Source organism: Tatumella sp. JGM130 (assembly GCF_018257525.1).
Lineage (GTDB): Bacteria > Pseudomonadota > Gammaproteobacteria > Enterobacterales > Enterobacteriaceae > Tatumella > Tatumella punctata.
Genome location: NZ_JAERJS010000010.1, coordinates 1 through 55,906 on the forward strand (window position 1 = coordinate 1; position 55,906 = coordinate 55,906).

Below are 55,906 nucleotides of genomic sequence, written 5' to 3' on the forward strand. Positions count from 1 at the left end.
TGGATACCGGGATAATGAATACTTCTTCCTGAAGATAAAAGCAGCGTTCCCCGGTAAAACGCGATGAACCTTTTTTTTGGTTATCACTCTGCGCTCAGGCGATGCTCCGGGGCAGATAGCGTATTAATAACGGCTCACAGTTTCTGCCAGTTCAGACTATTTTGGTCAGACCAGTTTGTCGGGAAAAGTAATATCATTCACAAAACTCATATGAAGTCTGTGATCTGTGCTGAATATACTTAACAAACGTTTTACCCGGTCGTTAGGATACCGCTGACAACACTGCGTTAACATCAGCAGAACACTTATCTACAGACTGACCGGCAGCCTGATCTATTCAGGAGGAGCTAATGAATAAATCGCCAGAAAAACTCACTGATATGCTGGTGAATCGCCTGCAGCTATTGATTAAACAGCAGTCGCTGCAGGCAGGGATGCGGCTACCTTCTGAACGTCAGCTGGCCAGTGATTTGCAGGTTTCCCGCGCATCTGTACGGGAAGCGCTGCAAAAACTGAATAGTGCCGGGATTGTCTGTACTCAGCGCGGCGGTGGCACCTTTATCCGCAAGCAAATCACCCCCTGGTCTGAACGGGTGATTGTCGAGCCTCTGAAAGCATTACTGAGAGATGACCCGGAATACCGTCTGGATATTCTCGAGGCCAGACATGCGCTGGAAGGCGGAACGGCATGGCATGCCGCGCTGCGGGCGACAGCAGAAGATAAGCAGCGCCTGCAATACTGTTTTGATGCCATGAGTGAGTTACAGGCCGGCAGTGATGCCAGTCTGGTCGCTCAGGCGGATGCACGGTTTCATCTGATGATTGCAGAAGCGTCTCATAACGCGGTGTTGTTACAGACTATGCGCGGACTGTTCGATTTATTACACAGTTCGGTGTTACAGAGCCGCCAGCAAATGTTTGCCAGGCAGGATATTGTTGAGCAGTTGTGCGGACAACACTATCAGCTGCTGCAGGCTATCCTGTCAGGCGATGCTGCAGCGGCAAAGAATGCCGCTAACTGTCACCTTAGTTTCGTGCATAAAACCACCCAGCAACTCGATGAAGACTATGCCAGACAACTCAGAATCATTCGTTTGCCTGACGATCTTCCGCAAAGCCCAGAGAATTGATCATGATTATTTCTGCTTCATCTGATTACCGCGCCGCTGCTGAGCGACGTCTGCCGCCCTTTCTGTTTCATTATATTGATGGTGGTGCTTACAGCGAATACACAATGAAACGCAATACGGATGATCTTTCGCAAATCGCCTTACGCCAGCGAGTCTTAAGGAATATGTCATCCCTGAGTCTGGAAACCCGGCTGTTTAACGAAACATTATCAATGCCGGTGGCTCTGGGGCCGGTGGGTCTGACGGGAATGTATGCCCGCCGCGGAGAAGTACAGGCAGCCAAAGCCGCTTCGGACGCCGGAATACCTTTTACCTTGTCGACAGTCTCTGTTTGTCCGATCGAAGAAGTGGCGCCGGCGATGTCCCGGCCAATGTGGTTCCAGTTATATGTCCTGCGCGATCGCGGATTTATGCGTAATGCACTGGAAAGGGCAAAAGCAGCCGGCTGTACCACCCTGGTCTTTACGGTAGATATGCCCACCCCCGGCGCACGTTACCGTGATGCTCATTCAGGAATGAGCGGGCCGTTTGCAGCATCACGGCGTTACTTACAGTCGGTTCAGCACCCTCGCTGGGCATGGGATGTGGGTGTACTTGGCAGGCCCCATGATCTCGGTAATGTATCGGCTTACCTGGGGAAACCGACCGCACTGGAAGACTATATTGGCTGGCTGGCGAAAAACTTTGATCCGTCGATTTCCTGGAAAGACCTGGAGTGGATCCGTGATTTCTGGGACGGTCCGATGGTGATTAAAGGCATTCTGGATCCTGAAGATGCAAAAGATGCCGTCCGCTTTGGTGCTGATGGTATTGTGGTATCGAATCATGGTGGCCGGCAACTGGATGGTGTCTTATCGACGGCACGGGCAATGCCGGCAATTGCTGATGCAGTAAAAGGTGATCTTACCCTGCTGGCAGACAGTGGTATCCGCAACGGTCTGGATGTGGTGCGGATGCTGGCACTGGGTGCAGATACCGTATTACTGGGCCGGGCATTTATTTATGCACTGGCTGCCCATGGGCAGCAGGGTGTGGAAAATCTGCTGACGCTGATCGCGAATGAAATGCGTGTGGCGATGACACTGACCGGGGCTAAATCGGTGAGTGATATCAGCCGGGAATTACTGGCGGCTAATCACCTGCTGGTGGGATAAATCGTAAATGCAGGCCGCAGTTTGTTACTGCGGCTATACTTAAGTTTTACGAACCTGAACCGGAGGAACTGATGACTATTCATAAACAAGGCTCGGCCCATTGGGAAGGTGATATTAAGGGCAAAGGAACGGTAAGTACCCTCAGCGGTGCTCTGAGCCAGCAGCCTTACGGGTTTAATACCCGCTTTGAAGATAAGCCCGGTACTAACCCCGAAGAACTGATTGGTGCAGCCCATGCCGCCTGCTTTTCTATGGCTCTTTCCCTGATGCTCGGACAGGCAGGTTATACGCCGAAAAGTATTGATACCGTTGCCGACGTGTCACTGGATAAAAAAGGCGAAGGCTTTGCGATTACCCGTATCGCGCTGGCCAGTGAGGTCGAATTACCGGGCATTGATGAGAAAAAATTTGAAGAAATCATCCTGAAAGCGAAAGCCGGATGTCCGGTGTCGCAGTTACTGGATACGGAAATCACCCTCGACTACACGCTAATGAACTGACAGTGATATGTGCCCGCGCTCAGCGGGCCATTATTCTTCATTTTCCGTATCTTCCTTCACCTGGCGGATAAGCCGTTCCCGGCCGGCCAGCGGGCTCAGTGCTGTACCCTTTACCGGACGCCGCACCCGGGTTACGCGGGCAGGATCGGCAGCAATAAATTCAAAGGTCGGGGCATAGTAAAATGGCAGCCAGCCACCGAATCCGCTTTCCCATTCCCAGCGGACAGGGCAGGGCCAGAGAATCTCCTGATACAGCAGATAATATACCCAGCGCCCGGAGGGTTTACGCGGCCGGGATTTTTTTGTTTTCATCTGTTACCCCGGGTCAGCAAAAAGAGTCACCGCACAAATCGCGGGTGACAGACCGCAGCCGGTTTATTGTGGCTGACGATCACGGTGAACTTCTCCGCAGATCAGTACCGCATGGGGGCGTACTTTATGTATGCGGTCGGCCATCTGCTCACAGCTGACCTGGTCCGGAAATATATGTTCAGATACGGGTAATGCATCACAGGCATCGTTACCACAGGCACTGACTAATAATACAAATCCGATTAACATGACTGGCTCCTTAGCGCAGTGTCCTTGTATCGTGATGACCGGAATCTCAGTATAGCATTGTGATTGGTAACATTTTGCTAATCGACTGTTGCTGCCGTTGTCACTGTTGTTTTGTATAAAAAAACTGAAAAAGACGGCGGTTATTCTGCCAGAGATTAAATAACTGCGTTACACTTCCGCCCTGTATATCGTTAATATTATTTCTACAGGTAACATTATGAAAGAAACCAGTTCTCAGCCGATACAGCACCTTAATGAAGCGATCTCCCAGCCCGCACAGCATCCTAAACAGGCGGCATTGCAGTTAGTTATTGAACTGGTTCGCGCCGGAAAACTGAGTCCGTTACAAGGGGATGCTGCCAATATGATTTCGATTTATGAACAGTTCAAAACCCATTTTGAACAGGAACGTGATCGCTGAAACGCCCTGATTTCTCGCGGGCAGGTTGCGGCCTGTCCCCGGTGCCTGCATGCGGTTACAGGGCCGACAGATAGAAAGCCGGTACCAGTGCTATCAGATTATTTAGTGTATGTAAAAATACCGGCAGCGCCAGCCCGCGGCTTTTCAGTCTTGCCCAGCACAGCAACAGTGAAAATAACGTTAATGCGGCCACCGACTGCCAGTGAACATACTGGGTATGCATGGCAGCAAACAGTAAAGACGTCAGTAACATGGCGGCAAAACGGCTTTTCGGAGCCCACAGCAGAAACGTTTGTAATAAAAAACCGCGAAATAATACCTCTTCAAAAACCGGCGCCAGACAGACTGCGGTGATTAACAGGATAAGCTGTGAACTGCGGGGCTGATTTGCCTGCTCGGATAGCCAGATTTCGGGCAGCAGATATTGTGTTTCTGCCACAATCAGTAGCAACAGCAGCAGACTGAATAGCAGTGTTTGCCACGGCTGCAGTGTGCTGAAAGGAATATCGTTCCGGCGCTGACAATAAAAACGGTATAACGGATAAATCACCGCAAATTCAAACACGCAGAGTACCGGAACCAGCAAACCGCTGGCCCGCAGGGCGGCAAAATTAGGAAACAGCGTAATCATCAGTGTTATCAGGTAGTAGATAACAAAACTACCCAGATAAAACGCAGTCAGTGTAATTTTATCTGATTGAGTGTTCATTGTTCGCCCGGTAGTAGGAATCTTCTGAATAGTATCAATGGCACAAATCACTGTCGAGTCAGGCGATGCAATCACCGCCGGGTTTTGTTAATGCATCGGTACAGGCTGAGGTTATAATCACATCTGAGTCTGCCCGGGTCTGCGGGCCAGGTTGTAAAGGTAATATCCGTCCTTTCGGCGGGGGATTTTGTACCATAGATGTTATTAGATGAAGGGCTGTGCCCTGCAATATCAGGACCCGGTAGCGATGTAAAGGCCCGCAACTGTATTACCGGTCCTGTACCTGAGGAATAAAGATGAAAACATATGGCAGAGTATTACTTATCACTGGCTTTCTGTTACTGGCGGGCTGCCAGTCGTCCGCTAAGCCATCACAGACAGCCTATGTCCCTGATGATGATATGTGTGGTGCTTCTGATTATCAGCAGTACCTCGGTAAACCACTGTCGTCGGTGAATAATCTGCGTTTTGATAATCCGGTTCGGGCAATTGGCTATCATTCTGTGGTCGCCATGGATTTTAACCTGCGCCGCCTGAATTTCTTTGCTGACAGCCAGGGAATGATCAGCAGGGTATACTGCGGATAAAAGTGCTGCTGTCATCAGAAAGTCATTATTCACCTCTATACTCTGATGCTGTTCGTTATCAGATGTATTTCCCGCTCCGGCGGGCTTTTTCTGGCGCATCACTTCTGTCACTCTGTTATCCGCAGGGTGAACTTACGTTATTTTCAGCCCGTTTCTGCGTGACGTCCGCCGTTTACCATCACTTTTTTGTCTGCCCGCTGTAAGATAATTGTCAGGTTGTATGTCATAAAATCAATGGCCCGTTGAAACGGATAATTCTTATCATCTGCGCGGATATACTGACGGCGATTTCAGAGAACAATTATCAGCGGGGTCATTATGTTACGTTTGATTAAAATTTCTGCAGTGCTGGGCGTTGTTGTGATGCTTAACGGTTGTATTTTCCCGCCGCCGGGTGGCGGGGGCTGGGGAGGCGGAGGGCCTGGCGGCGGCGGCGGGCCTCACTATGGCGATAACGGACGCTGAATAACTGCCGGCAGATAATTGCCGGAGGGCACCCTGGATACCAGGGCCCTCCGGAGATAATATCGCATCTGATCTTTTCTCACCGTTCTGCGTGGCATGATCTGCTGGTATGTCTGCCGCTGACCTGTCGCAAGCAATGATTTCCCGCGAACCCCGTCTTTTTTTGTTTTTTTCTCCTCGTTTGCCAGCCATTTAGTAAAAAAATCTGCATTTTTATTTATTTAATGTTACCGTCAGCAGCAGATAATGCTGAGGTTAATTATGAACAACCTAATCGCTGAGCTGTTAATCAAACTGGCAGAGAAAGACGAAGAGTATAAGCTTCAGACCGAGCGAATGGCAGCTATGGAAGTGATTTTATCGCTCATGCTGGAAAGTTTACCTGCGGAGACTGTTTCTTTATTTGAGGAAAAGTTTCAGCAGCAGCTATTGAGTAATAATGATCCATTTTCAATAAAGGCTGAGTCTTTTTCATATAGCCGTTGCCTGGACGCTATATCGGCAATAAAATATCCGTTGTCTGACGGATAATAGCTGTTAAATTACGAATAATATGACTTCCCGCAACACGGGGGGGCTATGGCTATCCGGCCGATACTGTTATTACAGGAGTAAGTAATGAATAAACTGATCAGCAGGTTAATACTGTGTGGGTGCTGCGTCACGGCGTCAGTAACAGCAACTGCAGCCGAAAAAACAGCACAACAACAAAAAATGACTGACTGTAATCATCAGGCCAGTTCTCAGAGCCTGAAAGGGGATGCCCGTAAGGGTTTTATGAGTACCTGCCTGAAAAAAGAGAATAACAAAGCTGGTCTGACCACACAGCAGCAAAAAATGAAAACCTGTAACGCTGATGCCAAACAAAAAGCATTGAAAGGTGATGCGCGTAAGTCATTTATGAGTAGCTGCCTGAAAAAAAGCTGAGTATACCCTTGTTGCTATGATGTCTCTGACAGACAGTCTCAGTCAGAGACTGTCTGTCAGATTTTTATTTGTAACATTTATTCTGTGATATATATTCGCACTTGCGGCTAAGAAAATCTTCCGTATTACCCTAAAATTCCGCCGCAGTTTAATTTACCGCTATTTAATTACGGTAATGCTTTGCTTATTCTCAGCATAATTAAGGAAGAGAACGATGGCAGCGCTTATTATTATTTGCGTTTTTTTTATCAGTGTATTTTATGCCCATTCCCGCGGAAAAATAAGACAGAAGTTTTCCAGGCAATTATTTGATCATTCAACCTTTATGGCCCCGGTAAACATGTTTATGACCGGGTTCTCGGCATTGCCATCAAAGCAGGCATGGTTTCCCGCAGATACGTTTGCTGAGCTGCAGCCTTTACGTGATAACTGGCAGGTTATCAGAGATGAAGCGGTGAACCTGCAAAGCCATATTAAAGCCGCGACGGCAAACAACGATGCCGGTTTTAATACCTTCTTTAAGCGCGGCTGGAAGCGTTTTTATCTCAAATGGTACGGTGATGCACACCCGTCCGCTGAGCAGCTTTGCCCGGTGACCACCCGGCTGGTCAGTTCTATTCCCTGTATCAAAGCTGCAATGTTTGCAGAGTTGCCCGCCGGCAGCTATTTAGGCAAACACCGCGACCCTTATGCCGGATCAGTGCGTTACCATCTGGGGTTATCAACACCGAATGATGAACAGTGCTTTATTGAGGTCGATGGTGTGCGCCGTAGCTGGCATGATGGTGAGGCGATGATTTTTGACGAAACTTTTGTTCACTGGGCACAGAATGATACCGGACAGACCCGCATTATTTTGTTCTGTGATATAGAAAGACCGATGAAATGGCGCTGGGCGCAGGCAGTAAACCACTGGGCAGGACAAACATTAATGTCAGCGGCGGCATCGCCTAATGATGATAGTGACCGTACCGGCACCATTAATCGGTTATTTAAATACGTAAATGCCGCCCGTGATGCGGGACAAAGACTCAAAAAGCGGAACCGTAAACTTTATTACCTGCTGAAAAATGGTGTGATTACACTGATTTTTCTGGGACTGATTATCTCGGTCTTTAAACACTGGTGATCCGTGTTGCCGGATACTTTGCGGTATCCGGCAATACACAACCGCTATTTTTTACTTAATGCTTCTGACTTTTCGATACATTTCTGCATTGCCAGCATAATAGCCGAACGGAAGCCCTGACTTTCCAGAGTCTGAACCGCTTCGATAGTGGTGCCGCCGGGCGAACATACACTGTCTTTTAACTGTGCCGGATGCTGCCCGGTTTCCAGTACCATCTGTGCTGCCCCTTTGACGGCCTGTGCCGCGAAAGAATAAGCCTGCTGCCTCGGCATCCCGCCCAGAACGGCGGCATCCGCCATGGCTTCAATCATCATAAACACATAGGCCGGTGATGATCCGCTGACGCCGACGACCGGATGAATCAGGTATTCGCTGACCTGTTCTGCTTGACCGAAGCTGCGGAATATTTCGAGGATCGTTGCGGTTTCTTCCGGACTGACCAGGGCATTCGGGGTGACCGAACTCATTCCTTCACCGACTAATGCCGGTGTGTTCGGCATAATACGGATAATTTTACGATCATGACCAAGGATATCGGCTAAGGAATCCAGAGTGACACCGGCTGCAATCGAAACCACCAGGGTCTGTTTACTGATCTGCCCGGCAATGTCGCCCAGTACTTTACGGATAACATTGGGTTTCACTGCCACGACCAGAATATCCGTTTCGCGGGCAATCACTTCGGCACTTTCGGCAGCATGCAGACCATACTCCGCGGACATCTGCTGGTTAGTTGCCACTTTACGGTCAAACACCCAGATATTTTCCGGCGTAATCACCTGGCTTTTAACAATACCGTTAATGATTGCTTTGGTCATATTACCGCAACCGATGAAACCAATTTTTTTATTCAGCATTACCTGTCCTTTGTTGTCGTCGGAAAGCCGCAGTGTGCCTGCGTGATATCAGGTTATCTTTTCCCGGGGGCTGACAGCAACCGGTAAACGGATAAACAGTTGTCCCCGGTGGCCATAATAGTCCACAATTCCGGCTCCGTCCCTTTAGGAGGTATTATGGCTATCTGGGTTGACGCTGATGCCTGCCCGACAGTAATCAAAGAAATACTGTATCGCGCAGCAGAAAGAACACAAACACATATTACTTTTGTCGCTAACCAGTCACTGCGGCTGCCGGCATCACCCTGGCTGCACAGTCTGCGGGTCGCCGCGGGGTTTGATGTGGCCGATAATGAAATTGTCCGCAGGCTGATCCCCGGTGATTTGGTGATCACCGCTGATATTCCTCTGGCGGCGGAAGTGCTGGAAAAAGGGGCTGACGCGCTGAACCCGCGGGGAGAGCGCTACTCTCCGGCGACGATCCGCGAACGCCTGACAATGCGTGATTTTATGGAAACGCTGCGGGCCAGTGGCATTCCTTCCGGCGGTCCGCCGGCACTGAATCAGAAAGACCGGCAGTTATTTGCGAATGAACTGGACAAATGGTTCAGACAGCCCTGAGGCTGCCTGAAACCGGGACGACAGGGGGGAGTTACAGGAAACTATCGTCGTCATCATTAAAGCTGTTATCACCAAAGAAGCTGTCAAAGCCACCGCCGTTATTATTATCATCCCAGCTGGCATTGTCTGCAGGATGCTCGTTGCTGCCGTAATTAAAGGTATCCAGATTCTGATCGTAATCCGGCGTTTCCGGCGGTGCTTCATTAATAATGTTTACAATCTCTTCCGGCTGAGAATGGTGGAACATGCTGGTCAGCATATCTGCCAGTACCACCCCGCCGGCAACACCTGCAGCAGTTTGTAATGCCCCCCCCAGGAAGCCGGTAGTACGGCCCGCTGCCGGAGGTGCAGTGTAGGCTGGTTGTTGCTGAGGCTGCTGTGGTGCCTGTTGCGGATTACCCCATGCTGACTGGGCTGGAGCCTGCTGGCGTTGCTGTGAGTTGCCACCGCCAAATAAACCGGCCAGAAAACCACCACTGCTCTGAGGCTGCTGCTGTTGTTGCAGCTGTTGTAAACGGGTTTCCAGCCCGGCGACCTGATCATTCAGCTTTTTCAGTGCTGCTTCCTGAATAAGTAACGCCTGTGACATATAGTAGGCTGCTGCAGGCTGGTTTTGCAGATGGTTTTTGATTAACTGTTCTGCCCCGGGGTCTCGTGGTCCGCTTTGGGTTTCTGCCTGTTGTAAACGGCTAAACAGACTATCAATCAGTTTTTGTTCTTCGCTCTGCATGGTGAAACCTCTTTTTATCATCTTTATTACACCCCGGCTGTATATCAGTGAGGGTGGTTGTGACTGTCTGTGACTCCGGGTGCCGGTGTTGGTCACTGCTGTTACCTGCACCCTGCAATTATTGTTTGGTGACTGCACCCTGTTAAACAGTTATGCCGGAGTTATATATGGGGGTGCCGGCCGGTAAAGTAAATGCAAACGCAGTAAAAAAATATTGCGGTATCCCGCCCGGCCACAAATATCGATGTTTTCCGCCGCTGGCGGTTGTCGGCGGGTGGCTGTCAGGGGCAATTCCGGTTATCATGCACAGGTTTACATCCAGTCACTTTAACTATCCCGGCGGAGGATCGGTCTTTATGTCATTACCCATCTATCTGATAGGTGCGCGGGGTTGCGGAAAAACAACCATCGGCCATCTGTTATCACAGACACTGGGCTATGCATTTAATGATACGGATCATCATTTGCAATCGTCGCTGCAATGCACCATTGCCCAAATTGTTGCCGAACAAGGGTGGGAAAGCTTTCGGGATAAAGAGTCAGCATCACTGATTCAGGTGACGACGGCATCGGCAGTGATTGCAACCGGCGGCGGTATTATCCTGCGCCCGGAAAATTGCCAGCATATGCGTGAACATGGCCGGGTTTTCTGGCTGAAGGCTGAACCGCAGGAACTGGCTAAGCGCTTAACGGTGGATCCGGAAGCCGGACAGCGTCCGACCCTGACAGGCAGACCGATCACCGAAGAAATGAGCGATGTGCTGAAAATCCGCAGTCCGCTTTATTCATCCACAGCTCACCATATTATTGATGCTTCCCGTCCTCCTCAGGAAGTGGTGGATAATATATTGCAGGTATTATCACAACAGCGAGCCGGTTAGCCTGCCCCGGTTCGCCTTTCTGCCGGTAGCCTGTTATACCGGCCATTTTTCCGCAGTTGTTCTCTGGTCTGCTATTTTAAAGAAACTTTGCCCGTTCCTGATACCAGAAACCAGCCGAAACTGCTCTGTCAGCTCTGAGCGGTAGCGGAAATGGTTAAGCTGATGATGTGGCTGATTATTTACGTGACAAGTCGATCTGACAGCTTTTACACTGTCTGCAACATCCTGCTGACGATTAAGGAAACTGCATGCTGAAGTCTAATGAGTACTTTGAAGGTAAGGTCAAATCGATTGGTTTTGAAAACACCCTGTCAGGCAGCGCCTCTGTCGGTGTTATGTCTGCGGGCGAATATACCTTTGGTACCGGTAAGCCGGAAGAAATGACGGTTGTCAGTGGATCACTGAAGGTATTGTTACCGGGTGAAACCGAATGGCGCTGGTATGAAGCAGGACAGGTATTTAATGTGCCGGGGAACAGTGAGTTTTATTTACAGGTTGCTGAAGACAGTGCTTATCTGTGTCGCTATCTGTAAATGATGGTACGCCATGCTCTGCCTGTGCAGGGCATGGCGCAGTGATCAGCGCCGGGCTTCGCCGCCCAGGGCTTCCACCAGTGCTTCGGTAAACATCGCCAGCTCACCGGTCATCAGGGTAAAATCCGCATCAAAGCGTAAGGCCTGATCTTCCCGGTCGATATCATCATTTTGTTCACGCAGCGTTTCGCTGAATTTCAGCCTTTTGAGTGAACCGTCATCACAAACCATAAACTGTAATCGCTCCTGCCAGTCGAGGGCCAGTTTTGTCACCCGTTTTCCGGCCTCGATATGCAGGGCAATTTCGTCACTGACCAGCGCCTGTTTTTTACAGCGGATCACGCCACCTTCTTCCAGAGTCGCTTTCAGTTCGGCTTCATCCAGCAGGGTAAAACCTGCCGGCAGGCTGCCGGAACGTACCCATTCGGTCAGCGTCAGTTCGACGGGCGTTTCCAGTGTCAGCGGGACAACCGGCAACGAACCGAGGCTTTTGCGCAACAATGCCAGCAGGTCTTCTGCTTTTTTGGCACTGGCGCTGTCGACCATAATCAGCTGGTGTCGGGTATCAATCCACAGCCAGGTCTGGCTGTAGCGGCTGAAAGCGCGCGGCAACAGGCTATGGATCACTTCATCTTTCAGGGAATCTTTCTCAGTTTTTTTCAGCTTACGTTGCTGGGTAGCTTCCAGATGACTGATTTTGGCCTCAAGGGCTTGTTTGATCACCGGGGAGGGCAGGATTTTCTCTTCTTTACGGGCGCAGAGCAGCATCTGACCGTTACTGACATGGACCAGTGCGTCGGCCTTATCATTCAGTGGTGCTATCCAGCCGGTTTTTACCTGATCCTGGCTGCCACAGGGGGTGAAACTGCATGCCTCCAGTTGCTTTTCCATGTCATCGGCAGACAGCGGGATTTCACGGTTGAGACGGTAAACCATCATATTTTTAAACCACAGCATCTGAGTTCCTTAAGCCAGCATTTTCCGGAATGTCTGACAGATGATACCCAATCACTGGCCTGGTTTCAGCAACTACTGTAATAAATAACAGTATCTGAAGGGGGCAGGTGATATAACCGGCGGATAAATATCACCTGCCCGCGGGCTTATTCCTGACTCATCAGTAACGCATCGTGCGGCGCCTGTCGGCGCTGGTTGCTGGTCAGGCGGAAGTACAGATAACCGGCCGCCATGATCACCACAAACAGCAGTGCGATGACCGGGTTAAACCACACCATTGAAACCAGGCAGATCACTGCCAGCAGCAGGGCGATCGCCGGGACCAGCGGGTATCCCGGCGCACGGAAACTGCGAATCATGGCCGGTTCAGTGCGGCGCAGGCGGAACAGGCTCAGCATACTCATGATATACATAACAATGGCACCAAAAACGGCCAGAGTGATCATCGCGGCGGTCAGGGACATGCCCTGCAGGTGGATCCAGTTATCGCTGAAAATAGCGGCAATACCTATTACTCCACCGGCGAGGGTTGCCCGGTAAGGCGTCCTGAAACGGGACAGTTTCGCCAGCGGCCGGGGCAGATATCCGGCACGGGCCAGGGCAAAAAATTGCCGGGAGAACCCGAGAATAATCCCGTGAAAACTGGCCACCAGACCGAACAGACCAATCCATACCAGCATATGCATCCAACGGGAATGTTCACCGACGATCATTTTCATTGCCTGTGGCAGCGGATCATTAATATCGGACAGCTTACGCCAGTCTCCGGCTCCGCCAGCCAGCAGCATCACGCCTATTGCCAGTACCACCAGGGTCAGGATCCCTGCAATATAAGCCCGCGGGATATTTTTACGCGGATCTTTTGCTTCTTCGGCGGCCATGGCGGCACCTTCAATGGCCAGGAAAAACCAGATAGCAAAGGGAATTGCTGCAAAAACCCCGCTGATGGCCTGCAGACCGAAACCATCTGCACCGGCCCAGCCATGGGCTGTAAAATTGGTCAGGCGGAACCCCGGAGAGACGACCCCCATAAAAACCAGTAATTCGATCACTGCCAGGATGGTGACAATCAGCTCAAACATAGCGGCCAGCTTAACGCCCAGAATATTGAGGCTCATAAATACCAGATAAGCAACTACCGCTGCAATTTTCGGGTCCAGAGCCGGAAACTGGACATTCAGATAGGCACCGATAGCCAGTGCAATCGCCGGCGGGGCAAAGACAAATTCGATCAGCGTCGCCAGCCCGGCAATCAGGCCGCCGGTTTCCCCGAATGCTCTGCGGCTGTAGGCAAAGGGGCCGCCCGCGTGAGGGATAGCGGTGGTTAATTCGGTAAAACTAAAAATAAAGCAGCCGTACATCAGGGCTATCAGCAGTGTGGTCATCAGAAATCCCAGAGTACCGGCGACACCCCAGCCATAACTCCAGCCAAAATATTCGCCCGAAATCACCAGGCCGACGGCAATTCCCCATAAGGAAAAGGTGCCGAGGGTGGGTTTGAGTTTTGTTGTCATGTGTCTGTCCCCGTCGTGTGTTGGCACTCCGCCGATACTCTGTCCGGCGCAATAAGCTGTCTGCCGGATAATGCCGCGCAGCGGGGGGCAATACCTGACCGCAGTTGTCACAATTCTGTCATTTGAAGTCAACTTCCTCCCGCGACCGGCAAACATTGTCGTGCAAAGCCAGGTTTTGTTACTGGCGGGTCAGGAAACCGGCCCTTTATCGCAGGCATGCTTACGCAGGGACTACGGACTCAAACAACGACCGGGGTGTTGATAATGGAAGTAAAACAAAATGATTCGATGACAGATCAGCAACTGATGCAGATAGCCAGTAAAGCCTTATCCGCGTATCCGCAACTGGCTGACGGTGAGCTTTCGCTGATTTGTCGTTCTGAGAATGCCACCTTTCTGCTGACAGTGGCGGGCCAGCGCTATGCCCTGCGGTTACACCGTGCCGATTATCATGATAAAGCAGATATTGTCAGCGAGTTACTGTGGCTGGATGCCCTCAGAGACAGTGGTATTGAGGTGCCGGAGGCGGTCTGTGACGGGCAGGGTGAGCGGGTACAGACCATCAGCACCCCTGATGGCAGTGTGCGTCATGTGGTGATCTTTTACTGGATGGCCGGTGAAATGCCGACCACCAATGTTGATCCGGCCGCATTCCGTGCCCTCGGTGAGGTCACTGCCGGGCTGCATCAGCACAGCCGCCAGTGGCAGCGTCCGGAGGGATTCCGTCGTATCTGCTGGGATCACGATAGCATGGTGGGAGAGCACGGACACTGGGGGCGCTGGCAGGATGCTCCGCGGCTGGCCGCCAGTGATCATCCGCTTATTTTTCAGGCGCTGGACAAAATTAACCATCGCCTGACGGCCTATGGTCAGCAGCAACAGCGTTACGGACTGATCCATGCGGATTTACGTCTGACTAACCTGCTGCATCATCAGGGCCAGACCAGAATTATTGATTTTGATGACTGTGGTTTTGGCTGGTATATGCATGATCTGGCTGCAGCCATCAGTTTTTGTGAGCATCACCCGCGGGCCGCAGACTGGATTGATAACTGGCTGACGGGTTATGAAAAAAGCGGCCATATCAGTGACCAGGATATGGCGATCCTGCCTGATCTTCTGATGCAGCGCCGCCTGCAGTTAAGTGCCTGGATGGGATCTCATGCCAGAACAGAAATGGCCCGCGGACTGGAACAACACTGGTCAGCAGACACTGTCCGCCTGTGTCGCCGTTATCTGGAAACGGATCGCTGGCCGGTGGGGCAGTAATGCACCAGCTCAGTGCGCTGTGCCGTGACGGGGAACGCTGAACCGCCGGGGCTGCCGCAATACGGGGTTTTTACGCTGGTACGTAAATTGCATCACCTGCGATAGTTCAGAATATATCGGGGGGATCATGGAACAGCCAGTTGCGCTTTTACAGCAGAGTTCGCAGGCCGTTTGCGGTTTAATCAGCGGCAACCGCGGAGTACTGGCCGCCGCGGCCACCGGTCTGAGTGATTTTATTTGCGGGCAGGGCGGCGATGCAGACAGAATTTTCGGGCTGAGTGGTGTGGATCCGGAGTTACTGGGCAGCCCGACCCTCAGTCTCGGGCTGGTGAATTATTGCCGCGTACTGGAAGAAGCTGCCCGTCACTCTGCCAGTGACAATTTTGGTTTGCATTATGGCCGCCAGTTTAAACCTCAGGCACTGGGACTGATTGGCTATATTGGCCTCTGCTCGCCGACACTGGATATTGCCCTGCACAATGTGGTTCAGGCATTTCCCAGCCATCAGCACGATACTCTGGTCCGGCGGGTAGATAAGGGGGATCACTGGCGGCTGGATTATCAGGTACGCCACGGGGCTATTCTGTGCCGCCGTCAGGATGCAGAACTGACGATGGGGATGTTTATGAATCTTATCCGCCATTCCGCCGGCCAGCACTGGGCCCCGCGTGAAGTCCATTTCGAACACTCCCGCCCTGAAAACTGGCACGAGCACTGCAAAATATTTGATGCGCCGGTCTATTTTGACCAGCCTTATAATTCATTACTGATTGCTAAACGTGACCTGCAACGCAGCATGCCGGATAACGATCCTATGTTACTGATGGTTATGCAGGATGCTTTGCAACGCCTGAATCTGACCCGTGAAAGTCAGGGGCTGACCGGAAAAGTTCGTGCGGCTATCCATCTGTTACTCAGCAACGGAGAACCGGCACTGGAAACCGTCGCGGAGAATCTTGGTCTGTCTGCCTGGACTTTACAACGCAGGTTACGGGAGCACAATGTGAGTTTCTCTGTGCTGGTGGATAATGTACGCAGCGAACTGGCGACCCATTATCTGCAACAGAAATCCCTGTCCGTATCGGCGATGGCGATGTTGCTGGGGTATTCTGAAGTGAGTGCTTTTTCCCGCGCCTGCCGGCGCTGGTTTGGTATCAGTCCCCGTCAGTGGCGCCGCCAGGAAAACCTGACGGCGGAAAGTCAGTGATTTCAGGGCGCCGGTAATTCCAGTTTACTGTAGCCCAGTCCGTTCACCTTGATCACTTTAATCTGCAGCGGAATACGCTCTTTCATGGCCTCGACATGGCTGATGACTCCGATGATTTTTCCGCTGGCATTGAGGCTGTCCAGTGCATCCAGCGCTATATCCAGGCTGCCCGTGTCCAGGGTGCCGAAGCCTTCGTCAAGGAACAGCGACTCAATACGGTTTTTGTCACTGACGAGATCCGATAAGGCCAGTGCCAGTGCCAGGCTGACCAGAAAACTCTCCCCGCCGGACAGGGTACGGGTATCCCGCTGATTATCGGCCTGCCAGGTATCAATCACCGATAGCTCCAGGGCATCGGATGCCTGACGCTGTAACAGATAACGGCCATGTAAACGTGCCAGTTGCTGGTTAGCCAGCCAGACCAGATGATCCAGTGTCAGTCCCTGGGCAAAGCGGCGGAACAGTGAGCCGGTGGCTGAGCCTATCAGACGATTAAGCTGATCCCAGTCGGCCAGCAACCGTTGTTGCTCATGGATCTGAGTCAGCAACTGCTGTTGTTGCTGACGGTAACGGTCATCGGCCTGTAACTGCTGACGGATTTCCCCCTGCTGATGCAGATTATCTTTTAACTGTTGCTGCAATTGCTGTTGCCGCTGGCTGAGAAGATCGCCATCGTCATGGCTGTCCGCCGGGCGCTGTTGCCGGTGTTGTGTCAGTGCCTCCGTGGCCTGCCGGAGCAGAATGTCAGTCTGGCTGAGGGCCTGTTCCCGTTGCTGCAACTGGCTGCGTAACTCACTGGCCTGCTCACTGTCCAGTAAGGCATCGGTAAATGCCTGCTGGCTGTCGAACCCTTGCTGTTGCAAAGCCGCAGAGAACTGTTGCTGACAGTGTTCAGTCTGTTCCCTGAGTTGCCGGACCTGCAGTTCCAGCTGGTGATGCTGACCGGTTATCTGACTCAGCTGATTCTCTGTCTGCTGCCATTGTTGCTGCAGGGTGCGGGTTTGTTGCTGCTGATGCTGAACCTGTTGCTGCAGTGTCTGGCGGGCCTGTTCCGTCTCCTGATCGCCAAATAATTCTCTGCGCTGTTTCCTGAGGGTGGTCAGCTGTGATAACTGCAGGACCAGTAGCTGCTGTGCCTCTTTCAGTAACTGCTGTTGCCCGTTAATTTCCTGTTGCAGGCTGTCCAGTGCCGTTGTCAGACGGATATGTTCCGGCTCACTGTCGCGGAGTTGCTTTTCGTTTTCCTGCCAGTCACGCCACAATGCCTGTTGTTGTGTAAACCACCGGGCCGCAGCGCTGGCATCATCGGGCAGGGTTAGCTGATAGTGGCTGAGGTCGGTACGTAATTGTCCGGCCAGCGACTCCGCCTGTTGACCGGCCAGCTGACTGCGGGACTGGTGCTCCGTGGCCGTCTGCCGGCTGTTATCTAATTGCTGTCCCAGCAGTCCGGATTGTTGCTGATGCGCCTGTCGTTTTTCTTTACTCTGGTAGAGAGCATCCCGCGCCTGCTGGCTGGCGGTTGCTGCCTTTTCACGTTGTTGTAAACGCTGACGGGCCTGTGATTCACCGTGTTCAGCGGCCTGAATATACGCCTCCAGGGCTGCACTATCGCTGAGATCACAGTCCAGTTGCGCCGTTTGTGTCAGTTGCTGCCACTGTGTCTGCAGAGCTGCCAGCTGGCCGGTCAGTTTTTCTGTGTCGTGGTTTAATTGCTGTCCGCGATCCGCGGCCTGGGCTAACCGGGCTTTACACCCGGTTCCCTGTTCCCGTAGTTCGGCGACAAGGTTTTCCAGCCGGCGTTTCTGTTGCAGGTTTTCATCCGGTTGCAGCTGGCTGTACTGCTCTGCTGCCGGATGGGCAGATGATCCGCACAGGGGACAGGGCTGCCCCTCTTCCAGTTGCTGGCGCAGTGCTGACAGATTAATAATTTTTGCTTCCAGCTCACACAGCGTTGTGATGGCCTGTAATTGTTTTGTCTGTTCTGTGAATGACTGTCGGCAGCGGACCAGGGTCTGTTCATCCTGGCTGATTTGTTGCTGCAGGGCTGCCTGTTCAGCCTGCAGGCGAGTAAGTTGCTGCTGCACAGGCGCTGCGCCGGAGGCCAGCCGTAATAACTGCTGGTGGCGGGCACGTTGTGTCTGATATTGCTCCAGTGTCTGGCGCAGTTGCTGGCTGGTGATATCGTTTTCCAGGTGTGCCTGCAGGGTTTCACAGCGCTGTAGTTCGTCGGCAGCCGCAGTGGCGGCCTGCTCCAGCGGCGCGGCATTACGGTTCAGGGCTGTCAGGGCTGTCTGCTGCTCTGTTATCCGCTGTTGCAAAACAGACAATTGCTGTTCTGCCTGGCGGGCACTCTGTTGTTGTTGCTGCCACTGGGTCTGCTGGTGCTGCCAGACGGACAGAGAAGGGCCATATCCGGCAATCTTCAGATGTTGTTCACGCCAGCTCAGCCACTGGCTTCGCCGGGCTGTCAGCACCTGCAATTGGTGCTGCCCGGCAGTATGCTGCTGCTCAGACTGTGCCAGCGTCTGTTGCTGGTGCATAAGCTGCTGTTGTGTGGTATCGGATAACTGTTGCTGTGCAGTGATTTTCTGGTCGAGAGGGATCACCTGTCCGGTCAGCAGGCTCTCCAGTTGTTGCTGTTGTTGTTGCAGTTTCTCCAGCCCGGATTCGCTGTTTTCATGCTGGCGGTGTGCCTGTTGCTGAGCGGCTTCGGCCTGCTGCCGTCGGGCAGCGGATACCTGCAAAGCTTCCGTCTGTTGCTGTTGTTGTTGCAGATAACGCTGCAGTTGTTGCCAGTTATCCCGGATTTTTTCGGCCGGTTGATTGTCAGCCAGCCGTTGCCGTATCGGCTCTGCCTGTTGCCATAAACGGCTGGTTTCCTGATGCTGCTGTTCGCGTTGTTGTTGCTGGCTGACCAGTGACTGATCCTGCTGTAGCCAGTGCTGTGCCTGGCTGATACGCTGGCTGTCTTGCTGTAATTGCAGTTCACTCTGTTGCAGCAATGTCTGCTGTTCAGTGATCTGCCGGCGGGTCTCTTCATCCAGCAAGACGACGCCGGAGACCCCGGCCTGCAGGGTATCAAGTTGCTGTCGCAGCTGTTTATGTTTTTCAAATACCGTCTGAGATATCTGTCCGTAAATTTCGGTGCCGGTCAGCTCTTCAAGCAACTCGGCTCTGTCTGCTGAAGGGGCATTCAGGAAGGCGGCAAACTGCCCCTGGGATAACATCATTGAGCGGGTAAAACGCTGAAAGTTCAGTCCGGACAGTTGCTCCGTCAGCCGCAATTTGTCCTGAATTTTATCAGCAACAATGACGTTATCGCTGCAACGGGCCAGTTCGACACGCGGTGGCTGCAGCTTACCGTTATGCTGTCCGCGGGCACGGTTCTGGCTCCAGAAGGCTCGCCAGGCTTCACCTTTAATTTCGAATTCGACTTCCGCCAGACATTCACTGGTACCCCGTGTCATCAGCTCGTTTTGTGCCGGGGTAATACTGCCGAGGCGCGGGGTCTGGTGATATAACGCCAGACAAATGGCATCCAGCAGGGTGGTTTTACCCGCCCCCGTATCACCGGTAATGGCAAACAGTCCGTTACCGGCGAAGGGCGGTTGCCGGAAATCGATAGTCCACTCGCCACGCAGAGCATTGAGGTTTTTAAAACGCAGAGTCAGTATTTTCATCAGCAGTCCGGCTCCTGTCCGGTATGTTGCAGCTGTTCCAGTGTCTGACGGTAGAGGGTCATCAGCCGCAATTGATCCTGCTGCGACAATTGTTCCTCTGCCGCCAGGCGGCGCTGAAATACCTCTTCGGGGGTCAGTTCATTCAGGGTTTCATTATTTATCCGGCGGATCCCGGCAACGGAACGGTCGCGACTGCGCCGGAGTAACAGCACTTCTGCCGGCAGCCCGTCGGTGATAGCTTCAATACGCTGTTGCAGGTCACTCAGGTATTCCTGCTGTGTCACTTCAATATCCAGCCACACTGGCCGGCCATTACTGTCAGCGGTTAACGTGTACAACTGCCGTTCTATCTCTTCCAGCGAACCTTTCACTGTTTTCATCTGCTGAAAGCACGGGATCGGCAGGGGGGTGACCGTTAATGGCTGACCCTCGCCGCATTCCACCAGGCAAACACTTTTTTCATCAGCCGGTTCATCAAAGCTCAGGGCTATCGGCGAACCACTGTAGCGAATATGAGCCTGACCAGCGACCTGTTGAGGGCGATGAATATGCCCCAGGGCGATATAATCGGCCGGCGGAAAGGCCGATGCGGGGAAAGCATCCAGGGTACCGATATAGATATCCCGTACCGAATCACTGCTGCTGGTGCCCAGCGCTGTCAGGTGGCCGGTGGCAATAATAGGTAATGCTGGCAGGCCCAGAGAGGTACGTAGATCCAGGGCCGCCCGGTAGCATTGCTGATAATGATCAGTTATGGCCTGCAACAGATTTTGCTGTTTCTGGTGACTGTCCAGCCCTGCCTGACTGAGCTGGATATCCCGTGGCCGTAAATAAGGGATTGCACACAGGATAGCTGCAGGCTGTTGCCGGGCATTTTTAAGAATAACCAGTTGCTGATCAACCTCTTTTCCGGCGCTGGCGATGACCCGGGTATTCAGGCAGGCCAGCAGTTCCCTTGACTCATTGAGCATAGCGACCGAATCATGATTCCCGGCCAGAATCACCAGCTGGCAGCCGGTTTGCTGCAAAGCCACCACAAAATGGTTATATAGCTCACGTGCATAACTGGGCGGGGAGCCGGTATCGAAAATATCTCCGGCAACAATCAGTGCGTCCACCTGATGCTGAGTAATTTGCTGTAATAACCAGTCAAGAAAAGACTGATGCTCAAAAGCCCGGCTACGGGTATAAAAAAACTGGCCCAGATGCCAGTCAGAGGTATGGATAATCTTCATAATACTCCCGGTTTCACCCTGCTGACGGCAGTATACCCTGTTGTCAGTCGCGAGATAAAAAAAGCGTTACCCTGGCCAGTGGCCGGGCCGGAAACGGCAGATAACCAGGGTAATTGTATTATCTCGCTAAACTAATAAAGACAGTAATAGTTAATGTCTATTATCAGTCAGTCGGAAAATAAGCTGGCATTTATTCATAAAACTGTCATAAAACTGTCTCATAATGAGGCCGCAACTTCGGAAATGCCCGGAGATATCCGCTGGAGAAACAATGGCTAAACGCATTCTGGTCGTAGAAGATGAAGCTCCTATCCGCGAAATGTTATGTTTCGTGCTGGAGCAGAATGATTATCATCCTGTCGAAGCTGAAGATTATGACAGTGCAGTTAAAAAACTGATTGAACCCTGGCCGGATTTAATTCTGCTGGACTGGATGTTGCCGGGAGGCAGCGGAATTCAGCTTATCCGCTACCTGAAAAAAGAGGCCATGACCCGCGATATTCCGGTGGTAATGCTGACAGCGAAAGGAGAAGAGGAAGACCGGGTGCGCGGGCTGGATGCCGGCGCTGATGATTATATGACTAAGCCATTTTCCCCGAAAGAATTGATCGCCAGAATCAAAGCCGTTATCCGGCGTATTTCACCGATGGCCGATGATGAGTTAATTAATATCCGGGGGCTGACACTCGATCCGACATCTCACCGGGTTATGTCCGGCGAAACTCCGGTAGAAATGGGGCCGACGGAGTATAAATTACTGCACTTTTTTATGACCCATGCGGAACGGGTATATAGCAGGGAGCAGCTGCTTAACCATGTGTGGGGAACCAACGTGTATGTGGAAGACCGGACAGTTGATGTCCATATCCGGCGACTGCGTAAAGCCCTCGAAGTGACCGGCCATGAGCGTATGGTACAGACAGTCCGTGGGACAGGATACCGGTTCTCTGCCCGTTACTGAATGGAGTGTGACTCGTGCTGGACAAACTTTCGTGGCGCACTCTGATCCTTGAGTTTTTGCTGGCCTGTGTGGCGGGTGCAGTTGCCGGCCTGCTGACAGGGCAGCTGGCCTGGGGCCTGCTACTGGCGGTGGTAATATTACTTTTCTGGCATTTTTTCCAGCTGATGCGGCTGTCTCACTGGCTGTGGGTTGACAGAACCCTGACTCCGCCGACCGGGAAAGGCAGCTGGGAACCATTGTTCCATGGCCTTTATCTGATGCAGGCGCGTAACCGGCGGCGGCGCAGTGAACTGAGAAATCTGATCAAACGTTTTCGCAGTGGTGCTGAATCTCTGCCAGATGCACTGGTGATGACCACCGAAGAGGGTAATATTTTCTGGTGTAACGGGCTGGCGCAGCAACATCTCGGCCTGCGCTGGCCGGAAGACAATGGCCAGAACATTCTTAACCTGTTGCGTTACCCTGAATTTTCGCGTTATCTGCAGACCAAAGCCTTTGATATGCCCTTCACCCAGCAGCTGAACAACGGTCACCATATGGAGTTCAGAATTATGCCTTATAGTGAAGGACAGTGGCTGATCAGTGCCCGCGATATGACCCAGATGCGTCAGCTGGAGAATATGCGGCGTCACTTTTTTGCTAATGTCAGCCACGAGCTGCGTACCCCGCTGACGGTCATCCAGGGCTATCTGGAAATGATGGAAGATAAGCAACTGAACGAACAGATGTACCATAAAGCAGTCGTTACTATGCAGGAACAGTCTCGGCGTATGGAAGGCCTGGTCAGGCAGTTAATGACCCTGACAAAAATAGAAGCAGCGCCGGTACTGAATATGAAAGAGGTGATTGATGTCCCTGCCATGTTGCATATGCTGCAGCAGGAAGCGGAGACACTGAGTCATGGCCGGCAGCGGGTACATTTTTCTATTGATGAAAGCCTGAAAGTATTTGGCAATGATGAACAGCTGCGCAGCGCCATATCGAATCTGATCTATAACGCTATCAGCCATACTCCCGAAAATACCGCTATTGAAATTATCTGGAAGCGCAGTACCGGCGGGGCGGTTTTTTCCGTCTCCGATAATGGTCCGGGCATCCCGGCAGAGCATATCCCCCGGCTGACAGAGCGTTTTTACCGGGTGGATAAAGCACGGTCGCGTAATACCGGCGGCAGCGGACTGGGGCTGGCAATAGTCAAACATGCGCTGGGTCATCACGGCACACGGTTATCAATTACCAGTGACCCCGGCCGTTGTACCTGTTTTAGTTTCTCCCTGCCTGCCCGGTTAGTTGTTAACGCGGACAGTATGGCCACTGACAGTTGACATTGACGACATGCCACTGAGGTGGCATGTTTTGCGCGGTTTCCCGGACAAACCGACCGACTTTATCGTGGTATTTTGTATGAGCCTGCCAGCACGGGTACCAGTACACCGACGCCCGCGGATGAAAAATATTCAGGGGTGATGAGTTTTATTCAATTGATGACGGTACCTTGCCATGGGATTCTGAACTTAATATAGCCATCCAGATGGCTTTTTTAGGGTGGCTTTCCGCCAATTGCCGGAACCAGGAGAATAATTATGCAAAGAGATCACGCCCCTTTTCGTGCCGATATTGCAGGCAGTTTTTTGCGCCCTGAGTCGATAAAACAGGCACGGGCACAATTTTCAGCAGGAACCCTGGATGCCGAAGCATTACGTCAGGCAGAAGATGCCGCGATCCTTGAAGTGGTACAGAAGCAGCAGGCTGCCGGATTACAGGTCGTAACCGACGGTGAGTTTCGCCGGGCCTGGTGGCATTTTGATTTCTTTGAAGGACTGGAAGGCGTCGAAGCCTTTGAAGCCGACCAGGGTATTCAGTTTAACGGGGTGGAAACCAAAGCCCGCGGGGTACGTGTGACGGGTAAACTGGGCTTTAAACAGCATCCGATGCTGGAGGATTTCCGATACCTGCAAAGTATTGCCGGTGACTCCGTTGCTAAAATGACTATTCCCAGTCCGAGTGTGTTGCACTTTCGTGGTGGCCGTCGCTATATCGATGAACAGGTGTATCCTGATTTAACAGAATATTTTGATGATTTAGCCACCACCTGGCGGGATGCTATCCGCGCCTTTTATGATGCCGGCTGCCGTTATCTGCAGCTTGATGATACGGTCTGTGCTTTCTGTTCGGAAGAACAGAAAGCACAGGTCCGTGCCCGCGGTGAGGATCCGGAGCTGCTGGCGGCGACCTATGCCGGTGTACTGAATAAAGCGCTGATCGGTAAACCTTATGATTTGACCGTTGCGTTGCATATCTGCCGGGGTAACTTTCGTTCGACCTGGATCTCTGAAGGCGGGTATGAACCTGTGGCAGAGGTTTTATTCGGTCAGGTGAATGTTGATGCTTTTTTCCTGGAATATGATAACCAGCGTTCCGGAGGCTTTGAACCACTAAGGTTTATTAAACCCGGTCATCAGCAGGCAGTGTTAGGCCTGATTACCACTAAAAATGGCACACCGGAAGATCCCCGGCAAGTGAAAGCCCGTATAGCAGAAGCGGCCCGCTATCTCAGTCTCGATCAGATTTGTCTCAGCCCGCAATGCGGATTTGCCTCCACTGAAGAAGGCAATACTCTGACAGAAGACGAACAATGGCAAAAAGTCCGTAGTGTGGTAAAGATTGCCGGCGAAGTCTGGTGATCTTACCGCAATATAATGCACAAAAGGCGCAACTGTGGCGCCTTTTGTGTATCAGCCATAGAATAAATGCATATATTTGTCGGAAAGAGAACAAATAATAAACATATCATCGTCCTGAACCTGCGGGTAATCCCGTCATATTCACTGCTTTTCATTTTATATATGACATATCCTACTAGTTTACTGATCTGATATTGCCTTTCTTCCCTATAAAAGTTTTACTTATGGGCGTTGTCATTCACTTCCGGTGAAAAAAAACAATCCTAATTTCACCCGTTACCGGTGATTTGCGCCCTCACGGGGCTGAGAGCTGTGGTGAACTGCTGTTCACGGAATAATGATGATCAAACCCAACTTCCAGGTATTTTCAGCACATGATGTGCAGAGTAATTTATGACTAAAAGTTTAACTTCTAAAGATATCCTTGCGCTGGGCTTTATGACATTTGCCCTGTTTGTCGGCGCAGGTAATATTATTTTCCCGCCTATGGTGGGTATTCAGGCCGGAGAACATGTCTGGACCGCAGCGATTGGTTTTCTGATTACCGCAGTAGGGCTCCCGGTACTGACCGTGGTTGCTCTCGCCAGAGTCGGTGGCGGGATTGATGCTCTGAGTTCACCGATCGGTAAGGCTGCCGGACTGGTACTGGCGACCGTATGTTATCTGGCCGTGGGGCCGCTATTTGCGACACCACGTACTGCGACTGTGTCCTTCGAAATCGGTATTGCTCCGCTGGCCGGTGACGGGGCGCTTCCGCTGCTGATTTACAGCCTGATCTATTTCGCGCTGGTGATTCTGATTTCTCTCTATCCCGGAAAACTGCTCGATACCGTCGGTCATTTTCTTGCTCCTCTGAAAATTATTGCTCTGGCAGTTTTAGGTATTGCGGCGATTCTCTGGCCGGCTGGCGGAGAAATTCCGGCAGTGGAAAGCTATCAGCAGGGTGCATTTTCTAACGGATTCGTTAATGGTTACCTGACCATGGACACACTGGGCGCGCTGGTATTTGGTATCGTTATTGTTAATGCCGCCCGTTCACGTGGTGTTGAAGACAAAGGACTGCTGACCCGTTATACGGTACTGGCGGGTGTTATTGCCGGAATCGGTCTGACGCTGGTCTATCTGTGCCTGTTTAAACTGGGTTCAGGCAGCGGGCATCTGGTGGCACAGAATGCGAATGGCGCTGCTATTCTGCATGCTTATGTACAGCAGACTTTTGGTGGCGCTGGCAGTCTGTTCCTTGGCGCTCTGATTTTTGTTGCCTGTATGGTTACTGCGGTCGGTCTGACCTGTGCCTGTGCTGAATTCTTCGCCCGGTTATTGCCATTATCCTATCGTGCGCTGGTTTTTATCCTGGGACTGTTCTCTATGCTGGTTTCCAACCTCGGACTCAGTCACCTGATCCAGTTATCTATTCCGGTACTGACGGCGATTTATCCGCCATGTATCGTGCTGGTACTGCTGAGCTTTACCCTGCGCTGGTGGAATAGCAGCAGCCGGATTATTGCACCGGCAATGACGGTCAGTCTGGTGTTTGGTATGATTGATGCGCTGAAAGGCAGTCAGTTTAAAGACTTACTGCCGGGATTCTGTCAGAATCTGCCGTTAGCCGATCAGGGATTATCCTGGCTGCCACCGACAGTGGTAATTGTGTTGCTCTGTGCGATTATTGACCGAATGAAAGGAAGCCGGCAGGCAGAAGTTCGCCAGTAACCACAGAAATTAACGAGTAAACCACGGGCCTGCCCGTGGTTTTTCTTTTTACAGGTACGGGTTGTTATGCAAAATAAAAATAAGCTCAGCCGCGGGCTGACCACCAGACACATTCGTTTTATGGCGTTAGGCTCGGCCATCGGAACCGGATTATTTTATGGCTCAGCGGATGCGATCAGAATGGCGGGGCCGAGTGTCTTGCTGGCCTATGTGATTGGCGGCGCGGTAGCCTATCTTATTATGCGGGCACTGGGTGAAATGTCGGTGAATAATCCGAACGCCGGTTCTTTCTCCCGCTATGCCCGTGATTATCTTGGCCCTATGGCCGGGTATATCACTGGCTGGACCTATTGTTTTGAAATCCTGATTGTCGCGATAGCCGATGTCACCGCATTCGGGGTGTATATGGGCGTATGGTTCCCTGAGGTACCGCACTGGATTTGGGTACTGAGTGTGGTGCTGATTATCGGGGCGATTAATATTATGAGCGTGAAGGTGTTCGGCGAAGTCGAATTCTGGTTCTCGTTTTTTAAAGTCGCCACCATTATTATCATGATCCTTGCCGGTCTCGGCATGATTGTCTGGGGGATTGGTAACGGCGGACAGCCGACCGGTATCAGTAACCTGTGGAGCCATGGCGGATTTTTTGCCCACGGCGTTACCGGTATGCTGCTGTCATTGCAGATGGTGATGTTTGCCTACGGCGGGATAGAGATTATCGGTATTACCGCAGGTGAAGCAGATAAACCGGAGAAGTCGATTCCGCAAGCGATCAACTCGGTACCCTGGCGTATTCTGGTGTTCTATGTCGGCACACTGTTCGTGATTATGTCAATTTATCCGTGGGATCAGGTCGGGACTAACGGCAGCCCGTTTGTATTGACATTTCAGCATTTAGGCATTGCTGCTGCCGCATCATTACTTAATTTTGTGGTGATTACCGCCTCTTTATCGGCGATTAACAGTGATATTTTCGGTGTTGGCCGAATGCTGCACGGTATGGCCGAACACGGTGATGCGCCTAAAGTCTTCCTGTCAGTTTCCAAACGCGGAACGCCCTGGCTGACTGTGGTTGTGATGATGGTAGCACTGTTAATCGCGGTACTGCTTAATTATCTGATGCCGGAAAAAGTCTTCCTGGTGATTGCTTCACTGGCAACGTTCGCCACTGTCTGGGTATGGATCATGATCCTGTTATCACAGATTGGTTTCCGCAAAAAAATAGGTCACCAGGGTGCCGCAAAACTGCGCTTCCCGTTACCCGGTGGTCCGCTGATGTCAGTACTGGGGATCCTGTTTCTGACGTTTATCATTGCAATGATTGGCTACTTCCCGGACACACGGTTGTCATTGTATGTCGGGGCTGGCTGGGTGGTTTTATTGCTGCTGGGCTATCGTTTTGTGAAAAAAGGGACCGCAGGAGCAGAACAGGCATAATCACAGGACCGGCCCGCTTCCCCGCGGGCCGGTCTGCCGGTCTGTCAGGATGATATGTCCTGGCGATGTGCAGCGGTTTCTGCGGTCACGACAGCAGCCAGCTGGCTGCCCAATGAGCGCACATCGCTGCCGGTAGGGCTTTGATGTACCCGCAGGCCAAACACCGGCAGTGCCGCGTAGATATAGTCAAAAATATCACTCTGAATTTGTTCGTATTCAGTCCAGACGGTGGTATTGGTAAACGCGTAAATTTCGATCGGCAAGCCGTTTTCAGTCGGTGCCAGCTGACGAACCATCAGCGTCATCCCCTGATGGATTTTAGGGTGGATACGCAGCCAGTTCTCCAGCCAGATCCTGAACGTTCCCACATTGGTCAGTGCCCGGTAATTGAGCGGAGACTGGCTGTCTTTGGCATTTTCGGCATTCCATTCAGACACTTCTTCCCGCATTTTGTCCAGATAAGGCACCAGCAGCCGGGCTTTACTGAGCTGATCAGCTTCCTGCGCGGACAAAAAGTGGATACTGGTCGTATCAATATTAATGCTGCGTTTTATCCGCCGCCCGCCGGACTCAGACATTCCTCGCCAGTTTTTAAAAGAGTCAGAGATCAGGGCATAGGCCGGAATAGTGACAATCGTATTATCCCAGTTACGGACTTTAACGGTGGTCAGATTGATATCGATTACTGCACCGTCCGCACCATATTTAGGCATGTCCAGCCAGTCATTCAGTTTCAGCATATCGTTTGCTGCCAGCTGGATGCCGGCCACCAGTCCGAGGATCGGATCTTTAAAGACCAGCATTAATACGGCGGTCATGGCACCCAGCCCTGTCAGCAAGACCCCCGGTGATTTACCCAGCAGTACCGAAATCATCAGAATACTTATCAGGATAGCAGTCACCAGTTTGACGCTTTGCAGAATTCCCCGCAATGGCAGCTGGCGTGCCAGCATACTGTTGGCAGAAACGTGCTGAATAAAATCCAGCAGCGAAAACCCAATCAGCATGGCAAACAGAATGGTCCAGAGTTCCCCGACGGTCATCAGGGTATTGAACACGGCCGTATTATTGTCGAGCATGATTTGAGTCAGCAACTGGAATAATATTCCTTGTATCATCCAGGCGACACGGTGAAATAACTGGTTACGTAACAGAGCCTTTGGCCACTGGTGGGGGCTTTTTTCTGCCCGGTATTTAAATACCGGCAGCAGGCATTTGTGCAGTATCAGATGAATAATCAGTGAAATAAAAATAATCGCCACTATGACTGCAACCACCGCGAATGTATTGGTGTAGTGCGTCAGTCCTAACGCCAGAAGCCAGTCGGTAATTTGTTGTTGCATAAGTCTCCCTGTGTTTATGTTATCTCATCAGGGTAAGCTTAAAGCCTCCGGCGACAGAGTGCGAATAACAAAACCCGATATCGGCGGGGAATACATTTCTTTACTCTCAGTTGGGGGGGGAGGGGCAGAGGATGACGGGGGAAGGAACAGATAAAAAATAACCCGCCGGAGCGGGTTATCAGCCAGCGGTATTACAGTTTACCGGCGTTGGCTGTCAGATATTTAGCGACGCCTTCCGGGGATGCGCCCATACCTTCCTGGCCTTTTTCCCACTGTGCAGGACATACTTCGCCATGCTCTTCGTGGAATTGCAGCGCATCAACCATACGCAGCATTTCGTCGACGTTACGGCCTAATGGCAGATCGTTAACTACCTGATGGCGAACTACACCGTCTTTGTCGATCAGGAATGAACCACGCAGTGCAACACCTGCATCCGGATGTTCGATGCCGTAAGCCTGCTGGATTTCACGTTTGATGTCCGCAACCATGGCATATTTTACCGGGCCGATACCGCCATCGTTGATAGGGGTGTTACGCCATGCGTTATGCACAAATTCAGAGTCGAAGGAAACACCAACCACTTCCACACCACGTTTCTGGAACTCAGCATAACGTTTGTCGAACGCGATCAATTCGGAAGGACAGACAAAGGTGAAGTCCATTGGCCAGAAGAACAGCACCACAGGTTTACCTGCAGTGTGTTTTTTAAAGTTGAAATTTTCAACAATTTCACCATTGCCCAGTACGGCAGCAGCCGTAAAGTCAGGGGCCTGACGGGTAACCAGTACCATAATCACTCCAATCGCTTAGGGGTTAAAAAAACTGGCGTAGCAGAGCAGCCAGCTCTCGCAAAAATTATCCTGTTACTTGCAGACAAGAGTATGACAGCCAGCGCAGGCTTTTACAGCCTTTTTTCGCTAGCCAATTGCATAAGTCCGGGATAAAACTCAGAAAAAAGCTGATCGAGGGCGGCGTAGTTGTCGGTAAAATCCTGATAAGAGTGGCGTAACTTTTCCAGTTTAGGTCGTCTTTTGGCCATTCCTTGTAACACGACTTCCAGCCGCTCTTTACGGGCATATTTTTCCAGCCACCGTTCAGGCCACATCCACTGATTCAGGGCGCGAAATTCTGCCGGGGTACGGGTTAAAAACGGCCGGATTTGTTGTTCCGCCTGATCACAAAAATCGCCCAGCGCGATGTCCGGACAATAAAGGTTCCAGTCGCGGGCGAGGAAATGATCCCAGATAACGTCCAGAGTGACGGGCGATACGCGGCGGGTTTCCTGACGGAATAGCTGGCGGGCGGCACGCACTTCCGGCAACTGGTCGGTCATGCTGTCGAGCCGGCGGTGCAAACGAATACCATCAGCCACCGGAACATCCCACTGCTGCGAGGGGTCGCCACGGACAAAATCAGCCATCAGATTCCCTAACAGAGAGCTTTCTGAGAGGGTGGCAAGGTGCAGGTGCGCTAGAAAATTCATAGGCTATTATAGGCAAATCTTTAGCGTCACAGCCAGTGGTTCAGTAATGGCTGCTTTTCCGCTACACTATGTCGCCTGTTTTTTTGCCCGGAATATTCCGCCATGCGCGTAGCTGATTTTAATTTTGACCTGCCAGAGTCATTAATTGCTCATTATCCCCAGCCCAACCGGAGTGGTTGCCGTCTGCTATCCCTTGACGGTCCCGGCGGAGAGGTGACTCACGGGGTTTTTACCGATGTCCTGGACAAGCTGAACGCCGGTGACTTACTGGTTTTCAATAATACCCGCGTGATCCCTGCGAGGGTATTTGGTCGTAAAGCCAGTGGCGGTAAAATTGAAGTACTGGTTGAGCGTATGCTGGATGATCACCGTGTGCTGGCCCATGTCCGTGCCTCAAAAGCGCCTAAACCCGGCAGTGAATTACTGCTGGGGGATGATGAAAGTATCAGCGCGACTATGGTCGCCCGGCACGATACGCTATTTGAAATCGCTTTCAGGGATGACCGGGCAGTGCTGGATATTCTTAACCAGGTCGGTCATATGCCCCTGCCGCCGTATATCGATCGGCCAGACGAAGAGTCTGACCGGGAGTTGTATCAGACCGTGTATAGTGCCCGGCCGGGAGCGGTTGCGGCGCCGACCGCAGGGCTGCACTTTGATGAGCCGTTGTTACAGGCCCTGCGTCAGAAGGGCGTGGAAATGGCCTTTGTTACCCTGCATGTCGGGGCGGGGACCTTCCAGCCGGTCAGGGTAGATACCATTGAAGATCATAAAATGCATTCTGAGTATGCAGAAGTGCCTCAGGATGTGGTTGATGCTGTTCTGGCCTGTAAAGCCCGGGGTAATAAAGTGGTTGCGGTCGGCACCACCTCGGTACGTTCTCTGGAAAGTGCTGCCCGCGCGGCTGAACAGGCATTAATTGCCCCGTTTTTTGATGACACGCAAATTTTCATCTATCCGGGATATCAGTATCAGGTGATTGATGCTCTGATCACTAACTTCCATCTGCCTGAATCAACCCTGATTATGCTGGTATCGGCGTTTGCCGGGTACCACCAGACAATGGAGGCCTATCGTCAGGCCGTAGAGCAGCAATATCGCTTTTTCAGCTATGGCGATGCGATGTTTATTACTAAAAACCCGGCCGCTGCTGAGCAGCAGGTCGGGGAGTAAACCTGCGGCTGGCCAGGTGTCAGCCGTTATCCGGATGTTTAATTATTAACATCAGACTGTTTCTCTGGTGGAGGTTGTGTGAAGTTTGAATTAATGAACACCGAAGGCCGTGCCCGTCGCGGCCGGTTAGTATTCGATCGTGGTGTGGTGGAAACGCCGGCGTTTATGCCGGTCGGGACTTACGGCACGGTCAAAGGGATGACTCCGGAAGAAGTCAGAGATACGGGTGCACAGATTATTCTGGGCAATACTTTTCATCTGTGGCTGCGTCCGGGTCAGGAAGTTATGAAGCTGCACGGTGATCTGCATGATTTTATGCAGTGGCAGGGGCCGATTCTGACTGATTCCGGCGGCTTCCAGGTCTTCAGTCTCGGGGATATTCGTAAAATCACCGAAGCAGGTGTGCATTTCCGTAACCCGATTAACGGCGATAAGATTTTCCTCGACCCGGAAAAATCCATGGAAATTCAGCATGATCTCGGTTCTGATATCGTGATGATTTTTGATGAGTGCACCCCTTACCCGGCGGATCACGACTATGCAAAACGCTCTATGGAGATGTCTCTGCGCTGGGCGAAACGCAGCCGTGACCGTTTCGATGCACTGGGTAACAAAAATGCATTGTTCGGTATTATCCAGGGCGGTGTTTACGAAGATTTACGAGATGTCTCTGTTAAAGGGCTGGTAGATATAGGATTTGATGGGTACGCTGTGGGCGGTTTGGCTGTCGGTGAGCCGAAAGAAGACATGCACCGCATCCTTGAACATGTCTGTCCGCAGATTCCGGAAGACAAACCCCGCTATCTGATGGGGGTGGGTAAACCGGAAGACCTGGTGGAAGGTGTGCGCCGTGGTGTGGATATGTTCGACTGTGTGATGCCAACGCGTAATGCCCGTAACGGCCATCTGTTCGTTACCGACGGGATTGTCAAAATTCGTAATGCGAAGCATAAAGACGATACTTCGCCGCTGGATGCCGAATGTGACTGTTATACCTGTCGTCATTACAGCCGTGCATATTTGCATCACCTGGACCGTTGTAATGAAATTTTAGGCGCAAGACTGAATACTATTCACAATTTGCGTTACTATCAGCGTCTGATGGCGGGTTTACGTAAAGCTATTGAAGACGGTAAATTAGAGCACTTTGTGGCTGACTTTTACCAAAGGACCGGCAAAGACGTCCCGGCCCTGAACGTTTGACTATAAATCCAATGAGGGAAATTTAATGAGTTTTTTCATTTCTGACGCAGTTGCTGCTGCCGGTGCTCCGTCTCAGGGAAGTCCGTATTCTCTGGTGATCATGCTGGTGGTTTTCGGATTGATTTTTTACTTTATGATTTTACGCCCACAGCAAAAACGTTCTAAAGATCATAAAAAACTGATGGACTCGATTGCTAAAGGCGATGAAGTACTGACTAACGGCGGACTGGTCGGCCGTGTCAGTAAAGTTTCTGATACCGGATATGTGGTTATTGCGCTTAACGATACGACTGAAGTCGTGATCAAACGTGATTTCGTAGCTGCCGTTCTGCCGAAAGGCACAATGAAGGCGCTGTAATTTTTTCTCCCCTAAGGGAATTGCCGTGTTAAACCGTTATCCTTTGTGGAAGTACATCATGCTGATCGTGATCCTTATCGTCGGTCTGGTATATGCACTTCCCAACCTGTATGGAGAGGATCCGGCCGTGCAAATCACTGGTGCGCGGGGTGCCGCCGCCAGTGAGCAAACGTTGGATCAGATCCAGAATATTCTCCGCCAGGACAAGATCCAGAGCAAATCCATTGCCCTGGAGAATGGTGCCATTCTTGCCCGTTTCTCTAATACTGATATCCAGTTACGTGCCCGTGAAGCACTGGTCAGCGGATTAGGCGAAAACTATGTTGTCGCCCTGAACCTGGCTCCGGCGACACCGCCATGGTTAGCCATGCTGTCTGCCGAACCGATGAAACTGGGGCTGGATTTACGGGGCGGTGTTCACTTCCTGATGGAAGTTGATATGGATACTGCACTGGGCAAGCTGCAGGAACAGAACTCAGACAGCCTGCGCAGCGAGTTGCGTGACCAGAAAATCCCTTATACCACCATTGGTAAAGCCGATAACTATGGTGTCACTATCAGTTTTGCTAATCAGGCTGACCGTGACCGTGCCATCAGTTATCTGAGTCCGCGCCACAATGACTTAGTGATTAAGAGCAACGGCAGCACTGGTTTAAGTGCCGTGATGACCGATGCCCGGCTGAGCGAAGCCCGTGAGTATGCGGTACAGCAAAATATTAATATTTTGCGTAACCGTGTGAACCAACTGGGTGTTGCCGAACCTCTGGTTCAGCGTCAGGGTTCTGATCGGATTGTGGTCGAACTGCCGGGTATTCAGGATACGGCCCGTGCTAAAGAAATTCTTGGTGCGACTGCTACCCTGGAATTCCGTCCGGTCAATACCAGTGTCGATGCGGCTTCTGCGGCGCAGGGACGTATTCCCGGCGACTCAGAAGTGAAAATGACCCGTGATGGCCAGCCGGTTGTGCTGTACAAACGAGTGATTCTGACCGGTGACCATATCACTGACTCTACCTCCAGCATGGATGAGTACAATCAGCCTCAGGTAAATATTTCCCTCGACAGTGCCGGTGGAAACATGATGTCTGATTATACCAAAGATAATATCGGCAAACCGATGGCGACCCTGTTTGTGCAGTATAAAGACAGTGGTAAGAAAGATGCCAAAGGCCGTGCGATTCTGGAGAAAGAAGAAGAAGTGATTAACGTGGCGAATATTCAGTCACGTCTTGGAAACAGCTTCCGTATCACCGGTATCAATAATCCGAACGAAGCCCGCCAGTTATCTTTACTGTTGCGTGCCGGTGCGCTGATTGCACCGATTCAGATTGTTGAAGAAAGGACCATTGGCCCGACGATGGGACAACAGAATATCAACCAGGGTCTGCATGCCTGCCTGTGGGGACTGATTGCATCCATTCTGTTTATGGTTATCTACTACAAAAAATTCGGTGTTATTGCTACCTCGGCGTTAATTGTAAACCTGATACTGATTGTCGGTATCATGTCCCTGCTGCCGGGTGCGACACTCACTATGCCGGGTATTGCAGGGATTGTACTGACCCTTGCGGTGGCAGTAGATGCTAACGTATTGATTAATGAACGTATCAAAGAAGAACTCAGAAATGGCCGCAGTGTTCAGCAGGCGATTCATGAGGGATACCGTGGTGCGTTCTCCAGTATCGTTGATGCCAATGTCACAACCCTGATCACCGCGATTATCCTGTATGCTGTCGGTACCGGATCAATCAAAGGATTTGCGATTACGACGGCCATTGGTGTGGCGACCTCCATGTTTACAGCGATTGTGGGCACACGTGCTATCGTGAACCTGCTGTATGGCGGCAAACGTATCAATAAGCTGTCAATTTAGGAGTGGGTAATGGCACAGCAATATGATGTTGAGCAACTAAATTATGGCCGTAAAGTGTATGACTTCATGCGCTGGGATTATCTGGCCTTCGCCATTTCCGGGTTACTGCTGGTAGCTTCTGTGATTGTTATGGGCGTCCGTGGCTTTAACTGGGGTCTGGACTTCACCGGTGGTACTGTTATTGAGATCACTCTCGAAAACCCCGGTGAACTGGATACTATGCGCCAGGCGTTGCAACACGCCGGCTTTATGGAGCCCCAGGTCCAGAACTTTGGCAGCAGCCGTGATGTCCTGGTGCGGTTATCGCCAAACGCCGGTAATTCCGGCCAGGAATTAGGCAATAAAGTGGTGTCTGTGATTAATCAGGCAACCCATCAGACGGCGGTGGTCAAACGGATTGAGTTTGTCGGTCCGAGTGTCGGCAGTGACCTGGCGCAGGCCGGGGCAATGGCGCTGCTGGTGGCACTGATTTGTATCCTGGTGTATGTCGGTTTCCGTTTTGAATGGCGTCTGGCGCTGGGGGCGGTACTGGCCCTTGCCCATGATGTCATCATTACTATGGGGATACTGTCTCTGTTCCATATTGAGATTGACCTGACGATTATCGCGTCTCTGATGTCGGTGATCGGTTACTCTCTGAATGACAGTATTGTGGTATCGGACCGTATCCGTGAGAACTTCCGTAAAATCCGTCGCGGAACGCCTTACGATATCGTCAACGTATCACTCACCCAGACCCTGAGTCGTACCATTATGACGTCGGCGACCACCCTGGTGGTTGTTCTGATGTTGTTCCTGTTTGGTGGTGAGTTGCTGAGAGGCTTCTCTCTGACCATGCTGATTGGTATTACTATCGGTACTGTGTCCTCTATTTATGTGGCTTCCGCGCTGGCGCTGAAGCTGGGCATGAAACGTGAACATATGCTGGTGCAGAAGGTCGAAAAAGAAGGTGCTGATCAGAAATCGCTGCTTCCTTAGTCGCGGTTTCCAGCGGTTCTGATAAAACAGGCAGCCTGATGCGGGTCACTTAAGGTGACCAGCATTGTTTTTAAAGGGGGCCCCCCGGGTTGCCTGTTCGTGTTCCGGCTGACGTCCCGGCGGCAGTTTCAGCATTCCCGGATGGCGGTACATGTGTTTCAGATGCTCCGGAACACCCCGATGAAACAGCCGTAATATCACTCTGCTGATACTCAGTTGGCAGGCCAGACAGTCCCCCTGACAGTTTTTATCTGGCCATTTCCGGTAATTTACTTCGCTGCGTTCACCGGTTACCAGACTCTGTCTGCTGTGCCAACGCTGACTAAACATGAAACCCTTTTATACCAGACAGTGGATCGTTTAACCGCTCGTTAAACGATCGGCATGGGTCTGTGCTGGCTGAACTGATGAGCAGGTTAATAAATCAGTAACGGAGTTTCTGTATAAGACTGAATCAGAGAGTGAGGATCCGCCGGTTTCGGTAACCCACAGTAAACAGTGATGTGAATAGTGATAAACAGGGCACTGACGGTGCCCTGATCGTTTTTTTAAAGAATGACTGACAGACTCTAAAGATCGTTTTTCACGACCACCTTATCCGCACCTGGCAAAGAATACACATTTTCCTGATACCACTTCTCAGACAATTTCGCCAGCGTACCATCTTGTTTTAGCGACCGGAGGATATTATCAATCTTACTGATCAGTACCGGGTCTTCCCCTTTTTTGTACAGAACAATGGTCGGAAACAGACCGACACTGGCTGAAGCTTTGATATTTAAAGGTACTTTCCTGATCAGTGACAGGTAGCCACCGATAGGATAGACAGCAGCGTCATATTCACCTGAATCGACCGAGCGGAACATATCTAAAGCGGATTCTTCACCTGAAGGTGTCAGCGTAATCGGGGTTGCCGGATGCGCACGGTTGTACTGCTCAATGACAGTATAACGGGCATCATTAACATTAATCGGGTTTAGTTTTTTATGCTTTTTGGCAATATCGTCCAGCGAGTTGATACTGTTATCATCTTTTCTTACAATCAGCCTTAAATCACTGATGCCGGTAGGCTGATGTGAATAATCAAAACTTTTTGCACGATCTTTATTCAGATAAAAATGGTTTGATGAAAGATCGTAAGCGCCCGTTTTGAGTCCGGTCAGAATAGCATCCTGAGACACGGTGCTGTAGGTGAATTTATATTCCGGCAATTTCTTCTGAATAATTTTCAGCAGATCACCATCATAACCTGAAATGACTCCGTTCTCATCCACATAAGAGAATGGATAGTTATTGCTATCCATAGCGACATTTATCTGTTGCGTAGCTGCCTGAGCAAAAGAGTAAAACGATGATAATGCCAGCCCTGAAACTATCAGAGCGCTTGCAAGTGACTTTTTAAATGACATGAGTATTCCTTTTAATATTTTGCCAGTGTTTTTTTAATAATAAGATCGATAGCGTTTGAAAAAAACAAACCCAGGACAACAAACACAATATAAACAATCAGGTAGGAGCCGACATAATTAAATGTCCGGGCTGAAATGATATTCGATTTAGCAACCACATCAATGACCCCGATGGTGGAAGCTAATGCCGAGTCTTTAATCAAATCCATTATAACGTTACAAAATTCCGGACTATTCGTGGCCATCATTTGTGGAAAAATAATTCGCCGAAAACTGCTGAACTGGGGAAGATTAACGGTTCTGGCAGCTTCTGATTGCCCGCTGTCTACTGAAAACCAGGCAGAACGAAAAAACTCAGAAAAATAACCAGAGTATACAAATACCAGTGAAGCAATTGCCGCCACATCCGCGGGTAATTTCAGTTTCCAGGCAGATACTCCGTGAATACCCATCAGGTTAAATACCGCAACCAGCAGATAAGGCAGGGTATAAAATACCATATACATCAGAACAATAACCGGGATGGAACGGGTCAGTGACAGGTAAAGGAAAATAATATTCTGCCAGATACGGTGTTTTACCTTCAGACTTATAAGGCAAACCACTCCGCCGGCAATCAGTGAGAATAATAATGATAACAGAATAATTTGCAGCGTTTCGCCTAATCCGCTAAGGATAAATGGCGTGGCGCTGAATAAAAATGACATATTCATACTATTTACCCGTAATGATCTGGTATTTATTTTCCAGAATCTTCAGCAGACCAGCAATGATCATACTGAGTAACCAGTAAATCAGTAGCGTGCTTATAAATGACTGAATTTGTAGCATTCCATAACTGGCATTAGAAATTCGCTTCGCCAGACCGAACACATCATTAATCCCCACCAGATTCACCACGGAAGTCATTTTTACAATGGTAATCAAAAGATTGGCAAAGCTTGCCACCGAAATTACACAAGCCTGCGGTAAAATGATTCTAAGAAACCCGGTCAGTGGCGGAATATTACTGGCAGTAATAGCTTCTGCCTGCCCGCTATCAACCGACCGAATTCCCGAGCGGATAATTTCAGAAAAATAAGCCCCGGCAATCGCCGCAATTGCCCCGATGGCATACCAGATATCACGGACAGCAGTGATGTCAGCGCCGGCTTTCTGCAACAGGAATTTGCCGCCAAAATAAAACAGCAGGATAACGATCGGGATAGGCGAAGCTCTCATCACTCCGGTATACAGGCCATACAGAGTTCTGCCCGCCACACCGCATGACCTCAGCGCCAGCAGCAGCAGTCCAGTCACAAAACCAGTCAGCACCGAAAACAGGATAATTTCCAGCGTGGTTCCCAACCCGAGCAATAATTTAATAAAAACTTCGCTGAAGATTTCCATATTAGTAATGCGTTACTTTATCAACAAAGTTACGGGTACGTTGATTTTTCGCCCCATGAAAAATCACCTGCGGCGTGTCAGATTCAATAATTTTCCCGTTTTCCATAAACACCACCTTACCGGAGACTTTTTCGGCAAAGGAAAATTCATGAGTCGAGATGATCATGGTCTGACCCGCAGCGGCAATCTTGCGGATAAGCTGTAAAACACCACCAATATTTTCAGGATCCAGCGCCGATGTGGGTTCATCAAGCAGTAAGATTTCTGGTTGCAAAGCCAGTGCTCTGGCGATACCTACCCGCTGTTTCTGGCCACCGGATAAATTTCGAGGGTATTCGTCGGCTTTGTCAGTCAGCCCCACTTCTTTTAAATAATTAACCGCAATTTCTTGTGCCTTGCGTGCTGCAATTTTCTTGCCGTAAATAATACCTTCGGTAATATTTTTCAAAGCGGTTAGATTATTAAATAAGTTATAGTTTTGAAAGACCATACCCGTTTTCTTCCGGATCTGTCCTTCCTGTTTTTTATTTTTAACCTCAAAGTCAATAGTAGTTCCTGATATTTCAAGGATCCCGCTATCGGCCGGTGATAATAAGTTAAGTGTTCTTAGGAGAGTTGTTTTCCCCGAACCACTCGGGCCAATCAGTGTGATTATTTCTCCCCGCTTTGCTTCCAGTGATACCTGACTGAGAATCTCTTTATTAGCTATTTTTTTCGTAAGGTTACGGGCAGAAAAAATTGTTTCCTGCGACATTATTCGTCTCTCCAGCCAAGATCTTTTGCCACCACGTCGATCAGTAGTTCCAGTGAACGGTTACTTAATCGGTAATCAGGCTCAATAGTGTGTGACTGGAAGGCGATATGAGTCGCACGCTCCAGCACACTGTCTTCCGCCAGTAAACGACCTACCTGGTCCGGGGTACCGTAATAAGCATCTTTAATGGTGGAAAATTCATTCAGGGCACAGTAATCCTGGCTGGCCGGATCGGTATATTTCTCTTCGAATTTTTTGATAAATCTTTCCAGCCATTGCTGGCCCTGACTGTGCTCATCGACGACCAGTACGGTGCGGGACACCATAATTCGCGGTTCCGTCCCTGCGGGTAATGCAGCCAGATAGCTGTCAATAATCCGATGCTGGATAGCCAGTAACGACATCTCTCCTCCGGCCACACGTGGCTGGGTCCGGGATAGCATCAGACCATATCCCGCGGCTCCTGCCTGAGCAGCGCCTTGCTCAGAAAACGTTGCCAGCCAGGTTTTCTGCTGCAAATTTTCCGGTGCCGGATAGAGTTGCTGTTTATTACGCAGAATTTCCTGAAACCGGGCAAAGTTATCACCAAAGATTTTCCGGCGATTCGCGGCCTGTAAACCGAAACCGTTAAACGTGGCATCGGTGGCTCCGCTACCCAGGCCCAGCTCCAGACGCTGGTTATGCAGTAAATTGAGTACGGTAGCGTCTTCAATCACCCGCAGAGGGTTTTCAAAGGACAGGGTAATTACTGCGGTACCGAGAGTAATGTTATTTGTGACCTGACCAGCGGCTGAAAGCAGGACAAACGGTGACGGTAAACCACCTTCTTCACGGTCAAAATGGTGCTGTGCTATCCAGGCATTATCGTATCCCAGCTTTTCCGCGAGTATAATTTGTTGCAGTGCAATCAGATAACGTTGCTGTGCAGAAGTATCATCCAGCAGACGGGTAAGAAAGCCTAACTGTTTTTTCTTGCTGACTAAAGACATAACCATACCATTAATTATTTCATTATTTATTTTCCTTTTTTAAATTATCAGTATTAAAAACCTGCCGCAATCCACTGCTAAATAACCTATTTTTCTATTGTTATGTGTTTTTTTGCTTTAGAGGTTTTTTTGATTTTGCTGATTTGTTTTTATGAGCTATTTGGTTTATTCCGTCATTGAATATGTATTTATTTCACGAAGGATTTGATGCCGGATAAAGATAAAAAATCACCCCGCATTGTTTTTAAAGGGGGGCGCGGATTACTCCGGCTGACGTCCCGGCGGCAGTTTCAGCATTCCCGGATGGCGGAATGTCAGTTCCATTTAAAAAGGGCTCCATGATAAACATGGAACCCTTTTATACCAGTCAGTGGATTTTTTAACCGATAGTTGAATGATTGGCAGTAGTCTGTGCGGGCGGCTTTTTTTAATCAGCGGGCCGGCGGATAATCGGGCCGGAACTGATGCACATTGACCAGCAGAGATTGCTGTGACCGGAGTGCTACCCCGTGCAGAGTAAAACGGACTTCACTGTCGGGAGGCAGCCTTTCCGGCTGGTACAATTCCTGCGGTGCCTGTTTCTGTGGCTGTGGGGTGCGGTAGTCCTGTGCCGAAGAGACTACCGACACGATTGCGCTGAGCTGAAAGGGCGGTAATACCTGCGTTCCGCTATTTTTCACCTGCAGCACCGGCTGGCTGCTGTCACTGTCAGACGTCAGTTGCAGTAACAACCTCGCCCTGTCAGCTTCCAGCACTACCGGGCTGCCGGCGGCCGGTAACAGCCAGGCTCCGTGGGTCGATTGTGCATTCAGCCGGTGCTGAAAGGCCAGGGCTGCTGATTGCTCAGACAAATGGCTCAGGGACTGGTTAAGCTGTCCGACCGTTGTGCCCAGCGTCTCTGCCGGACGGACGTTATGACTGCATCCGGCCAGCAGAAGTGAGGACATCACTACACCCGGTAGCGTTTTTTTCATCATCCGGGGTTAATCGCGGGGAATACGCAGTGCCTGGCCGGGGTAGATTTTGTCCGGGCTGGAGAGCATTGGCTTATTCGCGTCAAAGATTTTGTTATATTTACCGGCATCCCCGTAACAGTGCCTGGCAATTGCACTCAGAGTATCGCCGGATTTGACCGTATAAAACTCCGGTGCAGTTTCCGTATCGCTGCTGCTGATTTTGTCATCAACATGGGTGATACCCGCAACATTACCCACCGCAACCAGAATTTTTTCTTTCAGCTCCTGGCTCAGGCCGTCGCCGGAAACAGTGGCTGTGCCGTCGTTTACGGTCACTTTTACTTTGTCGCTGTCCGGTATTCCCAGTTTAGTCAGGTGATCCTGGATTTTAGTCCCTGCATCTGCAGAGACTGCATCCCATAGTTTCTCGCCTGCTTCTTTAACAAAACTAAATAATCCCATCATTCATCCTCAGGTTTCACGGTCTGTAAAATCGGGCTGCTACTCGTTAAGCATAGCGACTTATGGTTATAAGTAACAATAAGATGATTAGCCAAAAACAATATTACAGTCGCTGAATACATTTAGTTAACCCTGACTTCGCGTTACACTAGCGCTATTCAATATCAGTCTCCGGGAATATGCCATGCATTGTCCGTTTTGTGCCGCAGTGGACACCAAAGTTATAGACTCACGTCTGGTCAGCGAAGGATCATCTGTCCGGCGTCGCCGCCAGTGTCTGGTTTGTCACGAACGTTTTACCACTTTTGAAGTGGCTGAACTGGTGATGCCCAGAATTGTAAAAAGTGATGATGTCCGCGAACCTTTTGATGAAGAAAAACTGTTGCGCGGCATGATGAAGGCGCTGGAAAAACGGCCGGTCAGTGCTGATGATTTGGACAGTGCAGTTCACCGGATCAAAGCTCATTTACGGGCAACCGGCGAACGTGAGGTACCCAGTAAGATGCTGGGTAACCTGGTCATGGATGAATTAAAAATGCTGGATAAAGTCGCGTATATTCGTTTTGCTTCTGTATATCGCAGTTTTGAAGATATTCGTGAATTTGGTGAAGAGATTGCCAGACTACAGGACTGACAGCATGTCTGATGAAAAATATATGGCCCGGGCCCTTGAGCTGGCCAGCCGGGGACGTTTCACCACCGCACCTAACCCGAATGTAGGTTGTGTGATTGTCCGTGAAGGTAAGGTCGTGGGAGAGGGCTGGCACCAGCGTGCCGGTGGTCCTCATGCGGAAGTGCACGCTCTGCGTGCCGCCGGCGAACAGGCAAAAGGGGCAACCGCCTATGTGACCCTGGAGCCCTGCAGCCATTTTGGCCGTACGCCGCCGTGCTGTGATGCCCTGATTGCTGCCGGGGTCTCGCGGGTCGTTGCCGCTATGCAGGATCCGAATCCTCAGGTCGCTGGCCGTGGGTTGTACCGCTTACAGCAGGCGGGGGTTGAGGTCCGCCATGGCGTCATGTCACAGGCGGCAGAGGACATTAATCGCGGCTTTCTGAAACGGATGCGTACCGGTTTTCCCTGGCTGCAACTGAAATTAGGCGCCTCTCTGGACGGACGCACGGCGATGGCCAGTGGCGAAAGCCAGTGGATTACGTCTGCGGAATCCCGCCGTGATGTACAGCGTTTCCGTGCTGCCAGCCATGCGATCCTCAGCACCAGTGCCACAGTGATTGCCGATGACCCGGCACTGACCGTCCGGGCTCAGCAACTGGACAGTGACAGTCTGGCTCTGATGGGCGATAGCCGGGATATTCGTCAGCCAGTCCGGGTGATTATTGACCGTCAGCAGCAGTTATCTCCGGCATTACAGGTATTTTCTCAGCCGGGGGAAAGCTGGCTGATGCGCTCACAACCTGCCGGAGAATGGCCTGAGGACGTGCGACAGTTTGTTGTGCCTCAGCACCAGGGGGGCACCGACCTGGTAGCAATGATGATGCTGCTGGGACAACAACAGATAAACAGTGTCTGGACTGAAGCCGGGCCGACCCTGGCCGGAGCATTGCTGCGTGCCGGGCTGGTAGATGAAGTGATTGTTTATCTTGCCCCGAAGCTGTTGGGGAATGAGGCCAGAGGCCTGTGTGCTTTACCCGGCATGACCGCGTTAAAGGATGCGCCGGCCTTCCGTTTTGAAGATGTGCGCCGTATTGGCCCTGATTTGCGGGTTATTTTACGTCCTGATTAAGAGTTTGCGCAAAAGCGAGAGCAGAGCGCTAAAGAGTATGCTAAAATTCGCCCCCCTTGCCGGGCGACCCAACTAATACCTGAAAGGAAACCTATGAAAATTATTGAAGCTGCAGTAGCAACACCCGACGCAAATATTGCCATTGTGATTGCCCGTTTTAATAACTTTATTAATGACAGCCTGCTGGAAGGTGCGATTGATGCGCTGAAACGTATTGGTCAGGTGAAGGCTGATAACATTACTGTGGTCTGGGTTCCGGGCGCTTATGAATTACCACTGGCAGCCCGTGCGCTGAGTAAAACCGGCAAATATGATGCGGTGATCGCACTGGGAACGGTAATCCGTGGTGGTACGGCTCACTTTGAATTTGTCGCCGGTGAAGCCAGTTCAGGTATCGCCAGTGTGGCAATGAACAGTGATATTCCGGTGGCATTCGGAGTATTAACAACCGAAAATATCGAGCAGGCTATTGAGCGTGCTGGTACTAAAGCGGGTAATAAAGGTGCCGAAGCGGCACTGACCGCACTTGAAATGATTAATGTATTAAAAGCTATTAACGCCTGATTTTAAGGGGAATTTTGTGAAACCTGCTGCTCGCCGCCGTGCCAGGGAGTGTGCCCTTCAGGCACTGTACTCCTGGCAGTTATCCAACAATGACATTGCCGATGTGGAATACCAGTTTCTGGCGGAACAGGACGTCAAAGATGTTGATGTTAACTACTTCCGTGAATTACTGGCAGGTGTCGCGACCAACAGCGCCTATCTTGATGATTTGATGAAACCTTACCTGTCCCGTCGTCTTGACGAACTGGGGCAGGTGGAAAAAGCGGCCCTGCGTATCGCGCTCTATGAGTTAAGCAAACGCTCGGATGTGCCTTATAAAGTTGCTATCAATGAGGCTATTGAACTGGCGAAAGTGTTCGGTGCGGAAGACAGCCACAAATTTGTAAATGGTGTTCTGGATAAAGCAGCGCCACAAATTCGTCCTAATCGCAAGTAACGATCTTAAGGCCGGTTCTCCGGCCTTTTTTATACCTGTTTTTAACTTACCTGCTGAGTGAACCCGCTTATGTCCTGTGGCGAATTTGAGCTCATTGCTCGTTATTTTAATCGTGTCACCAGTTCCCGTCGCGATGTGGTTAAAGGCATCGGTGATGACTGTGCTTTGCTGGCAGTCCCTGAAAAAAAGGTACTTGCTATCAGTACTGATACTCTGGTGGAAGGTATACATTTTTTACGGGATATTCATCCGTCAGATCTGGGTTACAAAGCGCTGGCTGTTAATCTGAGTGATCTGGCGGCGATGGGGGCTGACCCGGCGTGGCTGACTCTGGCACTGACCCTGCCATCCGCGGATGAAGACTGGCTGCAGGCCTTCAGTGACAGCTTATTTGAGCTGCTGGATTACTACGATATGCAGCTGATTGGCGGGGATACCACCCGAGGTCCGCTGAGCATGACGCTGGGGATCCATGGGCTGGTACCGACAGGACGGGCACTGAAACGCTCAGGTGCTAAACCCGGCGACTGGATTTTTGTTACCGGAACCCTGGGAGACAGTGCTGCCGGACTGTCCCTGTTACAACACCATCATAAAATAGCCGATCCTGCTATCCATGAAGCCCTGATCAAACGCCATCTGCGCCCGGTGCCGCGCATCCTTCAGGGCCAGGCCTTGCGTGACCTGGCAACATCAGCAGTCGACATTTCTGACGGCCTGTTATCTGACCTCGGTCATATTCTCAGAGCCAGCCGCGTCGGTGCCAGGCTGAATATTGATGCTATTCCGCTTTCATCGGCGCTGCTGGACGGTTTTGATAAACCGCAGGCCTTGCGCTGGGCACTGAATGGCGGAGAAGATTATGAGCTATGCTTCACCGTGCCGGAAGTTAACCGCGGTGCACTGGCCGTCGCCCTTGACCATCTGGGGACGGGGTATCATTGTATCGGGCAGATAGCCCCTGAAGCGGACGGGCTGGTATTGCTGGAACAGGGCAAGCCGGTTAAAGCTGACCTGAAAGGATATGATCATTTTGGCAGAAAATAGACGACAAATACTTTCACGTATTCATCTGAGTAATCCCTGGCACTTGCTGGCTACCGGTTTTGGCAGCGGACTGAGTCCGGTCATGCCAGGTACTGCGGGGTCACTGGCAGCCCTGCCATTCTGGTATTTGCTGATCCTGCTGCCTCAGGATATTTATTATCTGGTGGTCCTGTTCGGGATTTGTGTGGGTGTTTACCTGTGTCACCGTACCGCGAAGGATATGGGGGTCCATGATCATGGCAGTATTGTCTGGGATGAGTTTATCGGGATGTGGATCACCCTGATGGCGATCCCTAATCATCACTGGCAATGGGTGGCGGCTGGCTTTGTCGTTTTCCGGGTGCTGGATATGTGGAAACCCTGGCCTATTCGCTGGTTTGACCGAAATGTCGGTGGCGGGATGGGGATTATGATTGATGATATTGTGGCGGGGATACTCTCTGCTGCGCTGCTGTTTGTCGTGGCCCGTTATTTTCCGACGCTGTTACCGGTCTGACGCTGTCCTCTTGTGTACCGGAAACTGTACGGACAGGGCAGTCAGCCCTGTCCGCCATCAGGCGGTTACTGGTTCAGCCACTCAGTAATTGCTGACTGAATGCCTTCGGCATCCAGGCCCAGATCCTGACGGATTTCTTCCTGAGTTCCCTGAGGAATAAATTTATCCGGCAGACCCAGATTTAAAACCGGTATCATACGCCGGGCAGCCATCAATACTTCATTCACTCCACTGCCAGCGCCGCCACTGATTGCACCTTCTTCCAGCGTCACAATACTTTCATGCTGTCCGGCGATTTGCAGGATCAGAGCATTATCCAGCGGTTTCACAAAACGCATATCCACCAGGGTGGCATTCAGGGCCTCTGCTGCGGCTTCTGCTTCCGGTAACAGGGTACCGAAGTTAAGAATAGCCAGTTTCTCGCCCTGGCGTTTAATCACCCCTTTACCCAGCGGCAGTAATTCGGCAGCACGGCTATCCAGCCCACGACCAGTCCCCCGCGGATAACGGACCGCGGCCGGCCCCTGCTGATAGTGGTAGCCCGTATGCAGCATATCCCGGCATTCATTCTCATCACTGGGTGTCATGATCAAAAGCCCGGGGATACAACGCAGGAAAGCAATATCAAATGCGCCCTGGTGAGTCTGACCGTCAGCACCGACAATGCCGCCACGATCGATAGCAAACAACACCGGCAGTTTCTGGATCACCACATCATGGATCAACTGGTCATAAGCACGTTGCAGGAAAGTTGAGTAGATAGCGACTACCGGCTTATATCCACCCACAGCCAGACCGGCAGCAAAGGTCACCGCATGTTGTTCAGCAATCGCAACATCAAAATATTGCCGCGGATATTCCCGTGAAAAACGTACCATTCCGGACCCTTCACGCATCGCCGGAGTCACAGCCATCAGCTTACTGTCTGTCGCCGCAGTTTCGCATAACCAGTCACCGAAAACCTGCGAGTAGGTTGGCGTGCCACCCTTGCTCTTGGGTAACTCCCCCCTCGCCGGGTCAAATTTAGGCACAGCATGCCATGCAATAGGATCTTCTTCTGCCGGGGCGTAGCCTTTGCCTTTTTTAGTAATGATATGCAGGAACTGTGGTCCTTTCAGGCTGCGCATATTGGTTAATGCGCTAACCAGTCCTGTGACATCGTGCCCGTCCACCGGACCAATATAGTTAAAGCCCAGTTCTTCAAATAACGTCCCCGGAGAAACCATCCCTTTCAGGTGCTCTTCGGTGCGTTTTACCAGTTCTTTAATCGGGGGCAGGCCGGTCAGTACCCGTTTCCCGCTTTCACGCAACCATGAATAAGTTTTACCGGACAGGATCTGTGCGACACGGTTATTCAGTGCGCCGACATTTTCTGAGATAGACATGTCGTTATCGTTCAACACAACTAACATATCAGGCTTGATATCACCCGCATGGTTCATGGCCTCAAACGCCATTCCGGCGGTCAGGGCTCCATCGCCAATCACACAGACAGTACGGCGCCCGGCGGCTTCTTTTTCTGCGGCAACCGCCATTCCCAGCCCGGCACTGATGGAGGTGGAAGAGTGTCCGACACTCAGCACGTCATGCTCACTTTCTTCACGCCACGGAAACGGATGCAGGCCATTTTTCTTACGGATAGTCCCGATGCGGTCACGGCGACCGGTCAGAATTTTATGCGGATATGCCTGATGCCCTACGTCCCAGATCAGGTGATCAAAAGGGGTGTTATAGACATAATGCAAAGCCACCGTCAGTTCCACGACCCCCAGGCCTGAGGCAAAATGTCCGCTGGACTGGCTGACACTGTCAAGCAGGTACTGGCGTAACTCATTGCACAGGGCCGGGAGTTTCTCTTTTGGCAATAGACGTAATTCCTGCACTGTGCCTGCCAGCGCCAGTGTCGGGTATTGGGTGGTATCAAAACTCATCAGTGACTCATTATAGATGTTATTTATCACGTTCAATTATATAACCCGCCAGGGCCCTTAATAATGCCGTATCTAAAGATTGTGCGGCGAGTCGATCCAACGCTTCTATGGCTTCCTGGTGTAAAAGCCGGGCTTTCGCCCGCGCACCGTCCAGCCCCAGTAATGCCGGATACGTGCTTTTTCCCAGCGCCAGATCAGCGCCCTGGCGTTTACCGATAACGTCTGTATCGCCGACAACATCCAGAATGTCATCCTGCACCTGAAAGGCAAGGCCGATGGCATTGGCGTAACAGTCGAGGTCCGGCAGCAGGGCTCTGCCGCGTTCACCGGCAGATAAAGCCCCGAGCCGGACGGCGGCGCGGATCAATGCGCCGGTTTTATGGCGGTGGATAGTTTCCAGCGCCTCTAAAGAAACGGACTGACCTTCGGCGGCCAAATCCAGTGCCTGACCACCACACATCCCGCCGGCACCACTGGCGGCAGCCAGTTCAGAAATCATTGCCAGCCGTGACTGGTCTGAAACACCCGGCATTGGCTTGTCAGCCAGTGCCGTAAAGGCGACAGTTTGCAGGGCATCACCGGCGAGTATTGCTGTATCTTCACCGAATGCGATATGGCAGGTGGGTTTACCCCGGCGCAATGCATCGTCATCCATTGCCGGTAAGTCATCATGGATCAATGAATAGGCATGAATACATTCAATGGCCGCCGCCGGAATATCCAGCGCCTGTGGCGGTGTTCCCAGCATTTCGCCGGTGGCATAGACCAGAAACGGACGCATCCGTTTGCCGCCTAACAATACGCCGTATTGCATTGCCTCTGCCAGAGGAGAACTCTGAAAAGGCAGGTCACGCAGTAGTATTGTTAATGCATTATCTACCCGCTGACGGCAGGTGGTGAGTAAGGTCGAAAAATCCATTAATTCTTTTCCGGGCTAAAAGCAGTTAACTCAGCGTCATTATCCGGTTTGAGCAGGATTTGTACCCGTTGCTCGGCTTTTTGTAACGTTTGCTGACCGGTTTTTGCCAGTTTAACCCCTTTTTCGAATTCATTCAGGGCTTCTTCTAACGGTAATTCCCCCGTCTCCAGACGCCGGACGATAGTTTCCAGTTCCTGTAAAGCGCTTTCAAAGCTGACAGAGGGTTCGGTTTTTTTTGGCATAGTCAGTACCGGCTCAATGAGTTATTTAATCATTTGTGGTCGCTTATGGTAGCTGACCATGAACGATTAGCAAAATGATCAATGTGACGGAGGTAGCAGAAGCAGACTCTTAACAAAGGTGATATACTTGTGCATCCTGGACGCGGGGCAAGAAATTGCCGCCCGCAGTACCCTGATTTTAACAGTTAAGTGTGTATTTATTAACACTTATTTCCCAGAATAAGCCTGTGCCGCCATGAAGTTTATCATAAAACTGTTTCCGGAAATTACGATTAAGAGTCAGTCCGTACGACTGCGTTTTATTAAAATTCTTAACGGAAATATTCGCAATATCCTGAAAACCATCGACGAAGAAATTAAAATCGTTCGTCACTGGGACCATATTGTTGTCCGCTCTAAGCGGGAAGATCTGAAACCGGTTATCGCCGAAGAACTGACCCGTATCCCCGGAATCCATCATATTCTGGCGGTTGAAGAACAGACCTATACGGATGTCCATAATATCTTTGAGCAGACTCTCGCTTTATACGGTGACAGCCTGCAAGGGAAAACATTCTGTGTGCGCGTAAAGCGTCGCGGTAAACACGATTTCAGTTCCCAGGACGTGGAACGTTATGTCGGTGGCGGTCTGAACCAGAATATTGCCTCTGCTTCCGTGAAACTGACCCATCCGCAGGTGACCGTTCATCTGGAAATTGAAGATGACCGTCTGTTACTGATTACTGAGCGTTATGAAGGTATCGGTGGCTTCCCTATCGGTACCCAGGAAGACGTATTATCCCTGATTTCCGGCGGGTTTGATTCCGGGGTTTCCAGCTATATGCTGATGCGCCGTGGCTGCCGTGTACATTACTGCTTCTTTAACCTCGGCGGAGCAGCCCACGAGATTGGCGTACGTCAGGTCGCACACTATCTGTGGAACCGTTTTGGGCGCTCGCACCGTGTGCGCTTTGTGGCGATCGATTTTGAGCCGGTAGTCGGTGAAATCCTCGAAAACGTTGATGACGGTCAGATGGGGGTGGTACTGAAGCGGATGATGGTACGTGCGGCCTCTATGGTGGCAGAGCGCTATGGTGTCCAGGCGCTGGTGACCGGTGAAGCCATTGGCCAGGTCTCCAGCCAGACCCTGACTAATTTACGTCTGATCGATAATGCCAGTGATACGCTGATCCTGCGGCCACTGATTTCCCATGACAAAGAACATATTATCAATCTGTCCCGAGAGATCGGTACTGAAGACTTTGCCCGCACTATGCCGGAATACTGCGGTGTGATTTCCAAAAGCCCGACGGTCAAAGCCATCAAGAGCAAAATTCTTGCCGAAGAGGAGAAGTTTGACTTCAGTATCCTTGATAAGGTGGTGCAGGAAGCCAGCAACCTCGATATCCGGGAAATTGCAGAGCAGACCGCCGATGAAGTGGCTGAGGTCGAGACAGTAGCATCCTTTGCCGGGAATGACAGTATTCTGGATATCCGTTCCATCGATGAGCAGGAGGACCGGCCTCTGCATGTCGGAAATGTTGATATTCAGTCACTGCCGTTCTATAAGCTGAGCAGTCAGTTCGCCGGACTTGACCAGAGCCGGACCTGGTTATTGTATTGTGAACGCGGAGTGATGAGCCGTTTGCAGGCCTTGTACCTGCACGAGCAAGGCTACACCAATGTGAAAGTTTATCGTCCTTAACCGTATGTTGTGCTAAAAAAGCCCGCGCCAGTTCACTGCCGCGGGCTTTTTATTAGCTGCCGGTTTCCTGATAATTATAGATACCGGGGGCCAATACCAGTGGCTCAGCAACCGCCCTGGCGGTGTCATGTCCCGCCAGCAAATCAATTAATTTCAGCGCAAAATCTATCGAGGTGCCCGGCCCCTGGCTGGTCAGCAGGTTAACCCGTGGATCCCAGACAACCCGGCGCTCCATCCATTGTTGCGAAGGGATTAATGACTGTAGTCCGGGGAAACCGGTCATGTTTCCGACGGGGAAAAGGTTGTGGGCTGCCAGTACTTTGCCCGGGGCGGCACAGATGGCGGCAACGATTCTGCCGGTCACATGAAACTGACGTACGGTTTCAATTAATAGCAGGCTGTCACTGAAAGTTTCAGCACCCCGATCGCCGCCCGGCAGAACCAGTGCGTCGAAAGGCTGGTCTGCGACCGACACCAGTGTGGTATCGCATTGCAGACGGACTCCCCGCGAACAGATCATCAGTGTTTCGCCGTCACTTTCCACACTGGCTGTGGTGACCTGAATCCCGGCCCTGACCAGCAGATCGATAACCGTTACGGCTTCTGTTTCTTCACTACCATGTGCCAGGCATACCAGCACTGATTTGGGCGTGCCCATGGGCAGACTCCTTAGATTTTACAAGTTGATATAAGGTCCGGTGCGCCGGGAGAGCAATGCCGAATTCCGTGGCCTTACGCAACAGATAACCGGTGATATAGTTAATTTCGGTGCTGCGGCCTGCCTGGATATCCTGCAGCATCGACGAGTAATTTCCGGCGCTGTGTTCTGCTACATGAATCACGTTACTTTGTAATTGCTGTGCATCGGCGTGCAGATTTGCTCTGGCCATCACTGCCGCCAGTTCTTCACAGAGCTGGCGGATCTCGTCCTGATGCTGTAACAGCCCGCCGTTCCTGCAATTATATTTAATGGTTAGCGGGTTAATAACGCAATTTATCGCCAGTTTCTGCCAGCATGCAGGCAGAATATCATTGTGCCAGGCGACATCCGGTAATGCAGTATGCATCAGGTCAGCTAACGGGCTGAGCTGGCTTTCATTACGTGCCACGGGGCCGATATGGGTAATACCGTGGGAGACATGAATAACCTGTCCGCGGCTCCGGTACGACGAGTGAGTGGTGATAGCCCGTAATACGGGCTGACTGAGTGCCGGTAATTCGTCAATAACCCCCATACCATTATGCATCAGCACGATAGTGCACTGGGCCGGCAGCAGCGGCAGCAGCTGCTGAATCGCATTTGAAATCTGTGCGGCTTTCAGGGTGACCAGCAGCAGTTCTGTTTCGGCTAACAAGGCCGGGTTATTGGCCGGAAAAATATGGCGGTATACTTCACCTTCAGGGCTGGTGATATGGACGGTGGTATGGGGATGGGCCACACGTAACCAGCCTTGTACCTGATGCCCCTGACGGCTCAGGGCGGAAAGCCAGATTTGTCCTAAGGCACCGCAGCCCAGTACGGTTATATTCATGGTTACTCCAGGGTGTCAGCAGCGGTAAACCGTTTTTTAGCCAGCGAATGCCCTTTTCTGAAGCGGGGCATTTTTTTACCGCGTCAATCTGCGTATTATGCATGGCAAACCAGAGTCAGGAGAAGTAAAGATGCCATCTTTCGATATTGTTTCTGAAGTAGAACTTCAGGAAGTGCGTAATGCGGTGGAAAACGCCAGCCGTGAACTGTCTACCCGTTTTGATTTTCGTAACGTTATTGCCAGCGTTGAATTAAATGAAAAGAACGAAACCATTAAGGTCAGTTCTGAGTCTGATTTCCAGGTAAAACAACTGGTCGATATTCTGCGTGAAAAACTGCTGAAGCGCGGCATTGAAGGCGCTGCACTGGAAGTGCCGGACGAGATAGAACATAGCGGAAAAAGCTGGACAACAGAGGCCAAACTGAAAAAAGGTATTGAGTCGGATGTGGCGAAAAAAATCGTCAAGCTGATCAAAGACAGTAAACTGAAAGTTCAGACCCAGATTCAGGGCGAATCACTGCGCGTGACGGGAAAATCACGTGATGATCTGCAAGGGGCAATGAATCTGGTACGTAACGGCAATCTGGGGCAGCCGTTTCAGTTTAAAAACTTTCGCGATTAATCGATAGCAGTCATAAAAAAAGCGCGACCCTTCCGGCGTCGCGCTTTTTTTTGCCTGTCGGCTGACAGGGCAGGGCATTAAGCGGGCTGCGGCTGATAGTCTGCAACCAGGGTTTCCAGCGCCTCGCGGCTGGTTACTTTGCTGTCAATTTTCACATAAATGCTGTTTTCTGCCGGTACCATCATCACCGAAGAGACTCCCGGCACCGCCGCCAGTTTTTTTTCCAGTCCTGCGGCATGTTGTAAATTACCGGACACCAGACGCAGGCTACTGACGTAGGGGGGCTCTTGCATGGTCAGGCTGACCAGCAGCCAGACAACGGCCAGCAACGTGCCTGCCAGGAATACGGTTTGAGCATCAATATGGCCAAAAATCCAGCCACCGAGGCTACCGCCAATCGCAACCCCGATAAACTGGCTGGTGGAGTAGACGCCCATTGCCGTGCCTTTATAGCCGGCCGGTGATTCCTTACTGATCAATGAGGGAAGAATGGCTTCCATCAGGTTAAAGGCAAAGAAAAAGACCTGTACTCCGACAACCAGGGTCCAGAAGTGGGTGCCTGCGCCCCACAGAATAATTTCGGCGATCACCAGTAGCGCAACACAGCTGACAAAGACCGCCTTCATCTTACGTTTTGCTTCGGCAATTATAATAAAAGGCAATACGGCGACAAAGGAAATCAGCATGGTGGCCAGGTAGACTTTCCAGTGCTCTGACGGAGGCAGACCGGCATTTTCGAATTGTCCCGGCAGTGCTACAAAACTCGACATCAGCAGAATATGCAGGCACAGGATACCGAAGTTCAGTTTCAGCAGGCGCGAACTGCCAAGGACTTTTCTGAAACTGCCTTTAACCATCCCCGACTCGCGGTTAAGCATATGGCCGGTGGCAGAAGGGACTATCAGTAAAGTAATAACGATACCCGCTGCCGCAAGGATAGCTATCATCCAGAACAGCGCATGTAATCCCAGTAAATGGGTGACTACCGGGCCGACGACCATCGCAATAGCAAAGGTGATGCCGAAGCTGATACCGATAAAAGCCATCGCTTTGGTACGATTTTGTTCGCGGGTTAAATCTGATAACAGGGCCATAACCGCGGCGGCGATTGCTCCGGAACCCTGTAAGGCACGGCCGAGGATGATGCCCCAGATTGAACTGCTGAGGGCCGCAATTATACTGCCGAGGACAAACAATAATAAACCACCGACAATTAATGGCTTACGGCCAATACGGTCTGACAGCAAACCGAAAGGGATCTGGAAGACTGCCTGAGCTAAGCCATAGATACCAATCGCCAGACCTATAAGTGTTTCTGATGCTCCCTGCAGGGCCATCCCGTAAGTGGTCAGCACTGGCAGAACCATAAACATTCCAAGCATTCTAAGGGAAAACACCGTGCCAAGGCCCCATGTCGCTCTTAATTCGAGGGGCGTCATTTTATTATCGTTCATTAAAACCTCTTTTCATTTCCTGACGCTATAGTAAGGGGCGAAGCCTGACGGGTAAAATAATAGTTCTTAACCAGAGGTAACAAAAAAGAAAAAAGGCGCGAGATTCGCGCCTTTTTTGCCTCGGGTCCGAGGGGGGTTACCACACGTAAGTCAGTAAATCTTTCGATGCCGGGGTCATAAAATCGACAGACATCATAACGCTAAGGGCTGTGATAGCGACAATCGAAAATACAAACAGCTTACGTGCCCAGACACGATCGTCATTACTGCTTTTATAGCCGGTCAGGGCCATTCCCAGCCACCAGACGCTGACTGCTGCGGCAACTACCAGATATTTATAGCCTGCATACCCCCCGAGAGACAGCATCAGGGTCGCAATCATAAACGCCAGAATATATAAGGTGATATGATTTTTCGCCACCGAGATACCTTTCACGACCGGCAGTACCGGAATATTTGCCGCCTGATAATCTTTAAAACGGTAGATGGCAATCGCATAGGAGTGGGGCATCTGCCATAAACTAAAGATAGCGAGCAAAATAAGGGCACCGGCATCAAACTCATTACTTACGGCACAATAACCGATCACCGGAGGCGCAGCCCCCGACAGGCTGCCGATTAATGTACCGTACACCGAGTGACGCTTCATATACAGGCTGTAGATGCCGACGTATACAATGAAACCAGCCACTGACAACCACATAGCCAGTGGGTTGGCGCCAAAGTACAGCAACGCAAAGCCAGCAATACCTAATAAGGTTGCATAAACCAGACTGGTTTTCGCGGAAATGAGCCCTTTTACCAGCACCCGGTTCCTGGTTCTCTCCATTTTTCGGTCTATGTCGCGGTCAATCACGTTGTTAAACACGCAACCTGATGCAACCACCAGTGATACACCGGCCAGTGATATGAGAAACAGGGTGTAATTAATGCTGCCTTTCGAGGCCAGCAGAAAACCCCCTATCACAGAAATTAAATTTCCGAAAATAATTCCTGGTTTTGTAACTTGCAGGTATTGCTTAA

At 51.0% G+C, this 55,906-nt stretch carries 58 protein-coding genes (1 of these 58 cut by a window edge); 32 read left to right on the forward strand and 26 right to left on the reverse strand.

Features of this window, described 5'->3' with window-relative positions; translation table 11 throughout:
* Positions 1 to 350: 350 nt before the first annotated feature.
* From lldR to JK211_RS06565, 3 genes are all read left to right on the forward strand, one after another.
* Entirely contained in the window at positions 351 to 1,130 is a 780-nt protein-coding gene (gene lldR / locus JK211_RS06555) for a transcriptional regulator LldR (protein WP_212707877.1), read from the forward strand.
* 2 nt (positions 1,131 to 1,132) lie between these two features.
* Positions 1,133 to 2,284, forward strand: a complete 1,152-nt coding sequence (lldD, locus tag JK211_RS06560) for an FMN-dependent L-lactate dehydrogenase LldD (RefSeq protein WP_212707878.1) — start codon at positions 1,133 to 1,135, stop codon at positions 2,282 to 2,284.
* Between the two features lie 71 nt (positions 2,285 to 2,355).
* On the forward strand, positions 2,356 to 2,784 hold the full coding sequence (locus tag JK211_RS06565) for an OsmC family protein (RefSeq protein WP_212707879.1): 429 nt from the start codon (positions 2,356 to 2,358) through the stop codon (positions 2,782 to 2,784).
* 30 nt (positions 2,785 to 2,814) lie between these two features.
* On the opposite strand, the gene JK211_RS06570 is transcribed toward JK211_RS06565, so the two are convergent.
* On the reverse strand, positions 2,815 to 3,096 hold the full coding sequence (locus tag JK211_RS06570) for a hypothetical protein (RefSeq protein ID WP_212707973.1): 282 nt from the start codon (positions 3,094 to 3,096) through the stop codon (positions 2,815 to 2,817).
* A gap of 63 nt (positions 3,097 to 3,159) precedes the next feature.
* Complete coding sequence (locus tag JK211_RS06575; protein WP_212707880.1) at positions 3,160 to 3,345, reverse strand: hypothetical protein; 186 nt, start codon at positions 3,343 to 3,345, stop codon at positions 3,160 to 3,162.
* Between the two features lie 217 nt (positions 3,346 to 3,562).
* Here JK211_RS06575 and JK211_RS06580 point away from each other — a divergent pair, with 217 nt between their 5' ends.
* Positions 3,563 to 3,766 (forward strand): hypothetical protein, encoded by a 204-nt coding sequence (locus JK211_RS06580; protein WP_212707881.1) that lies wholly within the window; start codon positions 3,563 to 3,565, stop codon positions 3,764 to 3,766.
* A 55-nt stretch (positions 3,767 to 3,821) separates the two neighbouring features.
* Here the strand turns inward: JK211_RS06580 and JK211_RS06585 are convergent, their stop codons facing one another.
* Entirely contained in the window at positions 3,822 to 4,475 is a 654-nt protein-coding gene (locus JK211_RS06585; RefSeq protein WP_212707882.1) for a CPBP family intramembrane glutamic endopeptidase, read from the reverse strand.
* Between the two features lie 296 nt (positions 4,476 to 4,771).
* Between JK211_RS06585 and JK211_RS06590 the strand changes: the two genes are divergently transcribed.
* The 5 genes from JK211_RS06590 to lpxO all read left to right on the forward strand — a co-directional run bounded on the left by JK211_RS06590 (position 4,772) and on the right by lpxO (position 7,583).
* Positions 4,772 to 5,062 carry an I78 family peptidase inhibitor gene (locus JK211_RS06590; RefSeq protein WP_212707883.1) on the forward strand — a complete coding sequence of 97 codons (291 nt, stop codon included), beginning with the start codon at positions 4,772 to 4,774 and terminating at the stop codon, positions 5,060 to 5,062.
* 318 nt (positions 5,063 to 5,380) lie between these two features.
* On the forward strand, positions 5,381 to 5,527 hold the full coding sequence (locus JK211_RS06595; protein ID WP_212707884.1) for a hypothetical protein: 147 nt from the start codon (positions 5,381 to 5,383) through the stop codon (positions 5,525 to 5,527).
* Between the two features lie 261 nt (positions 5,528 to 5,788).
* The gene (locus tag JK211_RS06600; RefSeq protein WP_212707885.1) at positions 5,789 to 6,058 is read left to right on the forward strand and encodes a sigma-S stabilization anti-adapter protein IraP; all 270 of its coding nucleotides are present in this window, start codon (positions 5,789 to 5,791) and stop codon (positions 6,056 to 6,058) included.
* Between the two features lie 87 nt (positions 6,059 to 6,145).
* Positions 6,146 to 6,454: a PsiF family protein gene (locus JK211_RS06605; RefSeq protein ID WP_212707886.1), complete on the forward strand. Its 309-nt coding sequence runs from the start codon at positions 6,146 to 6,148 to the stop codon at positions 6,452 to 6,454.
* A gap of 214 nt (positions 6,455 to 6,668) precedes the next feature.
* The gene (gene lpxO, locus JK211_RS06610) at positions 6,669 to 7,583 is read left to right on the forward strand and encodes a lipid A hydroxylase LpxO (protein WP_212707887.1); all 915 of its coding nucleotides are present in this window, start codon (positions 6,669 to 6,671) and stop codon (positions 7,581 to 7,583) included.
* Between the two features lie 44 nt (positions 7,584 to 7,627).
* On the opposite strand, the gene proC is transcribed toward lpxO, so the two are convergent.
* Entirely contained in the window at positions 7,628 to 8,440 is an 813-nt protein-coding gene (gene proC / locus JK211_RS06615; protein WP_212707888.1) for a pyrroline-5-carboxylate reductase, read from the reverse strand.
* Between the two features lie 156 nt (positions 8,441 to 8,596).
* On the opposite strand from proC, the gene JK211_RS06620 reads away from it, so the two are divergent.
* Positions 8,597 to 9,040 (forward strand): YaiI/YqxD family protein, encoded by a 444-nt coding sequence (locus JK211_RS06620; RefSeq protein WP_212707889.1) that lies wholly within the window; start codon positions 8,597 to 8,599, stop codon positions 9,038 to 9,040.
* A 31-nt stretch (positions 9,041 to 9,071) separates the two neighbouring features.
* Here the strand turns inward: JK211_RS06620 and JK211_RS06625 are convergent, their stop codons facing one another.
* Positions 9,072 to 9,770 (reverse strand): DUF2076 domain-containing protein, encoded by a 699-nt coding sequence (locus JK211_RS06625; RefSeq protein ID WP_212707970.1) that lies wholly within the window; start codon positions 9,768 to 9,770, stop codon positions 9,072 to 9,074.
* Between the two features lie 356 nt (positions 9,771 to 10,126).
* On the opposite strand from JK211_RS06625, the gene aroL reads away from it, so the two are divergent.
* Complete coding sequence (aroL, locus tag JK211_RS06630; RefSeq protein ID WP_212707890.1) at positions 10,127 to 10,651, forward strand: shikimate kinase AroL; 525 nt, start codon at positions 10,127 to 10,129, stop codon at positions 10,649 to 10,651.
* A gap of 248 nt (positions 10,652 to 10,899) precedes the next feature.
* Positions 10,900 to 11,184, forward strand: a complete 285-nt coding sequence (ppnP, locus tag JK211_RS06635) for a pyrimidine/purine nucleoside phosphorylase (RefSeq protein WP_212707891.1) — start codon at positions 10,900 to 10,902, stop codon at positions 11,182 to 11,184.
* A gap of 45 nt (positions 11,185 to 11,229) precedes the next feature.
* Here the strand turns inward: ppnP and rdgC are convergent, their stop codons facing one another.
* A complete protein-coding gene (gene rdgC, locus JK211_RS06640; RefSeq protein ID WP_212707892.1) occupies positions 11,230 to 12,141 on the reverse strand; it encodes a recombination-associated protein RdgC in 912 nt (303 codons plus the stop codon).
* A 146-nt stretch (positions 12,142 to 12,287) separates the two neighbouring features.
* Positions 12,288 to 13,655, reverse strand: a complete 1,368-nt coding sequence (gene eat, locus JK211_RS06645; protein ID WP_212707893.1) for an ethanolamine permease — start codon at positions 13,653 to 13,655, stop codon at positions 12,288 to 12,290.
* Positions 13,656 to 13,919: 264 nt separating this feature from the next.
* Here eat and JK211_RS06650 point away from each other — a divergent pair, with 264 nt between their 5' ends.
* Together JK211_RS06650 and JK211_RS06655 are read left to right on the forward strand one after the other, a co-directional pair.
* Positions 13,920 to 14,924 (forward strand): phosphotransferase enzyme family protein, encoded by a 1,005-nt coding sequence (locus JK211_RS06650; RefSeq protein ID WP_212707894.1) that lies wholly within the window; start codon positions 13,920 to 13,922, stop codon positions 14,922 to 14,924.
* 127 nt (positions 14,925 to 15,051) lie between these two features.
* Complete coding sequence (locus JK211_RS06655) at positions 15,052 to 16,131, forward strand: AraC family transcriptional regulator (protein WP_212707895.1); 1,080 nt, start codon at positions 15,052 to 15,054, stop codon at positions 16,129 to 16,131.
* Between the two features lie 2 nt (positions 16,132 to 16,133).
* Here the strand turns inward: JK211_RS06655 and JK211_RS06660 are convergent, their stop codons facing one another.
* Together JK211_RS06660 and sbcD are read right to left on the reverse strand one after the other, a co-directional pair.
* Positions 16,134 to 19,811, reverse strand: a complete 3,678-nt coding sequence (locus tag JK211_RS06660) for an AAA family ATPase (protein ID WP_212707896.1) — start codon at positions 19,809 to 19,811, stop codon at positions 16,134 to 16,136.
* Complete coding sequence (sbcD, locus tag JK211_RS06665) at positions 19,811 to 21,046, reverse strand: exonuclease subunit SbcD (protein ID WP_212707897.1); 1,236 nt, start codon at positions 21,044 to 21,046, stop codon at positions 19,811 to 19,813. Before sbcD ends, JK211_RS06660 begins: the two co-directional genes overlap by 1 nt.
* Positions 21,047 to 21,317: 271 nt before the next feature.
* On the opposite strand from sbcD, the gene phoB reads away from it, so the two are divergent.
* The 5 genes from phoB (at position 21,318) to proY (ending at position 27,841) form a co-directional block, all read left to right on the forward strand.
* Positions 21,318 to 22,007: a phosphate response regulator transcription factor PhoB gene (phoB, locus tag JK211_RS06670; RefSeq protein ID WP_212707898.1), complete on the forward strand. Its 690-nt coding sequence runs from the start codon at positions 21,318 to 21,320 to the stop codon at positions 22,005 to 22,007.
* A gap of 14 nt (positions 22,008 to 22,021) precedes the next feature.
* Positions 22,022 to 23,332 carry a phosphate regulon sensor histidine kinase PhoR gene (gene phoR, locus JK211_RS06675; RefSeq protein ID WP_212707899.1) on the forward strand — a complete coding sequence of 437 codons (1,311 nt, stop codon included), beginning with the start codon at positions 22,022 to 22,024 and terminating at the stop codon, positions 23,330 to 23,332.
* Positions 23,333 to 23,590: 258 nt separating this feature from the next.
* Positions 23,591 to 24,691 carry a cobalamin-independent methionine synthase II family protein gene (locus JK211_RS06680; protein WP_212707900.1) on the forward strand — a complete coding sequence of 367 codons (1,101 nt, stop codon included), beginning with the start codon at positions 23,591 to 23,593 and terminating at the stop codon, positions 24,689 to 24,691.
* A 393-nt stretch (positions 24,692 to 25,084) separates the two neighbouring features.
* Complete coding sequence (gene brnQ, locus JK211_RS06685; protein WP_212707901.1) at positions 25,085 to 26,404, forward strand: branched-chain amino acid transport system II carrier protein; 1,320 nt, start codon at positions 25,085 to 25,087, stop codon at positions 26,402 to 26,404.
* A 66-nt stretch (positions 26,405 to 26,470) separates the two neighbouring features.
* A complete protein-coding gene (gene proY, locus JK211_RS06690; protein ID WP_212707902.1) occupies positions 26,471 to 27,841 on the forward strand; it encodes a proline-specific permease ProY in 1,371 nt (456 codons plus the stop codon).
* Between the two features lie 44 nt (positions 27,842 to 27,885).
* Here proY and JK211_RS06695 read toward each other — a convergent pair whose 3' ends face one another.
* The 3 genes from JK211_RS06695 to JK211_RS06705 form a co-directional block, all read right to left on the reverse strand.
* Complete coding sequence (locus JK211_RS06695; RefSeq protein WP_212707903.1) at positions 27,886 to 29,184, reverse strand: mechanosensitive ion channel family protein; 1,299 nt, start codon at positions 29,182 to 29,184, stop codon at positions 27,886 to 27,888.
* A gap of 191 nt (positions 29,185 to 29,375) precedes the next feature.
* Positions 29,376 to 29,978: a peroxiredoxin C gene (locus JK211_RS06700; RefSeq protein WP_212707904.1), complete on the reverse strand. Its 603-nt coding sequence runs from the start codon at positions 29,976 to 29,978 to the stop codon at positions 29,376 to 29,378.
* A 110-nt stretch (positions 29,979 to 30,088) separates the two neighbouring features.
* Positions 30,089 to 30,670 (reverse strand): ACP phosphodiesterase, encoded by a 582-nt coding sequence (locus tag JK211_RS06705; RefSeq protein WP_212707905.1) that lies wholly within the window; start codon positions 30,668 to 30,670, stop codon positions 30,089 to 30,091.
* A gap of 102 nt (positions 30,671 to 30,772) precedes the next feature.
* On the opposite strand from JK211_RS06705, the gene queA reads away from it, so the two are divergent.
* From queA to secF, 5 genes are all read left to right on the forward strand, one after another.
* The gene (gene queA / locus JK211_RS06710) at positions 30,773 to 31,843 is read left to right on the forward strand and encodes a tRNA preQ1(34) S-adenosylmethionine ribosyltransferase-isomerase QueA (protein ID WP_212707906.1); all 1,071 of its coding nucleotides are present in this window, start codon (positions 30,773 to 30,775) and stop codon (positions 31,841 to 31,843) included.
* A 78-nt stretch (positions 31,844 to 31,921) separates the two neighbouring features.
* Positions 31,922 to 33,046, forward strand: a complete 1,125-nt coding sequence (gene tgt, locus JK211_RS06715) for a tRNA guanosine(34) transglycosylase Tgt (protein WP_212707907.1) — start codon at positions 31,922 to 31,924, stop codon at positions 33,044 to 33,046.
* 25 nt (positions 33,047 to 33,071) lie between these two features.
* Positions 33,072 to 33,404, forward strand: coding sequence for a preprotein translocase subunit YajC (gene yajC / locus JK211_RS06720; protein ID WP_212707908.1), 333 nt, complete (start codon positions 33,072 to 33,074; stop codon positions 33,402 to 33,404).
* Positions 33,405 to 33,429: 25 nt separating this feature from the next.
* Complete coding sequence (gene secD, locus JK211_RS06725; RefSeq protein WP_212707909.1) at positions 33,430 to 35,277, forward strand: protein translocase subunit SecD; 1,848 nt, start codon at positions 33,430 to 33,432, stop codon at positions 35,275 to 35,277.
* Positions 35,278 to 35,286: 9 nt separating this feature from the next.
* A complete protein-coding gene (secF, locus tag JK211_RS06730; RefSeq protein WP_212707910.1) occupies positions 35,287 to 36,255 on the forward strand; it encodes a protein translocase subunit SecF in 969 nt (322 codons plus the stop codon).
* A 569-nt stretch (positions 36,256 to 36,824) separates the two neighbouring features.
* On the opposite strand, the gene JK211_RS06735 is transcribed toward secF, so the two are convergent.
* The 7 genes from JK211_RS06735 to lysM form a co-directional block, all read right to left on the reverse strand.
* The gene (locus JK211_RS06735) at positions 36,825 to 37,664 is read right to left on the reverse strand and encodes a transporter substrate-binding domain-containing protein (protein WP_212707911.1); all 840 of its coding nucleotides are present in this window, start codon (positions 37,662 to 37,664) and stop codon (positions 36,825 to 36,827) included.
* Between the two features lie 11 nt (positions 37,665 to 37,675).
* Entirely contained in the window at positions 37,676 to 38,377 is a 702-nt protein-coding gene (locus tag JK211_RS06740) for an ABC transporter permease subunit (protein ID WP_212707912.1), read from the reverse strand.
* Between the two features lies 1 nt (position 38,378).
* On the reverse strand, positions 38,379 to 39,053 hold the full coding sequence (locus tag JK211_RS06745; protein ID WP_212707913.1) for an ABC transporter permease subunit: 675 nt from the start codon (positions 39,051 to 39,053) through the stop codon (positions 38,379 to 38,381).
* Position 39,054: 1 nt separating this feature from the next.
* On the reverse strand, positions 39,055 to 39,807 hold the full coding sequence (locus JK211_RS06750; RefSeq protein WP_212707914.1) for an amino acid ABC transporter ATP-binding protein: 753 nt from the start codon (positions 39,805 to 39,807) through the stop codon (positions 39,055 to 39,057).
* Positions 39,807 to 40,796, reverse strand: coding sequence for an LLM class flavin-dependent oxidoreductase (locus JK211_RS06755; protein ID WP_212707915.1), 990 nt, complete (start codon positions 40,794 to 40,796; stop codon positions 39,807 to 39,809). The genes JK211_RS06750 and JK211_RS06755 overlap by 1 nt, the downstream gene beginning before the upstream one ends.
* Before the next feature lie 431 nt (positions 40,797 to 41,227).
* Positions 41,228 to 41,743, reverse strand: coding sequence for a DUF3251 domain-containing protein (locus tag JK211_RS06760; RefSeq protein WP_212707916.1), 516 nt, complete (start codon positions 41,741 to 41,743; stop codon positions 41,228 to 41,230).
* A 36-nt stretch (positions 41,744 to 41,779) separates the two neighbouring features.
* Positions 41,780 to 42,214, reverse strand: a complete 435-nt coding sequence (gene lysM, locus JK211_RS06765; RefSeq protein ID WP_212707971.1) for a peptidoglycan-binding protein LysM — start codon at positions 42,212 to 42,214, stop codon at positions 41,780 to 41,782.
* 184 nt (positions 42,215 to 42,398) lie between these two features.
* On the opposite strand from lysM, the gene nrdR reads away from it, so the two are divergent.
* The 6 genes from nrdR to pgpA all read left to right on the forward strand — a co-directional run bounded on the left by nrdR (position 42,399) and on the right by pgpA (position 46,499).
* On the forward strand, positions 42,399 to 42,848 hold the full coding sequence (gene nrdR / locus JK211_RS06770) for a transcriptional regulator NrdR (protein ID WP_212707917.1): 450 nt from the start codon (positions 42,399 to 42,401) through the stop codon (positions 42,846 to 42,848).
* 4 nt (positions 42,849 to 42,852) lie between these two features.
* Positions 42,853 to 43,956: a bifunctional diaminohydroxyphosphoribosylaminopyrimidine deaminase/5-amino-6-(5-phosphoribosylamino)uracil reductase RibD gene (ribD, locus tag JK211_RS06775; RefSeq protein WP_212707918.1), complete on the forward strand. Its 1,104-nt coding sequence runs from the start codon at positions 42,853 to 42,855 to the stop codon at positions 43,954 to 43,956.
* Positions 43,957 to 44,049: 93 nt separating this feature from the next.
* Positions 44,050 to 44,520, forward strand: coding sequence for a 6,7-dimethyl-8-ribityllumazine synthase (ribE, locus tag JK211_RS06780; protein WP_212707919.1), 471 nt, complete (start codon positions 44,050 to 44,052; stop codon positions 44,518 to 44,520).
* A 16-nt stretch (positions 44,521 to 44,536) separates the two neighbouring features.
* Positions 44,537 to 44,956 (forward strand): transcription antitermination factor NusB, encoded by a 420-nt coding sequence (nusB, locus tag JK211_RS06785; protein WP_212707920.1) that lies wholly within the window; start codon positions 44,537 to 44,539, stop codon positions 44,954 to 44,956.
* A gap of 69 nt (positions 44,957 to 45,025) precedes the next feature.
* Entirely contained in the window at positions 45,026 to 46,003 is a 978-nt protein-coding gene (gene thiL, locus JK211_RS06790; protein WP_212707921.1) for a thiamine-phosphate kinase, read from the forward strand.
* A complete protein-coding gene (gene pgpA, locus JK211_RS06795) occupies positions 45,981 to 46,499 on the forward strand; it encodes a phosphatidylglycerophosphatase A (RefSeq protein ID WP_212707922.1) in 519 nt (172 codons plus the stop codon). Before thiL ends, pgpA begins: the two co-directional genes overlap by 23 nt.
* Before the next feature lie 65 nt (positions 46,500 to 46,564).
* Here the strand turns inward: pgpA and dxs are convergent, their stop codons facing one another.
* Genes dxs through xseB form a run of 3 tightly spaced genes read right to left on the reverse strand, consistent with a single transcriptional unit; the run spans position 46,565 to position 49,591 of the window.
* Positions 46,565 to 48,430 carry a 1-deoxy-D-xylulose-5-phosphate synthase gene (gene dxs / locus JK211_RS06800; RefSeq protein ID WP_212707923.1) on the reverse strand — a complete coding sequence of 622 codons (1,866 nt, stop codon included), beginning with the start codon at positions 48,428 to 48,430 and terminating at the stop codon, positions 46,565 to 46,567.
* Positions 48,431 to 48,449: 19 nt separating this feature from the next.
* Positions 48,450 to 49,349, reverse strand: coding sequence for a (2E,6E)-farnesyl diphosphate synthase (gene ispA / locus JK211_RS06805; RefSeq protein WP_212707924.1), 900 nt, complete (start codon positions 49,347 to 49,349; stop codon positions 48,450 to 48,452).
* Positions 49,349 to 49,591: an exodeoxyribonuclease VII small subunit gene (xseB, locus tag JK211_RS06810; RefSeq protein ID WP_212707925.1), complete on the reverse strand. Its 243-nt coding sequence runs from the start codon at positions 49,589 to 49,591 to the stop codon at positions 49,349 to 49,351. The genes ispA and xseB overlap by 1 nt, the downstream gene beginning before the upstream one ends.
* A gap of 235 nt (positions 49,592 to 49,826) precedes the next feature.
* Here xseB and thiI point away from each other — a divergent pair, with 235 nt between their 5' ends.
* Positions 49,827 to 51,275: a tRNA uracil 4-sulfurtransferase ThiI gene (thiI, locus tag JK211_RS06815; protein WP_212707926.1), complete on the forward strand. Its 1,449-nt coding sequence runs from the start codon at positions 49,827 to 49,829 to the stop codon at positions 51,273 to 51,275.
* 52 nt (positions 51,276 to 51,327) lie between these two features.
* Here the strand turns inward: thiI and yajL are convergent, their stop codons facing one another.
* Together yajL and panE are read right to left on the reverse strand one after the other, a co-directional pair.
* Positions 51,328 to 51,933 carry a protein deglycase YajL gene (gene yajL, locus JK211_RS06820; protein WP_212707927.1) on the reverse strand — a complete coding sequence of 202 codons (606 nt, stop codon included), beginning with the start codon at positions 51,931 to 51,933 and terminating at the stop codon, positions 51,328 to 51,330.
* Complete coding sequence (gene panE, locus JK211_RS06825) at positions 51,890 to 52,807, reverse strand: 2-dehydropantoate 2-reductase (RefSeq protein ID WP_212707928.1); 918 nt, start codon at positions 52,805 to 52,807, stop codon at positions 51,890 to 51,892. The genes yajL and panE overlap by 44 nt, the downstream gene beginning before the upstream one ends.
* A 130-nt stretch (positions 52,808 to 52,937) precedes the next feature.
* Here panE and JK211_RS06830 point away from each other — a divergent pair, with 130 nt between their 5' ends.
* On the forward strand, positions 52,938 to 53,429 hold the full coding sequence (locus JK211_RS06830; RefSeq protein ID WP_212707929.1) for a YajQ family cyclic di-GMP-binding protein: 492 nt from the start codon (positions 52,938 to 52,940) through the stop codon (positions 53,427 to 53,429).
* 77 nt (positions 53,430 to 53,506) lie between these two features.
* Here JK211_RS06830 and JK211_RS06835 read toward each other — a convergent pair whose 3' ends face one another.
* Together JK211_RS06835 and cyoE are read right to left on the reverse strand one after the other, a co-directional pair.
* The gene (locus tag JK211_RS06835) at positions 53,507 to 54,883 is read right to left on the reverse strand and encodes an MFS transporter (RefSeq protein WP_212707930.1); all 1,377 of its coding nucleotides are present in this window, start codon (positions 54,881 to 54,883) and stop codon (positions 53,507 to 53,509) included.
* A gap of 136 nt (positions 54,884 to 55,019) precedes the next feature.
* Positions 55,020 to 55,906 carry the 3' portion of a heme o synthase gene (cyoE, locus tag JK211_RS06840; protein WP_212707931.1) on the reverse strand. 4 nt of this gene lie beyond the right edge of the window, so 887 of the gene's 891 nt are visible here — the last part of the coding sequence; its start codon lies off the right edge, out of view; its stop codon occupies positions 55,020 to 55,022.

What these genes read in the sequence shown, in the direction of transcription:
- lldR (WP_212707877.1), top strand. Translation starts at nt 351, where the DNA reads ATGAATAAATCGCCAGAAAAACTCACTGATATGCTGGTGAATCGCCTG.
- lldD (WP_212707878.1), top strand. Translation starts at nt 1,133, where the DNA reads ATGATTATTTCTGCTTCATCTGATTACCGCGCCGCTGCTGAGCGACGT.
- JK211_RS06565 (WP_212707879.1), top strand. Translation starts at nt 2,356, where the DNA reads ATGACTATTCATAAACAAGGCTCGGCCCATTGGGAAGGTGATATTAAG.
- JK211_RS06570 (WP_212707973.1), bottom strand. Translation starts at nt 3,096, where the DNA reads ATGAAAACAAAAAAATCCCGGCCGCGTAAACCCTCCGGGCGCTGGGTA.
- JK211_RS06575 (WP_212707880.1), bottom strand. Translation starts at nt 3,345, where the DNA reads ATGTTAATCGGATTTGTATTATTAGTCAGTGCCTGTGGTAACGATGCC.
- JK211_RS06580 (WP_212707881.1), top strand. Translation starts at nt 3,563, where the DNA reads ATGAAAGAAACCAGTTCTCAGCCGATACAGCACCTTAATGAAGCGATC.
- JK211_RS06585 (WP_212707882.1), bottom strand. Translation starts at nt 4,475, where the DNA reads ATGAACACTCAATCAGATAAAATTACACTGACTGCGTTTTATCTGGGT.
- JK211_RS06590 (WP_212707883.1), top strand. Translation starts at nt 4,772, where the DNA reads ATGAAAACATATGGCAGAGTATTACTTATCACTGGCTTTCTGTTACTG.
- JK211_RS06595 (WP_212707884.1), top strand. Translation starts at nt 5,381, where the DNA reads ATGTTACGTTTGATTAAAATTTCTGCAGTGCTGGGCGTTGTTGTGATG.
- JK211_RS06600 (WP_212707885.1), top strand. Translation starts at nt 5,789, where the DNA reads ATGAACAACCTAATCGCTGAGCTGTTAATCAAACTGGCAGAGAAAGAC.
- JK211_RS06605 (WP_212707886.1), top strand. Translation starts at nt 6,146, where the DNA reads ATGAATAAACTGATCAGCAGGTTAATACTGTGTGGGTGCTGCGTCACG.
- lpxO (WP_212707887.1), top strand. Translation starts at nt 6,669, where the DNA reads ATGGCAGCGCTTATTATTATTTGCGTTTTTTTTATCAGTGTATTTTAT.
- proC (WP_212707888.1), bottom strand. Translation starts at nt 8,440, where the DNA reads ATGCTGAATAAAAAAATTGGTTTCATCGGTTGCGGTAATATGACCAAA.
- JK211_RS06620 (WP_212707889.1), top strand. Translation starts at nt 8,597, where the DNA reads ATGGCTATCTGGGTTGACGCTGATGCCTGCCCGACAGTAATCAAAGAA.
- JK211_RS06625 (WP_212707970.1), bottom strand. Translation starts at nt 9,770, where the DNA reads ATGCAGAGCGAAGAACAAAAACTGATTGATAGTCTGTTTAGCCGTTTA.
- aroL (WP_212707890.1), top strand. Translation starts at nt 10,127, where the DNA reads ATGTCATTACCCATCTATCTGATAGGTGCGCGGGGTTGCGGAAAAACA.
- ppnP (WP_212707891.1), top strand. Translation starts at nt 10,900, where the DNA reads ATGCTGAAGTCTAATGAGTACTTTGAAGGTAAGGTCAAATCGATTGGT.
- rdgC (WP_212707892.1), bottom strand. Translation starts at nt 12,141, where the DNA reads ATGCTGTGGTTTAAAAATATGATGGTTTACCGTCTCAACCGTGAAATC.
- eat (WP_212707893.1), bottom strand. Translation starts at nt 13,655, where the DNA reads ATGACAACAAAACTCAAACCCACCCTCGGCACCTTTTCCTTATGGGGA.
- JK211_RS06650 (WP_212707894.1), top strand. Translation starts at nt 13,920, where the DNA reads ATGGAAGTAAAACAAAATGATTCGATGACAGATCAGCAACTGATGCAG.
- JK211_RS06655 (WP_212707895.1), top strand. Translation starts at nt 15,052, where the DNA reads ATGGAACAGCCAGTTGCGCTTTTACAGCAGAGTTCGCAGGCCGTTTGC.
- JK211_RS06660 (WP_212707896.1), bottom strand. Translation starts at nt 19,811, where the DNA reads ATGAAAATACTGACTCTGCGTTTTAAAAACCTCAATGCTCTGCGTGGC.
- sbcD (WP_212707897.1), bottom strand. Translation starts at nt 21,046, where the DNA reads ATGAAGATTATCCATACCTCTGACTGGCATCTGGGCCAGTTTTTTTAT.
- phoB (WP_212707898.1), top strand. Translation starts at nt 21,318, where the DNA reads ATGGCTAAACGCATTCTGGTCGTAGAAGATGAAGCTCCTATCCGCGAA.
- JK211_RS06680 (WP_212707900.1), top strand. Translation starts at nt 23,591, where the DNA reads ATGCAAAGAGATCACGCCCCTTTTCGTGCCGATATTGCAGGCAGTTTT.
- brnQ (WP_212707901.1), top strand. Translation starts at nt 25,085, where the DNA reads ATGACTAAAAGTTTAACTTCTAAAGATATCCTTGCGCTGGGCTTTATG.
- proY (WP_212707902.1), top strand. Translation starts at nt 26,471, where the DNA reads ATGCAAAATAAAAATAAGCTCAGCCGCGGGCTGACCACCAGACACATT.
- JK211_RS06695 (WP_212707903.1), bottom strand. Translation starts at nt 29,184, where the DNA reads ATGCAACAACAAATTACCGACTGGCTTCTGGCGTTAGGACTGACGCAC.
- JK211_RS06700 (WP_212707904.1), bottom strand. Translation starts at nt 29,978, where the DNA reads ATGGTACTGGTTACCCGTCAGGCCCCTGACTTTACGGCTGCTGCCGTA.
- JK211_RS06705 (WP_212707905.1), bottom strand. Translation starts at nt 30,670, where the DNA reads ATGAATTTTCTAGCGCACCTGCACCTTGCCACCCTCTCAGAAAGCTCT.
- queA (WP_212707906.1), top strand. Translation starts at nt 30,773, where the DNA reads ATGCGCGTAGCTGATTTTAATTTTGACCTGCCAGAGTCATTAATTGCT.
- yajC (WP_212707908.1), top strand. Translation starts at nt 33,072, where the DNA reads ATGAGTTTTTTCATTTCTGACGCAGTTGCTGCTGCCGGTGCTCCGTCT.
- secF (WP_212707910.1), top strand. Translation starts at nt 35,287, where the DNA reads ATGGCACAGCAATATGATGTTGAGCAACTAAATTATGGCCGTAAAGTG.
- JK211_RS06735 (WP_212707911.1), bottom strand. Translation starts at nt 37,664, where the DNA reads ATGTCATTTAAAAAGTCACTTGCAAGCGCTCTGATAGTTTCAGGGCTG.
- JK211_RS06740 (WP_212707912.1), bottom strand. Translation starts at nt 38,377, where the DNA reads ATGAATATGTCATTTTTATTCAGCGCCACGCCATTTATCCTTAGCGGA.
- JK211_RS06745 (WP_212707913.1), bottom strand. Translation starts at nt 39,053, where the DNA reads ATGGAAATCTTCAGCGAAGTTTTTATTAAATTATTGCTCGGGTTGGGA.
- JK211_RS06750 (WP_212707914.1), bottom strand. Translation starts at nt 39,807, where the DNA reads ATGTCGCAGGAAACAATTTTTTCTGCCCGTAACCTTACGAAAAAAATA.
- JK211_RS06755 (WP_212707915.1), bottom strand. Translation starts at nt 40,796, where the DNA reads ATGTCTTTAGTCAGCAAGAAAAAACAGTTAGGCTTTCTTACCCGTCTG.
- JK211_RS06760 (WP_212707916.1), bottom strand. Translation starts at nt 41,743, where the DNA reads ATGTCCTCACTTCTGCTGGCCGGATGCAGTCATAACGTCCGTCCGGCA.
- lysM (WP_212707971.1), bottom strand. Translation starts at nt 42,214, where the DNA reads ATGGGATTATTTAGTTTTGTTAAAGAAGCAGGCGAGAAACTATGGGAT.
- nrdR (WP_212707917.1), top strand. Translation starts at nt 42,399, where the DNA reads ATGCATTGTCCGTTTTGTGCCGCAGTGGACACCAAAGTTATAGACTCA.
- ribD (WP_212707918.1), top strand. Translation starts at nt 42,853, where the DNA reads ATGTCTGATGAAAAATATATGGCCCGGGCCCTTGAGCTGGCCAGCCGG.
- ribE (WP_212707919.1), top strand. Translation starts at nt 44,050, where the DNA reads ATGAAAATTATTGAAGCTGCAGTAGCAACACCCGACGCAAATATTGCC.
- thiL (WP_212707921.1), top strand. Translation starts at nt 45,026, where the DNA reads ATGTCCTGTGGCGAATTTGAGCTCATTGCTCGTTATTTTAATCGTGTC.
- pgpA (WP_212707922.1), top strand. Translation starts at nt 45,981, where the DNA reads ATGATCATTTTGGCAGAAAATAGACGACAAATACTTTCACGTATTCAT.
- dxs (WP_212707923.1), bottom strand. Translation starts at nt 48,430, where the DNA reads ATGAGTTTTGATACCACCCAATACCCGACACTGGCGCTGGCAGGCACA.
- ispA (WP_212707924.1), bottom strand. Translation starts at nt 49,349, where the DNA reads ATGGATTTTTCGACCTTACTCACCACCTGCCGTCAGCGGGTAGATAAT.
- xseB (WP_212707925.1), bottom strand. Translation starts at nt 49,591, where the DNA reads ATGCCAAAAAAAACCGAACCCTCTGTCAGCTTTGAAAGCGCTTTACAG.
- thiI (WP_212707926.1), top strand. Translation starts at nt 49,827, where the DNA reads ATGAAGTTTATCATAAAACTGTTTCCGGAAATTACGATTAAGAGTCAG.
- yajL (WP_212707927.1), bottom strand. Translation starts at nt 51,933, where the DNA reads ATGGGCACGCCCAAATCAGTGCTGGTATGCCTGGCACATGGTAGTGAA.
- panE (WP_212707928.1), bottom strand. Translation starts at nt 52,807, where the DNA reads ATGAATATAACCGTACTGGGCTGCGGTGCCTTAGGACAAATCTGGCTT.
- JK211_RS06830 (WP_212707929.1), top strand. Translation starts at nt 52,938, where the DNA reads ATGCCATCTTTCGATATTGTTTCTGAAGTAGAACTTCAGGAAGTGCGT.
- JK211_RS06835 (WP_212707930.1), bottom strand. Translation starts at nt 54,883, where the DNA reads ATGAACGATAATAAAATGACGCCCCTCGAATTAAGAGCGACATGGGGC.